The sequence below is a fragment of the Stenotrophomonas sp. 86156_Sma genome (genome assembly GCF_056481625.1).
In genome coordinates this window covers 2,596,813-2,654,483 of the sequence record NZ_CM151157.1, presented here as the reverse complement: position 1 = coordinate 2,654,483, position 57,671 = coordinate 2,596,813, and the positions used below count along the sequence as shown (strand labels likewise).

General features: G+C 62.8%; 45 protein-coding genes (2 of these 45 only partly in view). 29 read left to right on the top strand and 16 right to left on the bottom strand.

The annotated features are described in order from the left end of the window. Together ACZK33_RS12365 and ACZK33_RS12360 are read right to left on the bottom strand one after the other, a co-directional pair. Positions 1 to 751: the 5' end (the start) of an efflux RND transporter permease subunit gene (locus tag ACZK33_RS12365; RefSeq protein ID WP_121503300.1), read on the bottom strand. 2,297 nt of this gene lie to the left of the window's left edge; only the first 751 of its 3,048 coding nucleotides appear in the window; its start codon is at positions 749 to 751; the stop codon falls past the left edge of the window. Beyond that, the gene (locus ACZK33_RS12360) at positions 748 to 1,836 is read right to left on the bottom strand and encodes an efflux RND transporter periplasmic adaptor subunit (protein WP_256200921.1); all 1,089 of its coding nucleotides are present in this window, start codon (positions 1,834 to 1,836) and stop codon (positions 748 to 750) included. The genes ACZK33_RS12365 and ACZK33_RS12360 overlap by 4 nt, the downstream gene beginning before the upstream one ends. A 346-nt stretch (positions 1,837 to 2,182) precedes the next feature. Here ACZK33_RS12360 and ACZK33_RS12355 point away from each other — a divergent pair, with 346 nt between their 5' ends. From ACZK33_RS12355 to ACZK33_RS12320, 8 genes are all read left to right on the top strand, one after another. Next, the gene (locus tag ACZK33_RS12355) at positions 2,183 to 3,301 is read left to right on the top strand and encodes an AraC family transcriptional regulator (protein WP_478453388.1); all 1,119 of its coding nucleotides are present in this window, start codon (positions 2,183 to 2,185) and stop codon (positions 3,299 to 3,301) included. Between the two features lie 175 nt (positions 3,302 to 3,476). After that, a complete protein-coding gene (locus tag ACZK33_RS12350; RefSeq protein WP_012511082.1) occupies positions 3,477 to 3,887 on the top strand; it encodes a hypothetical protein in 411 nt (136 codons plus the stop codon). Positions 3,888 to 4,141: 254 nt separating this feature from the next. Beyond that, positions 4,142 to 4,822 carry a DUF3313 family protein gene (locus ACZK33_RS12345; RefSeq protein WP_423173955.1) on the top strand — a complete coding sequence of 227 codons (681 nt, stop codon included), beginning with the start codon at positions 4,142 to 4,144 and terminating at the stop codon, positions 4,820 to 4,822. A 204-nt stretch (positions 4,823 to 5,026) separates the two neighbouring features. Beyond that, positions 5,027 to 5,629, top strand: coding sequence for an RNA polymerase sigma factor (locus tag ACZK33_RS12340; protein ID WP_423174052.1), 603 nt, complete (start codon positions 5,027 to 5,029; stop codon positions 5,627 to 5,629). After that, entirely contained in the window at positions 5,626 to 6,663 is a 1,038-nt protein-coding gene (locus tag ACZK33_RS12335; protein ID WP_423173954.1) for a FecR family protein, read from the top strand. The genes ACZK33_RS12340 and ACZK33_RS12335 overlap by 4 nt, the downstream gene beginning before the upstream one ends. Positions 6,664 to 6,771: 108 nt before the next feature. Beyond that, positions 6,772 to 9,228, top strand: a complete 2,457-nt coding sequence (locus ACZK33_RS12330) for a TonB-dependent siderophore receptor (RefSeq protein WP_285303335.1) — start codon at positions 6,772 to 6,774, stop codon at positions 9,226 to 9,228. Between the two features lie 46 nt (positions 9,229 to 9,274). Next, positions 9,275 to 11,158: a PepSY-associated TM helix domain-containing protein gene (locus tag ACZK33_RS12325; protein ID WP_423173953.1), complete on the top strand. Its 1,884-nt coding sequence runs from the start codon at positions 9,275 to 9,277 to the stop codon at positions 11,156 to 11,158. A 134-nt stretch (positions 11,159 to 11,292) separates the two neighbouring features. Then, a complete protein-coding gene (locus ACZK33_RS12320; RefSeq protein WP_423173952.1) occupies positions 11,293 to 13,941 on the top strand; it encodes an excinuclease ABC subunit UvrA in 2,649 nt (882 codons plus the stop codon). A gap of 72 nt (positions 13,942 to 14,013) precedes the next feature. Here the strand turns inward: ACZK33_RS12320 and ACZK33_RS12315 are convergent, their stop codons facing one another. Together ACZK33_RS12315 and ACZK33_RS12310 are read right to left on the bottom strand one after the other, a co-directional pair. Continuing rightward, the gene (locus tag ACZK33_RS12315; protein ID WP_478453384.1) at positions 14,014 to 15,291 is read right to left on the bottom strand and encodes a S1 family peptidase; all 1,278 of its coding nucleotides are present in this window, start codon (positions 15,289 to 15,291) and stop codon (positions 14,014 to 14,016) included. 887 nt (positions 15,292 to 16,178) lie between these two features. Further along, the gene (locus tag ACZK33_RS12310; RefSeq protein ID WP_423173950.1) at positions 16,179 to 17,132 is read right to left on the bottom strand and encodes an alpha/beta fold hydrolase; all 954 of its coding nucleotides are present in this window, start codon (positions 17,130 to 17,132) and stop codon (positions 16,179 to 16,181) included. 169 nt (positions 17,133 to 17,301) lie between these two features. On the opposite strand from ACZK33_RS12310, the gene ACZK33_RS12305 reads away from it, so the two are divergent. The 3 genes from ACZK33_RS12305 (at position 17,302) to ACZK33_RS12295 (ending at position 19,602) form a co-directional block, all read left to right on the top strand. Further along, on the top strand, positions 17,302 to 17,871 hold the full coding sequence (locus ACZK33_RS12305; protein ID WP_423174051.1) for a TetR/AcrR family transcriptional regulator: 570 nt from the start codon (positions 17,302 to 17,304) through the stop codon (positions 17,869 to 17,871). A gap of 61 nt (positions 17,872 to 17,932) precedes the next feature. After that, a complete protein-coding gene (locus ACZK33_RS12300; protein WP_049422312.1) occupies positions 17,933 to 18,409 on the top strand; it encodes a nuclear transport factor 2 family protein in 477 nt (158 codons plus the stop codon). Between the two features lie 272 nt (positions 18,410 to 18,681). Beyond that, positions 18,682 to 19,602, top strand: coding sequence for an MBL fold metallo-hydrolase (locus tag ACZK33_RS12295; RefSeq protein WP_423173949.1), 921 nt, complete (start codon positions 18,682 to 18,684; stop codon positions 19,600 to 19,602). A 115-nt stretch (positions 19,603 to 19,717) separates the two neighbouring features. On the opposite strand, the gene ACZK33_RS12290 is transcribed toward ACZK33_RS12295, so the two are convergent. The 3 genes from ACZK33_RS12290 to ACZK33_RS12280 all read right to left on the bottom strand — a co-directional run bounded on the left by ACZK33_RS12290 (position 19,718) and on the right by ACZK33_RS12280 (position 21,614). Next, on the bottom strand, positions 19,718 to 20,599 hold the full coding sequence (locus tag ACZK33_RS12290; protein WP_423173948.1) for an RNA polymerase sigma-70 factor: 882 nt from the start codon (positions 20,597 to 20,599) through the stop codon (positions 19,718 to 19,720). A 75-nt stretch (positions 20,600 to 20,674) separates the two neighbouring features. After that, complete coding sequence (locus ACZK33_RS12285) at positions 20,675 to 21,079, bottom strand: cupin domain-containing protein (RefSeq protein WP_423173947.1); 405 nt, start codon at positions 21,077 to 21,079, stop codon at positions 20,675 to 20,677. Positions 21,080 to 21,134: 55 nt separating this feature from the next. Then, on the bottom strand, positions 21,135 to 21,614 hold the full coding sequence (locus ACZK33_RS12280) for a carboxymuconolactone decarboxylase family protein (protein WP_423173946.1): 480 nt from the start codon (positions 21,612 to 21,614) through the stop codon (positions 21,135 to 21,137). Between the two features lie 89 nt (positions 21,615 to 21,703). On the opposite strand from ACZK33_RS12280, the gene ACZK33_RS12275 reads away from it, so the two are divergent. From ACZK33_RS12275 to ACZK33_RS12225, 11 genes are all read left to right on the top strand, one after another. Next, entirely contained in the window at positions 21,704 to 22,012 is a 309-nt protein-coding gene (locus ACZK33_RS12275; protein ID WP_071228235.1) for a sigma factor-like helix-turn-helix DNA-binding protein, read from the top strand. After that, positions 22,009 to 23,040 (top strand): LysR family transcriptional regulator, encoded by a 1,032-nt coding sequence (locus tag ACZK33_RS12270; protein WP_423173945.1) that lies wholly within the window; start codon positions 22,009 to 22,011, stop codon positions 23,038 to 23,040. Before ACZK33_RS12275 ends, ACZK33_RS12270 begins: the two co-directional genes overlap by 4 nt. Before the next feature lie 129 nt (positions 23,041 to 23,169). Continuing rightward, positions 23,170 to 23,937: an SDR family oxidoreductase gene (locus ACZK33_RS12265; RefSeq protein WP_423173944.1), complete on the top strand. Its 768-nt coding sequence runs from the start codon at positions 23,170 to 23,172 to the stop codon at positions 23,935 to 23,937. A 22-nt stretch (positions 23,938 to 23,959) separates the two neighbouring features. Continuing rightward, positions 23,960 to 24,475 (top strand): Ohr family peroxiredoxin, encoded by a 516-nt coding sequence (locus tag ACZK33_RS12260; RefSeq protein ID WP_423173943.1) that lies wholly within the window; start codon positions 23,960 to 23,962, stop codon positions 24,473 to 24,475. A 126-nt stretch (positions 24,476 to 24,601) separates the two neighbouring features. Continuing rightward, entirely contained in the window at positions 24,602 to 24,934 is a 333-nt protein-coding gene (locus ACZK33_RS12255; protein WP_032127302.1) for a hypothetical protein, read from the top strand. 367 nt (positions 24,935 to 25,301) lie between these two features. Beyond that, positions 25,302 to 25,949 (top strand): aldehyde dehydrogenase iron-sulfur subunit PaoA, encoded by a 648-nt coding sequence (gene paoA / locus ACZK33_RS12250; RefSeq protein ID WP_032127303.1) that lies wholly within the window; start codon positions 25,302 to 25,304, stop codon positions 25,947 to 25,949. Further along, positions 25,946 to 26,896, top strand: coding sequence for an FAD binding domain-containing protein (locus ACZK33_RS12245; protein WP_423173942.1), 951 nt, complete (start codon positions 25,946 to 25,948; stop codon positions 26,894 to 26,896). The genes paoA and ACZK33_RS12245 overlap by 4 nt, the downstream gene beginning before the upstream one ends. Then, the gene (gene paoC, locus ACZK33_RS12240; protein ID WP_423173941.1) at positions 26,896 to 29,100 is read left to right on the top strand and encodes an aldehyde oxidoreductase molybdenum-binding subunit PaoC; all 2,205 of its coding nucleotides are present in this window, start codon (positions 26,896 to 26,898) and stop codon (positions 29,098 to 29,100) included. The genes ACZK33_RS12245 and paoC overlap by 1 nt, the downstream gene beginning before the upstream one ends. Positions 29,101 to 29,109: 9 nt before the next feature. After that, positions 29,110 to 30,171 (top strand): XdhC family protein, encoded by a 1,062-nt coding sequence (locus tag ACZK33_RS12235; RefSeq protein ID WP_423173940.1) that lies wholly within the window; start codon positions 29,110 to 29,112, stop codon positions 30,169 to 30,171. Then, positions 30,147 to 30,773 carry a nucleotidyltransferase family protein gene (locus ACZK33_RS12230; protein WP_423173939.1) on the top strand — a complete coding sequence of 209 codons (627 nt, stop codon included), beginning with the start codon at positions 30,147 to 30,149 and terminating at the stop codon, positions 30,771 to 30,773. The genes ACZK33_RS12235 and ACZK33_RS12230 overlap by 25 nt, the downstream gene beginning before the upstream one ends. Positions 30,774 to 30,827: 54 nt before the next feature. After that, positions 30,828 to 31,559: a hypothetical protein gene (locus tag ACZK33_RS12225; protein ID WP_423173938.1), complete on the top strand. Its 732-nt coding sequence runs from the start codon at positions 30,828 to 30,830 to the stop codon at positions 31,557 to 31,559. A gap of 493 nt (positions 31,560 to 32,052) precedes the next feature. On the opposite strand, the gene ACZK33_RS12220 is transcribed toward ACZK33_RS12225, so the two are convergent. Further along, positions 32,053 to 32,409 carry a hypothetical protein gene (locus ACZK33_RS12220; RefSeq protein ID WP_088497458.1) on the bottom strand — a complete coding sequence of 119 codons (357 nt, stop codon included), beginning with the start codon at positions 32,407 to 32,409 and terminating at the stop codon, positions 32,053 to 32,055. Between the two features lie 459 nt (positions 32,410 to 32,868). Next, complete coding sequence (locus tag ACZK33_RS12215) at positions 32,869 to 33,624, bottom strand: tetratricopeptide repeat protein (protein ID WP_423173937.1); 756 nt, start codon at positions 33,622 to 33,624, stop codon at positions 32,869 to 32,871. Positions 33,625 to 33,835: 211 nt separating this feature from the next. Here ACZK33_RS12215 and ACZK33_RS12210 point away from each other — a divergent pair, with 211 nt between their 5' ends. From ACZK33_RS12210 to ACZK33_RS12190, 5 genes are all read left to right on the top strand, one after another. Next, positions 33,836 to 34,114, top strand: coding sequence for a hypothetical protein (locus ACZK33_RS12210; protein ID WP_223224611.1), 279 nt, complete (start codon positions 33,836 to 33,838; stop codon positions 34,112 to 34,114). A gap of 39 nt (positions 34,115 to 34,153) precedes the next feature. Further along, entirely contained in the window at positions 34,154 to 34,501 is a 348-nt protein-coding gene (locus ACZK33_RS12205) for a hypothetical protein (RefSeq protein WP_423173936.1), read from the top strand. A gap of 279 nt (positions 34,502 to 34,780) precedes the next feature. Further along, positions 34,781 to 36,907 (top strand): hypothetical protein, encoded by a 2,127-nt coding sequence (locus ACZK33_RS12200; protein ID WP_423173935.1) that lies wholly within the window; start codon positions 34,781 to 34,783, stop codon positions 36,905 to 36,907. A gap of 363 nt (positions 36,908 to 37,270) precedes the next feature. Further along, complete coding sequence (locus ACZK33_RS12195; protein WP_080356585.1) at positions 37,271 to 37,708, top strand: DUF4124 domain-containing protein; 438 nt, start codon at positions 37,271 to 37,273, stop codon at positions 37,706 to 37,708. A gap of 44 nt (positions 37,709 to 37,752) precedes the next feature. Then, positions 37,753 to 38,337 carry a hypothetical protein gene (locus tag ACZK33_RS12190; RefSeq protein ID WP_049463371.1) on the top strand — a complete coding sequence of 195 codons (585 nt, stop codon included), beginning with the start codon at positions 37,753 to 37,755 and terminating at the stop codon, positions 38,335 to 38,337. 24 nt (positions 38,338 to 38,361) lie between these two features. On the opposite strand, the gene ACZK33_RS12185 is transcribed toward ACZK33_RS12190, so the two are convergent. Both ACZK33_RS12185 and ACZK33_RS12180 read right to left on the bottom strand, forming a co-directional pair. Further along, positions 38,362 to 38,733, bottom strand: coding sequence for a DUF3653 domain-containing protein (locus tag ACZK33_RS12185; protein ID WP_279911759.1), 372 nt, complete (start codon positions 38,731 to 38,733; stop codon positions 38,362 to 38,364). Between the two features lie 543 nt (positions 38,734 to 39,276). Further along, on the bottom strand, positions 39,277 to 39,561 hold the full coding sequence (locus ACZK33_RS12180; protein ID WP_180855119.1) for a hypothetical protein: 285 nt from the start codon (positions 39,559 to 39,561) through the stop codon (positions 39,277 to 39,279). Between the two features lie 192 nt (positions 39,562 to 39,753). On the opposite strand from ACZK33_RS12180, the gene ACZK33_RS12175 reads away from it, so the two are divergent. Both ACZK33_RS12175 and ACZK33_RS12170 read left to right on the top strand, forming a co-directional pair. Continuing rightward, positions 39,754 to 40,890, top strand: coding sequence for a site-specific integrase (locus ACZK33_RS12175; protein WP_180855121.1), 1,137 nt, complete (start codon positions 39,754 to 39,756; stop codon positions 40,888 to 40,890). Positions 40,891 to 41,593: 703 nt separating this feature from the next. Further along, entirely contained in the window at positions 41,594 to 47,653 is a 6,060-nt protein-coding gene (locus ACZK33_RS12170; protein WP_180855123.1) for a DEAD/DEAH box helicase family protein, read from the top strand. Positions 47,654 to 48,454: 801 nt separating this feature from the next. Here the strand turns inward: ACZK33_RS12170 and istB are convergent. The 5 genes from istB to ACZK33_RS12145 form a co-directional block, all read right to left on the bottom strand. Next, a complete protein-coding gene (istB, locus tag ACZK33_RS12165) occupies positions 48,455 to 49,204 on the bottom strand; it encodes an IS21-like element helper ATPase IstB (protein ID WP_013100941.1) in 750 nt (249 codons plus the stop codon). Continuing rightward, positions 49,092 to 50,771, bottom strand: a complete 1,680-nt coding sequence (gene istA, locus ACZK33_RS12160; RefSeq protein ID WP_478453375.1) for an IS21-like element IS1162 family transposase — start codon at positions 50,769 to 50,771, stop codon at positions 49,092 to 49,094. Before istA ends, istB begins: the two co-directional genes overlap by 113 nt. A gap of 340 nt (positions 50,772 to 51,111) precedes the next feature. After that, positions 51,112 to 54,936, bottom strand: coding sequence for a hypothetical protein (locus ACZK33_RS12155; RefSeq protein ID WP_226053466.1), 3,825 nt, complete (start codon positions 54,934 to 54,936; stop codon positions 51,112 to 51,114). 91 nt (positions 54,937 to 55,027) lie between these two features. Further along, positions 55,028 to 56,239, bottom strand: a complete 1,212-nt coding sequence (locus ACZK33_RS12150; protein WP_180855125.1) for a Wadjet anti-phage system protein JetD domain-containing protein — start codon at positions 56,237 to 56,239, stop codon at positions 55,028 to 55,030. Continuing rightward, positions 56,236 to 57,671 carry the 3' portion of an SbcC/MukB-like Walker B domain-containing protein gene (locus ACZK33_RS12145; protein ID WP_208043162.1) on the bottom strand. It continues 1,984 nt past the right edge of the window, so the window shows 1,436 of its 3,420 coding nt (coding positions 1,985–3,420); the start codon falls outside the window, past its right edge; it ends in the stop codon at positions 56,236 to 56,238. The genes ACZK33_RS12150 and ACZK33_RS12145 overlap by 4 nt, the downstream gene beginning before the upstream one ends.

Here is a 57,671-nt window from a genome sequence, read left to right as displayed (position 1 = left end):
CCTTCGGCAGCGGTATCGGCGTGCTCTTCAGCTGGGAAGGGTTGTCGGCGTCACCGCTCACGTTGAGCGTAATCTCCGAACCTCCGATCTCGACGTAGCCCGCCGGCGCAATCACATTGCGCCTGGAAACCGCATCGGCAATCACATTGGGGTTGAGCCCACGCGCAGCCAGGGAAGGCACGTCCAGGATGATCTGGACCTGCTCGTCCCTCACGCCGTGCAGCGAGACACGTTCCACCCCGGGCAGCCGGAACAGTTCATCGCGCAGGCGGCGGGCTTCTGCCCGAAGCTCGCCTGCGTTATAGCCATCGCCGGTCAGGCCCATGGTCATCACCGCAACCCGACCGAATTCGTCGTCCACGACCGGGCCAATCGTTCCCTCGGGAAGCTGGCTCTGGATGTCCCCCATGCGTGAGCGCAACCGTTGCCACACGATGGGAATTTTCTCCGATTCCACGGTGGGATAGAGATCAACGTAGGTGAACGCAAAGCCTGGACGGACAGTGGTCCGGATCCGCTTGACCTCCGGCATGCCACGAATGCTCTCCTCGATCGGGCGAGCGACCAGCTGCTCGACCCGGTCCACGCCGGCGCCCGGCATGAAGCTGAGTACCGTCGCCGTGCGAATGGTGATGGGGGGCTCTTCAGTGGACGGGAAGTCGAGCGCCAGAATGAGGCCGGTGAGGACGATCGCTACGATCGCCAGCAGGGTCAGGCGGGGACGCGCCAATGAGAATGAGGAGAGGCTCATTGTTCTGATCCCATCTTCATGTCGACAGGCTTGATCTGCGTGCCCGGGCGGATGGCCTTGGCACCCGCAACCACGACGCGCTGGCCGGCGGAAATCTGCCCGCTCACCTCGATCCAGTCACCGTGATACTGACCCAGATCTACCTCCGCCAGCTCGGTCGTCTTGCCATCCTTTGCCAGCCGAAGCACCTGGCCCTTGCCGCCAACGGCAGACGGCAGAACAGCCCGAAATGGCACTTGAAGCCTGGCTGGGCCTGTATCCGTTCCTGTGATCCGGACCGACCAGGTCGAACCCACGGTCGCCGCCTCGGGCACTGCGATGTATGCGGTACGCACGCCGCCTGCATCAACGCGGCCGTCGACACGGAGCACCTTGCTCGCCACGGTGTCCGAGCCGCTGATCAGATTGACCAGCTGCCCAACAGCCAGGGGAGCTGTGCCCGGAATCGCGACAGACAGCTCGCGGCCCGCACCATCGACCTGGATGGCGACAGCGCCCGGGCCCACGGACTGTCCAACCTCAACGTTTCGGGCAGCCACGACTCCGTCAAACGTTGCCTTCAGCGTGGCTTCCCCTTGTGACCAGCCGGCGAGCTCGTGCTGCGCGCGGGCATTGCGGACGGCCGCATTCGCAGCCGCCAGTTCGGCCTTCGCGGCGGTCATCTCCGCCGGGCTGAGCGCATCAGCCTTCTGCGCAACATCCAGTCGCTCGACGCGTCGCTGGACCTCGTCCAGTGCGGCCTGCGCGCGTGCGACGTCGCCGGCAGCGGACGCCTCCTGCGCTGCAAAGGGGACCGGATCCAGTCGAGCAAGCACCTGTCCCTTGCGTACAACGTCACCCGGTTCAACAAGTACCGCGGAGACCTTTCCGGAGACCGGGAAGGACAGCTGTCCTCGCTGCGTGGCACGCACGGTGCCGATGTAAGCGCGCTGATCGCCAGCAGCCTGTCGAACGGAGGCGACATACGCGGTGCGGGCTTCTGCCGTCCCGCTCTCTGGTGTATCGGAACATCCCGTCATCGCGGACAGGGCAATGGCCAGCGCGCTGAGACGAGGCACCAATGACCAGGTCATATGGGTTTTCACGTTCGATTCCTTGTATGGGTGGTCAGTTCCACAGACCAGCGCGGTGTGGTCAGGTCTGCAGGCGGCGTAAATTTAGGGGGACACCTGGACCACGAACAGGACACTTCCGGACATGCCGGGGCTCGTACAGGTCATCTGGGACAGGCGGCGCACTCAAAGCGGCCATCCGGACAACGCAGTCCCACCTGAAGCCAGTCAGTCATATCGACGCTGGATCATCATCCGGACCCATCAGGAGCATTACCGGACACGCTGGGGGCCGTTTAGGCCACGCGCGGTCTCCTGCATTGAAATCAGTCCCCCACGGGATGACTATGGGGACTGCGAAACGCCCCTTCGAAACGTGATGGCTGCCATCTCCAAGAATCTGCCGACCTCCATGGACTGGCGTGAGCCCGGTGAGGAACTCGCGTTGGACGCGACGTCTCTGAACCCCTCCGACGATCCAGGCTCAACGCACGAATCGCAGATCGCAGAAATCGTGCCGACCGGAGCCAGGGCCATCCTTGGGCTTGTTGAAGAACGGGGTTTCTCGCCGGAAGAGCTGTGCCGCGGGCTTGGTTTCACGTACCGCGATCTCTCGATGAGAGATGTAAGGCTGTCCTACAGACAGATGCGCAAGCTGTTCATGCGCGCAGAACGATTGCTGGACGAACCTGCATTGGGCCTCGCCCTGGGAGCCCGGCAGACACCCATCTCCTGGGGTGTTCCCGGCCTGGCGATGCTCACTTGCGAGACCTTTGGGGAAGCCCTGAACTATGGGCTCAGCCACCAGCAGGCAATCGGCGCCATGCTGATTCACACGATCGAGGAAGCGGGTCGTGAAATCCGGATGGAGGTCCGATTCCGGCGCTTTGATATCCAGCTGGAATCCGTTCTTGTGGAGGATGCATTCGCGGGGTTCGTCGCCGTCAGCAGGTACCTAATTGGCCCCTCCTTTGCACCGCTACGGGTCGACTTTTCCCTACCCAAGCCCTCCGATCCGGACGTCTACCGGCGGTTCTTCCAGTGCCCGGTGTGCTTTGATGCAGGGATCAACCGCCTGACCTTCGACTCACACTGGTTGAGTGTGCGGCTGCCAGGCTTCGACCGGATCAACTCGAAGATCGTACGCGACCAGCTCGACACGCTGCTGCCAATGCGGGGCGTGCGCAATGAAATTGTCGAATCGCTGTCGAGCCACCTGCGGTGCGACATCGAGACGACCCCCCGGCAGAGCGAACTCGCAAGCCTGATCAATGTAAGCGAGAGAACGCTCAGGCGCCGGCTCAATCGCCAGGATTCGAGTTATCGGGAACTCCGCGATGAGGCCCGGTATGAGCGGGCCCGCGATCTCCTGCTGAACTCAGAGCTGAGCATCGCCGAAGTTGCAGACGCGGTTGGATACTCCGACGCCCGTGCATTCCGCCGCGCATTCAAGCGTTGGGCGGGTTGCCTGCCAACCGAGTTCCGGGAATCCAGGTAGACAGCATCCACCCTGGTTCCAGCACGGCGGGTAGCCATCGGTAGAGACCGGGCCACCCAATGACGTCGGGGCTGCCGCCGGGCCGTGCTGCCGGTGGTGGTTGCGCGTCTGTAGTCCATTGCACCAGTGCGTGTGCAGTCCTCTCCAGCCACCCCTCCTTCACCTGGGTAGAACCATGAAGCGCATACGGCTGTTTGAATCGAAACTCGCGGCGAGATTCCTTGAGGTCGATCGATTGGCGCGCGAAGGCGCCACGTTGAAGAACGTGGCTGAGAACATGCGCACGATCACCATTGCGGTGACGATGCTGATCGTGGTGGGGCTGCTGATGGACGTTCCGGCGTCCGTCATTCGTGTGGCGGCCATCGCATGGGGGTGCTGGGCACTGGTCTATGCGCTGCTTGCCGCAGCACAAGCAGGACTTCTCTTTGTCCTGCTGCTTGGCGAGGTGGCCCTGTTGAAGCACATCCTCATCCGAATTGGATTTCTCAGAGGCGCCATTGCCACAGGATTCGCGGTGCTTGTCGTGATCATCATGGCAGTGTCGTGCGTGCTGTTCGATCCGAAGCACATGTTGCATTGGTGATTGCCGACACCCTGCAATCGTCGGGCCCGGCATTCCGGACCGGCCAAGGCGAGCCCCGCACATGGGGGATGTTCGACCTCGATTGATTCCGTTCCACTCAACCTGCGAAAGTCATGCACTCTGCAATTCCCTGCTGGCGTAGTCATTCATCAGGCGGCGATCGAACTGCCACTCTGGCCAGAACATCCGGTTCCGGACGCGCCGCGAAAGGCAGCTTGTGGCGGCGGGTTCCGCGGCTCCTCGCAGGAGTGGGAATGCTGTTGCTGGTCGCATGCAGTCCGGTGCATGTGGTCAGGTCAAACCAGGCCAGGACCTATGCAGGTCTCAGCATCCACGGGGAGCGTCGGATGGAGATCGTGCCAGCGGGTAGCACGCACGGGCACTTCCAGACGGTGACTCTCGCCCCCGTCCTGCTGATGCCAGAGGTAGCTGCAACGCTGAGCCCGGGCGTCGGTGATCGCCTCAAGACTGCCGTAAGCAGTCAGCTGCAGCGGCAGATCGACAGGCGCCTGGGCTGGAGCGGGGCAGGGCGGCCGGGAACGGGGCTGTTGCTGCTTGCAAGGATCACCTCGGTGAAGGAGGTGTCTGTCGGCCTGAACATTGCCACATCGGTCCTGATGGGACCGGTGAGCAAGGGGCAGCTTTCCCTCGAGATCGAGGCGATCGACGCAGACACTGGCAGGCAGGTAGCACTGCTGCTGCTCGCCGACGAAGCCGATATGAGGGACATCCGGAAAAGCTACACCCCGGACGGTCACGCCAAGGCGCTTGCAGGCCGGTTCGCGATTGAGGCGGTGGAGTTCATCGCGCCAATGGTGCGATCACGGCAGCTTCCCGGAGAGCGCAACTGCCGTGCGCTTCACCCCGGTTCCCAGGCCTCATCCGAACCGCGGCTGCAGGAAAGGGAGGGGGTAGGGAGTTCCAATTGCAAATGACTCTCACTACACTTGCGGCATCCCACCCCTTCCGCCGCCTATGGCGGCCAGAACTCCGGCTCCCGACGTGAATTCCCCGCCCCACCTGTGCAGACCGCTGGCATTTGCCCTGAGGGTGATGTGTCCACGCTAGGCCGGGGCACGGGCAGCAACGCGGATCGGGCCTCGTCCACGGAGGCGGGCATTCCGGAAGACGCCTCGCCAATGGGCGGGAACCTCCTTGCGAAAGCCTATTCCCGCTGGCGCGGGCCCATTCTGCGCAGCCTTGCGCGTGTCAGAGGTACGGACGGTGAGGACGCCCTGCACGACGGTGCAGTCAAATGGCTGGCGGCAAACCCTGCACTGGCCTCGTGCGACCAGCAAGGCGCCTATTTCCGGCGAACGGTGATGAACACCGTGGCCGATGAGTATCGTGAGCACACCGCAGGCCGCCGTCTCCAGACCCTGCCACTGGCAGATGCCGAGGATGCGGGCCAGGCCATCACCAGCGATGAATCACAGTGCCCGTTGCAGCTCAGCGCCCAGCGGCAGCGCCTGGAGCGCCTGCGAGAAGCGCTGGCCGAGCTGCCGGAACGTCAACGCGAGGCCTTCGTGCTCTGCCGCTTCGATGGCCTGACCCAGGAGGACGTGGCCGCTCGCATGCAGATCTCCCGCCGCATGGTGGTCAAGCACCTGTCGCGAGCGGTTGCCTACTGCGAAGTGCGGGTACGCTATGCGTCTCTGGCACAGATGCAGGAACTGCATCGTCCGACCAAGGCGGGCGAGGCGTTGGCGCCTGCCATCGATGCTGATTTTCCCTGCCGATGACCGATCTCCCTTCTCCCGCAGATTCCGACCCGTTTGCCCTGCATGAGGCGGCGGCCGCGTGGCTGGTACGGCGGCAGGATGCGGACTGGCAACCGAAGGACGAGGCAGCCCTGCAGCACTGGCTGGCCGAGAGCGAAACACATCGACAGGCGTTCGCCGATGTGACCAGAACCTGGCACGACCTGGGCCAGCTGCCACGCCCCGTACTGGCCTCGGACGCGCATGCGGTGATCACCCCAGCAGTACCTGTCATTCAACGGCGGGGCAGGGCGGGGCGGCGCGCACGCTCGTGGCGCCTGCCCCGCATTGCGGCGGCTGCCGCCGTGGCGATGCTGGCCTTGGGGTACGTCGGCTACGGTTGGTACGCCGCGCCCAGCTACGTACAGGACGTGGCCACCGGCGCGGGCGAGATACGTGATCTGCAATTGCCGGACGGCTCACGGATTTCGCTCAATGCACGCAGCACGCTGGCCGTGCATTTCTATCGATCCCGCCGTGAAGTGGTGCTCAGCCAGGGCGAGGCGTTCTTCGAGGTCGCCCCGGCGGCCGACCGGCCCTTCACCGTTGATGCCCAGCGCAGCCGGGTGACGGTGGTCGGCACGGCCTTCAATGTGCGCAATGGGCCGGGCGAAGTCGTGGTCAAGGTGCTGCATGGGCACGTGCGAGTACAGCCGGATCGCGCCGAAGGTGCCTCGCCGGTCAGCCTGCGCGCCGAACAGGGCCTGGCCGTTACCACGCTCACCGCTGCTTATCGCCCCATCGCCGCAAGCGCAGACAGCATTGGCGGTTGGCGCAATGGACGCCTGGTGTTCCGGCGCACCCCGCTGGACGAAGTGGCGCAGGAGGTCGGGCAGTATCTGGGCCATCCCGTCACGTTGGGCCAGCCAGGGCTGAAGTTCCTGCCGGTCTCCGGCTACGCAGCCACCGATGCCCCGGCCACCTTCCTGGAAGCACTGCCGGATCTGTTGCCGGTGCAGGTGACCCGCAATGCCCAGGGCGGCTACCGCATCGACGAACGGCCTGTGACCCGCTGACGCCGGAACGAAAATTTCTTCCGGCGCGGGTTCCCACCCCACCGCCATTTTCCGTTTACCCCAGTGAGGCCAGTAGCGGCCAAGCATGATGGAGCGGTAATGGGGTACATGAAGATCAAGCGCGCACTTGTTGCTGGCGCGTTCTCTACGGGGGTACACGCCAAGCGGCTGCCGTTGCTGGCACTGTGCATTTCCAGCGCGCTGGCAGCGCCGGCCATTGCACAGTCGCAGCCGGCTGCACGCGTGCAGTTCAATATTCCGGCGCAACCGCTGGATGCCGCACTGCGCCGCTTTTCCGAGCAGTCCCGGCAGCAGGTGCTGTTCAGCGAATCGGCGGTGGCGGGCCGTCGCGCTCCGGCCTTGACCGGCAGTTACACGCCGCAGGAAGCACTGGCGCGCCTGCTGGAGGGCAGTGGCGTGCGTGTCAATGCCACCCGTCCGGGCGTGTTCACCCTGGCGCAGGAAGCAGCAGCGCCTGCGCGCAGCAAGGATGCCCAGACCACCCTGCAGACGGTGAACGTGACCGCCAATGCCCCAAGCGATGGCGCTTACACGGCACGTGAACTGAGCCTGGGCAAGCTGGGGCAGAGCATCCGCCAGACCCCGCAGTCGGTCAGCGTGATCACCCGCCAGCAGCTGGACGACCGCAACCTCACCACGCTGGACGAGGCGCTGGCGCAGACCACGGGTGTGACCAAGACCGCCCGCAACTTCGGCAACCACAAGTTCTCGATCCGCAGCTTCACCGTGGACGACAGCAACTATCTGGTCGACGGCGTGGCCGGCATCGTCTATGCCCCCGTGGGTTGGCTGCCGATCGACACCGCGGTACTGGAGCGCGTTGAAGTGCTGCGCGGTGCTGGTGGCATGATGCTGGGTGCAGCCGACCCCAGCGGAGCAATCAACATGGTGCGCAAGCGCCCGCGCGACCAGGCTCATCTGGATCTGGCCGCAACCGTGGGCTCATGGGACAACTACCGCGTCGAGGTGGATGGCGGTGGTCCGCTCAATGCTACCGGCAGCGTGCGCGGCCGACTGGTCGCCGCCTATCAGGACCGCGACTACTTCCAGCGGGGCACCTCATCGAAGACGCCGGTGGCCTATGGGGTGATCGATGCCGATCTGGGCACGGATACCACGCTGACCTTCGGCCTGCGCCATCAGGCCAGTGACACCGACGGCTACTGGCTGTTCGGCCTGCCGCGCTACACCGATGGCGGCGCGCTGGACATCAAGCGTTCCACCTCGCTCATCCAGGACTGGAACCGGCAGGAGGGCTCCGTCGACGAAGCCTTTGCAGAGGCGGAGCACCGCTTCAACGAACGCTGGAAGGCACGCCTGTCGGTGAACCGCACCGAGTCGGACCTGGACCAGCGTGTCGCGGTTCCGCTGGGCGGGGTGGACCGCGCCACCGGCATCGGTTCGCGCTTCTATGACATCTATTTCAACCGCTCGCGCGTGCGCAGTGATGGCATCGACCTGCACACCACCGGCAGTTTCGACGCCTTCGGCCGCAGCCATCAGCTGCTGCTGGGCGCGATGTGGTCGCGCCAGCGTACCCGCCAGAGCTCGGCGGACCTGGCCATCGACGTGCCGATTGATGTCTACGCACCCGACCACAGCGCCATCGCGCAGCCGCTGCAGCCCGCGTGGGACTGGTCAGAAAACGCCCGCGCCCAGCAGAGCGGCGTGTACAGCAACCTGCGCCTGCAGCTGGCAGAACCGCTGCACCTCACGCTGGGTGGCCGGCTGAGCTGGGTGAAGTACCAGTCCAGCGATGGCTTCACCGGCGCCAAGAGCCGCGACTACGAACAGAAGCACGAATTCACCCCGTACGCCGGCCTTGTCTACGACCTGGGTCCGCAATGGTCGGTCTATGCCAGCTACGCCGATACCTTCCAGCCGCAGAGCTCGTACGTCACCGCGTCCGGCTCGGTGCTGGATCCGGCCATCGGCGCCAACTACGAGCTGGGCGTGAAGGGTGAGTTGAACGATGGCCGCCTGAATGTCTCCGCCGCAGTGTTCTCCATCCGCAAGACCGGCAACGCCGTGGTGGACGAATCCGACCCGGGCAGCTGCCGTGGCTCGCTGGCGTCGTCCGATTGCTACCGCAATGGCGGCAAGCTGCGCAGCAAGGGCTTTGAGCTGGAGGCCAGCGGCGAACTGGCGCCGGGCTGGCAGATGATGGCGGGCTATACCCACGTCACCAGCCGCGACGATGAGGGCGCGACCATCAGCGCCGAGACGCCCCGCCACCTGCTGCGCCTGTCGACGTCCTACCAGCTGCCGGGCAAGTGGAACGCGTTCTCCGTGGGCGGGGGTGTATCGGCACAGAGCAGCTATTCCTATCCGGCCTACGACGACCCGGACTGGCGCATGGGCGCAGCGGGACGTGCCGTGTGGGACCTGCGCGCCGGCTACCGGATCAATCCGCGCTGGAGCGTAGGCGTCAACGTGGCCAACCTGTTCGACACCCGCTACTACGCGATGATCAGCCAGATCCGCCGCGGCAACTTCTTTGGCGAACCCCGCAATGTGATGCTGACGCTGCGCGGCTCGCTGTGATCTTCCGCAGCCGGCGGGGCAACGGCCTGCCCGCCACGAGGCAGGCATGAAAGCGGGCTTCCGGCAGAGCATGTCGTGGCTGCACACCTGGTGCGGCCTCACCTGTGGCTGGCTGTTGTGCGCGATCTTCCTGACCGGCACGCTCAGCGTATTCCGCGAGCCGATCACGCGATGGATGGAGGCCGGCCCCGTGTCGGTCTCCTCGCCAGCGGTGGACACCGCAACGCAGGCGGTGCGTGCGCAGCACTGGCTGGCCGCCAACGCCGCCGATGCCCGGGCATGGCAGATCCGTTGGCCTGCGCAGCACGGCTGGCCCCTGGAGCTGTCATGGGAGGATGGCGACGGCACTGCGCACGAACGCTGGGTGGATGCCGGCGCCGGCATGCCACAGCCTCCACCTCGTCTTCGGGAAACCGAAGGCGGGCGCCACTTCATGTCCTTCCATTACACCCTGCACGGCGGCATGGCCGGCTACTGGCTGGTCGGCTGGATCACGGCCTGCATGCTGCTGGCGCTGGTGTCCGGCGTGGTGGTGCATAAACGCATCTTCAAGGACTTCTTCACCTTCCGCCCGGGCAAGGGACAGCGCAGTTGGCTGGATGCGCACAACCTGAGTGCCGTGCTGACCCTGCCGTTCCTGTTCATGATCGGCTACACCGGGCTGACCTTCTTCTACAGCAGCTATCTGCCGTGGCCGGTGCATGCGGCCTATGGCGATGCCGATGACGCCTATGCGCGCTACGAAGCCGAGCTGGCGCCTGTGCAGCCAGCTCCGCCAGGCATCCTGGTATCCACCGCGCAACTGCCGGACCTGCAGCAACTGCTGGCACGCGCGCACGCCATCAGCGGGCAGCCACCGGCACTGATCGTGATCCAGGCGCCCGGCACCGTGCACAGCGTGGTGGAGGTGATCGGTCGCAAGCCCGTGGGGCGCGCAGACAGGCATCTGCTGACCGAGGCCAGCCGGGCGGCGTTCGATGCTGCCAGCGGCGCGCTGCTGCAACAGCATGGTGCACATCCGCATGTCATTGGCGCCGTACAGGTGCACGAAACCATCGAAGCACTGCACAAGGCCGATTTCGGCGGCTGGCCGATGAAGTGGCTGTACTTCATCAGCGGCCTGCTGGGCACAGCGATGATCGCCATCGGCACGCTGCTGTTCTCCATCAAGCGGCGCAAGCGCAGCGAGCATGAGTTCGGCGCGGCCACGGCGGGCATCTACCGCTGCGTGGAAGCGTTCAACGTCGCATCGCTGGCTGGGGTGGCGCTGGCAAGCATCGTCTACCTGTATGGCAATCGGTTGCTGCCATTGGAAATGAGCGGTCGCAGTGCGTGGGAAATACGCATTTTCCTTTTGACCTGCGCGGCCTCGGTGCTGCACGCGCTTTGGCGCCCACCGCGCCTGGCCTGGATCGATCAGTTGTGGCTGGCCGCAGCACTGTGCCTGGCGCTGCCGCTGGTGAATCTGGCAACCACCGGGCAGGGGCTGCTGATGTACCTGCAGCGGGGAGCATGGCAGCAGGCCGGCGTGGAGCTGGTCGCACTGGCATTCGGGTTGATGTTGGCCAGAGTGGCCGTGATGCTGCAGCGCCGCTGGCCACGGGCGCCGGAGGCGGCGCGCCCTGCCAAGCCTCCGGCCGGGCGGGAAGCGGCCTATCGCTGGCAGGTGGCAAGCCGTGTGCTGGCCGCCTCGCTGGGCGGCTACGTGTTCACCGCCGTTACTGCCACGGCACTGGCGTTGTTGTTGCCCGTGCTGGTGGGGGTAAGGACAGCCGTTTCGGTCCTGGCCAGTTCACTGCTGGGGTTCGTGCTGTTCATTGCCATTGCTGTGGGCGTCTTCAGCGCCCGCAGGGTGGGGAAGGTGTGGCTGAGTCTGCTGGCGGGGAGTGCCCTGATGGGGGTGTGGGTGGTAGTGCTGCAGCGAGGGTAGGGCGGAGGGCGAGGCGCACGGGATCATGCAGGCTGTCACCCTGGCCGCCCTCGCCGAGTTCACCTCTCAGCAGCGAGAATGAGCCACTGGGCGCGCCCTGGCGCGCGCCACTCACTGCCTGCAGGATCGTATCGATGTCCAACACCCCCTTTGGTGAGTCGTCATGTGCTGCCGCCGCCAGCGGTTGCGTCGAGGTGCGTGGTGCGCGCGAGCACAACCTCAAGAATGTCGACGTCTCCATTCCGCGCAATGCACTGGTGGTGTTCTCCGGCGTATCGGGTTCCGGCAAGTCATCGCTGGCCTTCGGCACCGTCTTCGCTGAAGCACAGCGGCGCTACTTCGAGTCGGTAGCGCCGTATGCACGCCGCCTGATCGACCAGGCGGGCGTGCCCGATGTGGATGCCATCGACGGGCTGCCGCCGGCGGTGGCCCTGCAGCAACAGCGCGGGGCCAGCAACGCACGTTCATCGGTGGGCAGCGTGACCACGCTGTCCAGCCTGGTGCGCATGATGTACTCGCGTGCGGGTGCGTACCCGGCCAACCAGCCCATGCTGTACGCCGAGGACTTCTCGCCCAACACGCCACAGGGTGCCTGCAGCACCTGCCATGGCCTGGGGCATGTCTACGAAGTGACCGAAGCGCTGATGGTTCCGGACCCCTCGCTGAGCATCCGCGAGCGCGCCATCGCCTCCTGGCCGCCGGCATGGCATGGCCAGAACCTGCGCGACATCCTGGTCACGCTGGGCTACGACATCGACGTGCCGTGGAAGAAGTTGCCGAAGAAGGATCGGGACTGGATCCTGTTCACCGAGGAAGCGCCCAGCGTGCCGGTCTATGCCGGTTTCACGCCCGCAGAGACCCGTGCCGCACTCAAGCGCAAGCAGGAGCCCAGCTACATGGGCACCTATACCGGCGCACGCCGCTACGTGCTGCACACCTTTGCCAACACCCAGAGCGCGCTGATGCGCAAGCGTGTTTCGCGCTACATGGAAGGCAAGCTTTGCCCGACCTGCCATGGAAAACGCCTGAAGCCGGAGGCGCTCTCGGTCACCTTTGCCGGCGTGGATATCGGTGAGTTCATGCGGCTGCCGCTGGACCAGCTGGCGGCGCTGCTGGAGCCCATCGCACAAGGTGATTTCGGCGCGCACAGCAAGGGCGCTCGCACCAGCAGGAGCGCGACACCCCGCGATCGCGCCCGGAGGGCCGCGAGTGGCCAGGCGACCCACGAGGGCGCTCCGGACGTGCGCCTGACCTCGGCCTTGTCCGAAGAGAAGCGCCTGGCAGCACAACGACTGGCAGGCGGAGTCATGGCGCGTGTACGCCAGCTGCGTGACCTGGGCCTGGGCTATCTCTCGTTGGATCGGGCCACGCCCACACTGTCGGCCGGCGAACTGCAGCGCCTGCGGCTGGCCACCCAGCTCAGTTCCTTGCTGTTTGGTGTGCTGTACGTGCTCGATGAGCCCTCGGCCGGCCTGCACCCCGCCGACAGCCAGGCCCTGTACGACGCGCTTGAGCGCCTGCGTGACGGCGGAAACTCGGTATTCGTGGTTGAACACGATCTGGAGCTGATGCGCCGCGCGCAGTGGCTGGTGGATGTGGGGCCGCAGGCAGGGGAACACGGCGGGCGCGTGCTCTACAGTGGCGAGCCCGATGGCCTGCGCCACATCCAGGAGTCGCGCACGGCCCTGTATCTGTTCGATCAGGTGCCCGCACCTGCCAGCCGGCAGCGCAACGCCAGCAGCTGGCTGGAATTGAGGGGCATCCACCGCCACAACCTGCAGGGTGTGGACGCGCAGGTACCGCTGGGGCTGCTGACGGCTGTGACCGGCATTTCCGGCTCCGGCAAGTCCAGCCTGATGGCGCAGGCGCTGCCCGAGCTGTTGCTGCTGCACCTCGGGCATGAGCCTTCTGACGACAACGCCGATAGCGCGCCCACCGACGGGCCAACCGTGATCGAAACGACCCGGGGCACATTGGCGGGCGATGTAGACGCCATCCAGCGGGTGGTGCAGGTCGACCAGAAGCCCATCGGCCGCACGCCACGCTCCAACCTGGCCACCTATACCGGGCTGTTCGATCACGTGCGCAAGCTGTTCGCTGCGACACCCGCCGCGCGCCGCCGCCGTTTCGACGCGGGCCGCTTCTCGTTCAACGTGGCCAAGGGCCGGTGCGAGACCTGCGAGGGCGAAGGTTTCGTCAGCGTCGAACTGCTGTTCATGCCCAGCGTCTATGCGCCGTGCCCCACCTGTCATGGCGCCCGCTACAACGAAGCCACGCTGAAGGTGCAGTGGAATGACCGCAACATCGCCGAGGTCCTGCAGATGACGGTCGACCAAGCGCATGCGTTCTTCAGCGAGGAAGAGGCCATTGCCCGGCCGCTGCAGTTGCTGCAGGAGATCGGCCTGGGCTACCTGCGGTTGGGCCAGCCGGCCACCGAACTTTCCGGTGGCGAAGCCCAGCGCATCAAGCTGTCCACCGAGCTGCAGCGCAGCCAGCGCGGGCGCACGCTGTACGTGCTGGATGAGCCCACCACGGGCCTTCATGCGTCGGACGCGGACCGGCTGCTGGTGCAGCTGCAGCGGCTGGTGGACGCGGGCAATACGGTGGTGATGATCGAGCACGACATGCGCGCGGTTGCACAGGCGGACTGGGTGATTGATGTCGGCCCCGGCGCTGGCGGGGCAGGGGGCACCATCGTCGCGAAGGGAACGCCGCAACAGGTGGCGCGCGCCAAAGGCAGCAGGACGGCGCCGTTCCTTGCCAGGGAGCTGGCTCTTATGTAGAGCCGAGCCATGCTCGGCTGACGAAGAATCCACGCACGTGGTTCCAGCACTGCACTCATCAACAGATGCGGGCTATGGACAATCAGGGCATCCACTGCAGTGCAGGTTGTACTCAACGGGCTCGGCGGTGATTCCAGACGCGTCCTTCAAGGTAATCCGCTCCCTCCAGGTCAACGGGGGAGGGGGAATGACGGGAGGCGGGTAGAGCACGATGGGGTAGAAGCAGGCCCATGTGTAGTTGAGCGGGGACGGCATCTTGTCCGGCAACGTTTCCGTGGCGGGTTCGCAGGGCCCGCTCGGGCACACCGGGTGCTCCAGCGTCAACTCTATAGGGAACTTCGGAACTCCCTTGTACGCAACCGGAACGGAAAATGGCCTGAAATAATTTTCTGTGCGATCTGCGATGCCGGTAACTTCAAAGGCCTCCGTCAATACGGTAACGCCAAGTGCTGAAACCCGCTCGATGGGCATGTAGAACAGGTCGTTCTCAAATCCCGTGTCTTCACCGCCCCGGCCGTGAATGACGCCGACGGCCGCATTGTTCGAAAAGACCGGCCCACCGCTGTCACCTTCGACGCTGAGAGGACCTGGAGAAAGGTTGCGTGCACGAATGTACCTGCCTATGGCCCCATTATGATTGGACCTTGAATTCATATCCTCAATGGTCCCGCAAGCGTAATGGCCGTGAATTCCACTCTTGCAGATCACATCCCCCACATGCGTCGAACTGGAGGGGAGCGTGCTGGTTATTTCGAGCGTCTGCGACGGACCATTGATCAGAGAGATTTCATTTGTCTGCGCGTGGCGCGGGCCCCTGGGCGGCTCTTTATGCCACTGGACATCGTAGTCGCCTACGTTCTGCTCGCTCTGAAAAACGAGAGGCGCGGCAATGCCCTGATAGGTCAGCGTATTGTCACAGTGACCGGCCGTGAGGACGCCAAGCTCACGATCTGCGTCGAAGACGTTGAAGCCAGTAGTGCAACTGAAGGCAGTACCGGTCAACTTATGGCCGCCGGAGATTGCGGTAGTGACAGTAAAGCCTTTCACTTGCTTGATCGCCATGAAATCGAAAGCGCCCAGCAATGGCCGGAGTGCGCGTCTAGCGGCCGCTTCGTCCTTCACGTAAAAGGTCACAATGGACCGCTTGATATCAACGCCCGACTCGAACCCAACCTTCTTTGCGAGAAGCTGGGCCTCTGCCTCGGCCTGGGTCGCCAGGAGCATCTCGAGCGATTGAGCGGAAGTGCGGCCGGCAAAAACAGGATCCTGCGTGTACTTTGCCAAGGTCTCTGTCGGCTTCTTCGTGAACAGCACTACGATCTTGAATTCTGGCTCGTGCTCAACGTACAAGCCACCAAACGTATAATGCCAAGGCGTGTCTGGATATTTTTATGCGCAAATTCATCAAGGCTGCTCCTTTGCCTGGCGCATCAAATGAATCGTCATGAGTGGGCCCGTACAGGCAGCCGGAATGGACGCAGCAAGACTCGAACGGAGCGATTCACCGCCATGCCCCCCTCCGAATGATGCGGCGATTCCGAATTCCATTATTTCCCCCGATCGTTCATCCTGCACGCCTACGGGAGCGCCCCGCTTCATGGCCAGCGAGTAATCGTGAGGCCATGCTGCAAGATATGCCGTGCCGCCTGGATCCACGAAGTAGACACAGCCATTGATTGGCCTCAGCATCCCTCTCAGTAGCCCGGTTGCAAGGACCGTCCCCTGCTCAGATGAGAGTCTGACCAGCACAAGTGATCGGTCCTCTTTGGCGCCAACCGGCATGATCGCGGCGATGCAGGAGGCAATCATCAAATAAAGGAGAGCCGCAGGCTTTGCTGAAGACCTGCAAGATACCGTGCACATCCCCACCTCCATGTCACAGCTGATTGTTGGCCCGCCCGGAATCCACTCGCATCTTCAACAATTACGTTACAGCGAAATTGAAGGTATCGACTTTCCCTGGACTTAACCGTGACCACCTTCACGAACGCGTGTTTTCAGATTACCCGCTCGCTCCCTGTAAAGCCGAGCTATTTTTGCGAACGAGGGGTAGAGGATTACTGCCAGGTACCGAGGTTCTGGCATGGCCATTTCCACGCCCTTGCAGCCGGGCCCGGATGAAATTCTGCATCGTCCGAATCCGCACGGGGGCGACTCTGACCGGGAACGGACACGCGACGGGGCAGAAACACTCTGATGTGAGACGGGCTCCGGCGCGATGCCGGAGCCCCGGTTACTCACTTCTCCTGCAGGAAGTTCAGCAGATCCTGGTTGACCTTGTCCTTGTGGGTGTCGGTCAGGCCATGCGGCGCGCCCGGGTAAACAATCAGCCTGGCGCCCTTGATCAGCTTCGCCGACTGGCGGCCGGAGATGTCGATCGGCACGATCTGATCGTCATCACCGTGGATCACCAGCGTCGGTACATCGAACTTCTTCAGGTCGGCTCGGAAGTCGGTGGCCGAGAATGCGGCGATCGAATCGTAGGTGTTCTTGTGGCCACCCTGCATGCCCTGCGCCCACCATGCATCGATCAGGCCCTGCGACACCTTCGCGCCCGGGCGATTGAAGCCGTAGAACGGGCCGGACGGGATGTCCTTGTACAGCTGCGCGCGGTTGTCCATCTGCGCCTTGCGGATGCCATCGAACACTTCCATCGGCAGGCCATTGGGGTTATCGGCGGTCTTCAGCATCAACGGCGGCACCGAGCTGATCAGCACCGCCTTCTTCACCCGGCCGGTGCCATGGCGGCCGATGTAGCGCGCCACTTCGCCGCCGCCCGTGGAGAAGCCCACCAGGGTGACGTCATGCAGGTCGAGCGTGTTGATCACCGTGGCCAGGTCATCGGCGTAGTGATCCATGTCGTTGCCATCCCAAGGCTGGCTGGAACGGCCGTGGCCACGACGGTCATGGGCGATGACGCGGTAGCCGTGGTTGGCCAGGAAGATCATCTGCGATTCCCAGCTGTCCGAGTTCAACGGCCAGCCGTGGCTGAAGGTAACGACCCGGCCGTCCTTCGGGCCCCAGTCCTTGTAGTAGAGCTGCACGCCATCGGTGGTGGTGATGTAGCTGGAGGTGCGCGCGATGCTGGTGACTGCTGCCGGCTTGGCCGGTTCGGCGGCCTGCGCGGACAAGCCGGCCTGAACCGAGAGGGCGAGGGCGGCAACGGCCAGGGTACGGGCAAAGGTGTTCATGCGAGGCGTCTCATGGGTGGGTGGTGAGACGTACTTTGCGACCGAAATCAGGCGCCTGGATGATGACATGTACGAATTTCTTGATAGATCGTCCTGCGCGAGCTTGCCCGCGCGAGAGGTCGCCGCGCCACCCGTTGACAGGGTAGAACGATCGTTCTACCTTGGCGTCGTGAACACAATCACCACCGACACCCAGCAGAAGATCCTGGCCACGGCCGAGGCGCTGATCTACCAGAACGGGGTCCACGCCACCGGCATGGACCTGCTGGTGAAGACCTCCGGCGTTGCCCGGAAGAGCATCTACCGGCACTTTGAAAACAAGGACCAGGTGGCCGCTGCGGCATTGAATGCGCGTGACGTGCGCTGGCTCACCTGGTTCCAGCAGGAGTGCAACAAGGCCGACACCCCGGAAGCACGCATCCTGAGCATGTTCACCGTGCTCAAGGGCTGGTTCCAGTCCGAGGGCTATCGCGGCTGTGCCTTCATCAACACCGCAGGCGAGGTTGGCAATCCCGACGATCCGATTCGCCACATCGCCAAACATCACAAGCAGAAGCTGCTGGATTACACGCTGGAACTCACCACGCAACTGGATATCAAGCAGCCGGAAGCACTGGCGCGGCAGCTGCTGGTTCTCATGGAAGGCGCCATCACCGTTTCACGCGTAATGGGCGACTACGACGCCGCAGACACTGCAAGGGATGTTGCAGCGGTGTTGTTGGAGCAGTCCAGGCGCTGACGCCTGAGTGATCGAAACCCGTCGAAGCACCCCGCTCATCCACTTGATTGGAGGCCCCACCGTGTCCACTGAAGCACCCCGTCCGCCACTTCCCCCTTTCACCCGTGAATCGGCCATCGAGAAAGTGCGCCTTGCCGAGGATGGCTGGAACTCCCGCGATGCCGACAAAGTCGCGCTGGCCTATTCACTGGACACCGAGTGGCGCAACCGCGCCGAGTTCACCCATGGCCGCGAGGAAGCGCGGCAGTTCCTGGCCCGCAAGTGGAACAAGGAGCTTGAGTACCGGCTGATCAAGGAGCTGTGGGCCTTCACCGACAATCGTATTGCCGTGCGCTACGCCTATGAGTGGCATGACGACTCCGGCAACTGGTTCCGCTCCTATGGAAACGAGAACTGGGAATTCGGCGCCGATGGCCTGATGCAGCGCCGCTTTTCGTGCATCAACGACATGCCGATCAAGGAAAGCGATCGGAAGTTCCACTGGCCACTGGGGCGTCGCCCGGATGATCACCCGGGGCTGTCTGATCTGGGTATGTGATTCGCATTGCTTCCCGGAATGCAACATCACGTCCCCCTCCACGGGCCTACCGCGGCAACGGTGTGCTGCCTAGGCTGATCGCACACGGCATATGCCGTGTTCCGGGTCCACCGCTTGCGCAGTGGCCCGTCTTCCCATGAACCCTGCAGCGCTGGCCTGCCAGGCATCCGTGCCCTGGCAACGCCACGCCCTGCGCCGTGGGAAAGCGCCCGGAATCGTTCGCGCCAGCCTTGCATCGCTGCCCGCCCAATGCCCCTTCGTGGAGATCCCTCATGTTCAGTCTGGAAAACACCGCCGCGCCCATTGCCCCCGCCCTCGATGAGCTGGTGCCCTCGCGCTACGCCCTCAAGGTGGGCGACGTCGAAGTGCTGGTGATCAGCGATGGCGTCCTGCCGTTGCCCACCCAGATGCTCGGCCACAACGTACCGGCCGCCGACCGTGCCGAATGGTTCGAAGAGATGTACCTGCCGCAGGATGCCTTCGACTGGGCATTGAACGTGATGGTGGTGCACAGCGGTGATCGCACCATCCTCATCGATGCCGGCCTGGGCATGGACCCGGACCTGCAGCTGCCACGCGCCGGCCAGTTGATCCGCCGCCTCAGTGCCGCCGGCATCAACCTGGGCGAAATCACCGACGTGGTGATCACCCACATGCACATGGACCACGTCGGCGGGCTGCTGGTTGAAGGCGTAAAGGAACAGCTACGCCCGGACCTCAAGATCCACGTGGCCGCGGCGGAGGTGGAGTTCTGGAAGTCGCCGGACTTCAGCCGCACCAACATGCCGCAGGGGTTTCCCGATGCGCTGCGCGCCACGGCCAAGCACTTCTGGGCCGAGTACAGCAGCTATGTGCACACCTTCCAGGACGAACAGCAGATCGCGCCGGGCGTGATGGCCCGCCGCACCGGAGGGCATACCCCAGGCCACTGCGTGGTGCGCGTGGCGTCTGCCGGGCAGGCCCTGACCTTCGCCGGTGACGCGGTGTTCGCGGTCGGCTTCGACCAGCCGAACTGGCACAACGGCTTCGAGCACGATCCGGAGGAATCCGCGCGCGTCCGCATCGCCCTGCTGAAGGAACTGGCAGGCACCGGTGAAATGCTGGTGGCCACGCATCTTCCGTTCCCGTCAGTGGGCCGGGTGTCGCTGGAGGGCGAGACCTTCCGCTGGGTGCCGGTGTTCTGGGACTTCTGATCGGATCCTGCGGCCGTTGCGCAGGCAGACCTCCACGACCGGGGCGCATCGGCGCCCCGGTCGAATCCCGCAAGAACGAGGTCGACAATGGATGCCATCCACGCGGGGCGCGGATCTACTGGATGGCGGTGGGCAGTGCCAGCCGCTGCAGCTTGTGCGGGTTGCGCTGCACCAGGATCTGCGTGATCCGTTCGCCATCGGTCTCGAAGGCCATCGCCGCTTCCAGCTCACCATCGAAATAGCGCAGCAGTCCCAGCCGTCCGTTGAGCATGGCCGGCACCATCCGCAATTGCGCGCTGCGCCGCAGGTGCGGGGCATACAGCAGCTGGGCAATGCGTGCGCCCCCGACCATCGGTTTGGGGAAGCTGGTGACGATGCCACCGCCGTCACCCACCAGCTGGGCCGACTCGGCCATCAGTGCCTTCATCGCGCGGAAATCGCCACTGGATGCGGCCTCGGCGAAACGGCGCAGCAGTTTCTGGTGAACGTCCTGCGGGACGTTGTAGCGCGGGCGCTCCTGCCTGAGCTGCTGGCGCGCACGATGCACGATCTGCCGGCAGGCGGCTTCTGTCTTGTCCAGGGTGCGCGCGACCACCGCGTAGTCCTGATCGAACACGTCGTGCAGCAGGAAGGCCGCACGCGCATCCGGTGCCAACCGCTCCAGCACGCTGAGGAAGGCGACCGACAGATCACTGGCGGTTTCCAGCACATACTCAGGGGTGCTGGTGTCATCGGTCAGCAGCGGCTCGGGCAACCACATGCCGACATAGTGTTCGCGCGTATGCCGGGCCAGGCGCAGGCCATCAATGGCGCGACGGGTGGTGGTGGCCACCAGCCAAGCTTCGGGATTCTCGATCTGTGACTGGTCGGCGCCATGCCAGCGCAGCCAGACATCCTGCACCACGTCCTCGGCTTCGTGCGAAGACCCGAGCATGCGGTAGGCCACGCCGAACAGGCGCGGGCGGAGGTGGGAGAACAGCGCGGTGGAATCGTCCATGCCAGCGTAGACGGGACAGGTCCCCGGATTGTGACACCCGGGGACCTGTCGTTGGTGCCAGCGCCGGACGTGCGATCAGTGCGGCGGCAGAACCGCCGGCTTGCCGATGTCCTTGATCAGGAACACCACGAACTTCGCCGGCTCGGTAGCGCTGGCGTTACGACCTACAGTGTGCAGATCGGCCGGGCCTTCATGGAAGGCCTCACCCGGGCCGAGGGTGACTTGCTTGCCGCCGGCCACGCCCATCACGATCCGTCCTTCCAGGACGTAGACGAAGCCATGGGCATCGTGGCGATGCACCGGATCGGCGCCACCCGGCGGGTATTCCACGGTAAGGATCAGCGCTTCCTTGCCGGGCTGCTCCGGCAGGGCGCGGGTCATCACTTCGTGCACCAGGGGCTCGGGCGCAGCAGGGGGCGGGGAGGCGGCAGCGCTGCACAGTGGCAGCAACGCAAGCAGGGCCAGAACAGAACGACGCATGGCAGGTCTCCAGTGCGGTAGGGGAGGGCCGCTGCATGGGGCAGCGGCGGAACGATCAGGCCAGGCCGGCCTTGTCCAGGCCAAAGGCCGCGTCCAGGGTGCCGGGCGTGGTACGGAAGGCGACGTTGGCGCGGTTCCAGGCGTTGATCGCCATCACCGCGTGGGTCAGGTCGACGATCTCCTGCTCGGACAGCTGGCCGCGCACACGCGCGTACAGCTCGTCGGGCACACCCTGCGCCGGCAGTTGAGTCAGCACCTCGGTCCAGGCCAGGCAGGCGCGCTCGCGCGGGCTGAAAAGCGTCGATTCACGCCATGCCGCCAGGTGATGCAGGCGCAGCGGGCGCTCGCCGCGCAGGGTGGCCTCCTTCACGTGCATGTCCAGGCAGAAACCGCAGCCGTTGAGCTGCGATGCACGGATGTTGACCAGATCGATGATGGCCGCTTCGATCGAGGCGGTATGGGCGGCATGCGAGTACGGGCCAAGCTTCTTGAACAGTTCCGGCGATTGCGCGGCGTAATCCAGACGTGCGGTCATGGCGTGTTCCTGTAGCGAGTGAAGGACACAGCGAGGCTAGGCCTGCGCCCGCACTGCCGGTAGGCCGGGGCCGGGCCGCATGCTGTTGCATGAAAAACACCAATGGCCTGTCACAGCGGCCGATGCTCGGCCGTCTGCCGGGCATGGACACCGCATCGCACCTGCGCACCGCATTCCGCCCTGCCAGCGAACAGGTCTGGCAGACCTTCCTGGCCGCACTGCGTGAATTGCCGCCCGATGCACGTGCGGTGCTGTTGCTGCACGACGTGCTGGGCGCCGGGTTCGAGGACATCGTGCCCCTGCTGGGGCTCGACCTTTCCGCGTGCAGGCAGCGCCTGGCGCTGGCGCGGAACCACCTGCACGCACACCGTGCCCGCCTGGAGCCAGGCCGCCCATGAACACCGCACAGCCCAGCCCGGCCAGCGACGGCCACGATGCGCTCAATGCATCCTTCTCCACCAGCTACGCCGGCGTGCTGGCCTTCATTGCAGTGGCGGCCGAGGGCAGTTTCGCCCGCGCGGCCGACCGCCTCGGCATTGGCCGTTCGGCCGTCAGCCGCAGCGTGCAGAAGCTGGAAAACCAGCTGGGCGTGCGGTTGTTTCTGCGCACCACGCGCTCGACCACGCTGACCCGCGAAGGCGAGCTGTTCCTGGAGGGCTGCAACCCGGGCGTGAACTGCATCCTGCAGGCGCTGGAGGAAATGCGCGACCTGCGCGAGGGCCCGCCGCGCGGGCACCTGCGCATCAGTGCCAGCCACGGCTTCGGCCGGCGGGTGATCGCCCCCTTGCTGGCCGCCTTCCGCGCCGAGTACCCGCAGGTCTCTGTAGAACTGCTGCTGGACGAGCAGGCCCCCGACCTGGCCGGTGACCGCATCGACGTGGCGTTCCGCGACGGCCTGCTGGAAGACAGCCAGGTGATCGCCAAGCAGCTGGTGCCGATGCAGCTGGTGGTGTGTGCATCACCAGCGTACGTGCGGGCGCAGGGTCTACCGTCGTCGGTGGATGCGCTGTCCACGCATGCCTGCATCGGGCGGCGCCTGCCGGGTGGACGCATGCAGCCCTGGGAATTCCGGGTCGACGGCACCGATGTGCACCTGCAGCCGCCGGCCGCACTGGTGTTCAACGATGCCGACCTGGCCCTGCAGGCCGTCATCGACGGGCTGGGCATCGCCCAGCTGCCCAGCTATCAGGTGCGTGAAGCATTGTGGGCGGGCAGGGTGGTGACCTGCCTGGATCGGCATGCCCCGCTCGATCGCGGCCACTACCTGTGTTACCTCAGCCGCCGCCAGCTTCCCAAGCGCGTGCGGGCCTTCATCGACTTCAGCACGCAGCGGGTGCGCGCGCTCGAGCTGGATGTGATCTCGCATTGGGAAGCGCGCCAGCAGGCCACGCCCATGAAGCCAGGCGCACAGCCCGCCTGGGCCTGAACGCATTGGTGCGTGCCGGGCAACAGTGCGGGCCCCAGCGCGGACCTACTGCCCCGCACCCACGCTGTCTACGATTCCAGCATGCCCGGCCACAGCCGGTCGCCCCTTCTACATTTCAGGAGACACGTCATGAAATTCCTCGCCATCGGTGGTACCGGCCGCATCGGCAGCAGGGTGGTCGAGCGCCTGCGCACCGCCGGGCATGACATCGTAGTGGCCGCGCCCTCCACCGGCGTGGATGTGCTGACCGGTGAAGGCCTGGACGCCGCCATGGACGGTGTCGACGTGGTGGTGGACCTGGCCAACTCGCCCTCGTTCGAAGATGCGGCAGTGCTTTCGTTCTTCGTGACCGCTGGCCACAACATCCTGACCGCCGCCGCCCGTGCCGGCGTACGCCACCACGTTGCGCTTTCCGTCGTAGGCACCGACAAGCTTGCGGCCAGCGGCTACTTCCGCGGCAAGATCGCCCAGGAGCGCCTGATCCGCGATTCGGGCCTGCCACACACCATCATCCATTCCACGCAGTTCTTCGAGTTCCTGCCAGGCATCATCCAGTCCGCCGGCAACGGGGAGACCCTGCACCTGCCGGCCGCCGACGTACAGCCGATTGCCGCCGAGGATGTTGCCGAGGCGGTGGCACGTATCGCGCAGCAGCCACCCCGCAATGACGTTGTGGAAATTGCGGGCCCCCAGCGCGCCGCGATGGCAGATCTGGCCAGGCAGTATCTGCAGCGGACCGGCGACCCGCGGCAGGTCGTGGCAGACGCCGAGGCCCTGTACTTCGGTGCGCCGCTGCAGATCGATACGCTGGTGCCGGTCGGGCAGGCGTGGCTGGGGCAGGTCGGCTTCGACGCCTGGCTGCAGCAGTCCGGCCTGTTGCAGCGGCAGCCTGCCTGAGCGGCGAAGCAAACGCCTGCCAATGACCGAGCTGAAGCCACCTTCGCCCGCCATGCTGGACCGCTACCAGGGCGACGACGTGCAGCCGCTGTACACCGGCCGCGTGCGGGTGAGCGGTGGCCAGGCCCAGCACGGGCGCGCGTCCGGCGTGGTGCGATCGGACGACGGTGCACTTGCGGTGGACCTGCGCCTGCCGCCGGAACTCGGAGGGCCTGGCGGCGGCTCCAATCCCGAGCAGCTATTGGCCGCAAGCTACGCCGGTTGCTTCCACGGTGCCATGGTACTGGTGGCCGCGCGTGCCGGCCTGCTGCTGCACAACCCCAGCGTCGAAGTGGCGGTCACCTTCGCCCGTGATCCGGCAGATGGGCTGTACCTGCTGTCTGCCGAGATCGTGGTCCATCTTCCCGGCATGGATGCGAACCTGGCCTGTGAACTGGTGCGCAACACCGAACGTGTCTGCCCGTACGCCAAGATGTTCCATCGTGGCATCAGCCATATGGTGCATGTGCGGGTCGGCCCGCAGGCTGCGCCTCTGTAAAGTCGAGCCATGTTCGACTATTGCCCTGACGTCCGCTTCCGGCCAACGGATGCACTCCTCATGTAAATCCGGCTAAGCTGCGGCGCGTCCACGCGTGGAAACGCCAGATCCCCTCAAGAGGCTGCCATGGAACCGCACTATCAGCTGCTGGCGAGCGTGCTCATGGGGGTGTTTGTCTTCCTGTTCTTTCTTGCACGTGACTACTTCAAGAGCCTCGGCTGGATGCTCGGCCCGTTCGACCCCAATCTAGGGTATCCCTCTGCAGCCAAGCTCATCTCAGCAGCCAACAAGACCATGCTCGTGATTGGGGCGCTCCTGCTGATCTGGGCCTTTATCGGGCCTTCGCCGTACCGCAGGAACTGGGAACTCGAGGCCATGGGCCTGGCCCTGGGGGCGTTGGCCTGCTATGTGCTGCTCATCCTTCTGGCGTCTTCCCGCAGTCGATCCACACGGCAATGAGTCCAGCATCACGCACGGCCGTGGCAGCTCGCCCGGACCACAGCGTTTGCTGACCACCGACGCAGCACCGTATCCGAGCGCCGCATGGCGCAGTTCCGCAGACCAGCCCACGGCGCGCTTTGGGCCTGCCTGGGCGGCTTTACCTGGGCATCAATACGCTGTCCACCAGGCGCACGTTTGCCAGAGGCGGCGCTGAAGATGACCGGCCAGCAGGCTCGGCCGGCGATACCGGCACGCCATGGACAGGCTTCACAGATCTGTACTACCCAGACGGGCATAGTGCCCCTTCGGTAGTCTGAGCGCGTCCATCCAGCCACGGGGTTTCCCCGAACGCCAGGAGGTCACTGTGCCAAGTTGGGACGAAGGAATGAAGTTGACGCGTCGCCAGGTGATCGCCGGCGGCGCCACGACCATGGCGATGTCTGCCGCACCGGGGGCATCATCGCTCGCCGCCGAACTGGCGGCGTCCCCACCGCCCAGGCCGCCGGTCATCAGCACGGTGGCGTTGACGGTCAACGGCACGCATCGTGAGCTTGAGCTCGACACGCGGACCACGCTGCTCGACGCCCTGCGCGAACATCTGAAACTGACCGGCACCAAGAAAGGCTGCGACCATGGTCAGTGCGGCGCCTGTACCGTGCTGGTCAACGGTGAACGCATCAATGCGTGCCTCAGCCTGGCGGTGCAGCATCAGGGCGATGCCATCACCACCATCGAAGGCCTCGGAACCCCTGATGACCTACATCCGATGCAGGCCGCCTTCATCAAGCATGACGGCTACCAGTGCGGGTACTGCACGCCGGGGCAGATCTGTTCGGCGGTGGCGGTACTGGACGAGATCAAGCGCGGCGTCCCCAGCCATGCGCAGGCCGATGTCAGCGCACGGCCCCAGGCCACCAACATGGAGATGCGCGAACGCATGAGCGGCAACTTGTGCCGCTGCGGCGCGTATTCCAACATTGCCGAGGCGATGCAAGAGGTCGCTGGCGCGGCCTCTGGAAGGGGGCGCTCATGAAGGTCTTCAGTTACGAGCGCGCGAAGTCTCCTGCCGAGGCCGCCAAGGCCGTCGCCGGCACCGAGGGCGCGAAATTCCTGGCGGGAGGAACCAACCTGCTCGACCTGATGAAGCTGGAGGTCGAGACGCCCGCGCACCTGGTCGATGTGCAGGACATCGGCCTGGACAGGATCGAACCTACAGACGACGGCGGCCTGCGCATCGGCACGCTGGTCACCAATACCGCGCTGGCCTCGCATGAGCGCGTGCGCCGCGACTACGGTGTGCTGACCCGCGCGATCGTGGCAGGCGCGTCCGGGCAGCTGCGCAACAAAGCCACCACCGGCGGCAACCTGCTGCAGCGCACCCGCTGCCCGTACTTCTACGACCCCCATCTGCCCTGCAACAAGCGCCTGCCCGGATCAGGCTGCGGCGCGCTCGAAGGGTTCTCCCGGCAGATGGGCGTGATCGGCACCTCGGACAGCTGCATCGCGACCTATCCGGGTGATATGGCGGTGGCGCTGCGCGTGCTGGACGCCTCGATCCAGACCGTCAAGGGCGATGGCAGCACGCGCAGCATTCCGATTGCCGAGTTCCATCGTTCCCCGGGCGACACGCCACAGCAGGACAACGTGCTGCAGCGCGGTGAGCTGATCACCCACGTCACGCTGCCGGAACCGCTGGGCGGCCGGCACGTGTACCACAAGGTGCGTGACCGCGCGTCCTATGCGTTCGCGCTGGTGTCGGTCGCCGCGGTCGTGCAGCGTGACGGCTCGGCGCGGTTCGCGTTCGGCGGTGTCGCACCGAAGCCGTGGCGCATCGAAGCAGCCGAACCGCTGCTGCGCGACAGCGTCAAGGCCGCGACCCGGCAGGTGTTCGCCGGTGCCCGTCCAACGCAGGAGAACGCGTTCAAGATCGCGCTTGCCGAGCGCACCCTCGCAGCCGTTCTGGCCGAAGGAGAGCGCTGATGCCCCTCGAATTCAACGCCCCCGCCGGCGACAACCTGTTCGACAAGGCCAAGGTGGTCGGCAAGTCGACGCCACGCATTGATGGCCCGCGCAAGACCACCGGCACCGCCCCGTATGCCTACGAGCGCCATGACGTCGCGCCGAACCAGGTCTACGGCTACATCGTCGGCGCGGGCATCGGCAAGGGGCGCATCATCTCGATGGATGCCTCCCGTGCACGTGCCGCCCCCGGCGTACTGGCGGTGATCACCGCACCGGAGACCAAACCGGTCGGCACATCCAACTGGAACAATGCGCCACTGTTCGGCGGGCCAGAGGTCGCCCATTACCACCAGGCCATTGCCTGCGTGGTAGCAGAGACCTTTGAGCAGGCCCGCGCCGCTGCGGCGTTGATCCGCACCCGCTACGAGCGCGGCAAGGGGCGCTTCGATTTCCCAGCGCTGGCGCCGTCCGCGCCGCTGGCCAAGGAGCGCGGCGGCAAGCCCGACCGGCAGACGCTCGGCGATTTCGACACCGCCTACGCGAGCGCGGCGGTCAAGCTCGACGAGACCTACCACACAGCCGACGAAAGTCATTCCATGATGGAGCCGCACGCCACCATCGCCGCATGGGAAGGCGACACGCTCACCCTGTGGACCTCGAACCAGATGATCGACTGGGCCAGGCAGGGCATGGCCGCGATCCTCGGTATCGATGCTGGCAATGTGCGCGTGGACTCGCCCTATATCGGCGGCGGCTTCGGCGGCAAGCTGTTCATCCGCGCCGATGCAGTGCTGGCCGCACTGGCCGCCAGGCAGGTCGGGCGGCCTGTGAAGATCGCGCTGCAACGCCCATTGATGCCCAACAACACCACGCACCGGCACGCGACCATCCAACGCGTCCGGATCGGTTGCGCGAAAGACGGCAGGATCTCCGCCATCGCCCATGAGAACTGGTCGGGCAACATCAACGGCGAGGACGGCGAGAACGGCACCCTGCAGACGCCCAAGCTCTATGCAGGCGCCAACCGCCTGGTGGCCAACTACATCGCCACGCTCGACATGCCCGAAGGCAATGCGATGCGCGCGCCGGGCGAAGCACCGGGCCACATGGCGCTGGAAGTGGCGATGGACGAAATGGCCGAGAAGCTGGGCCTCGACCCGATCGCGTTCCGCATCCTCAACGAGCCCGAGGTCGTGCCGGGCGATCCGTCCAAGAAGTTCTCCGACCGCAACCTGGTGCGCTGCCTGCGCGAGGGCGCGGAACGCTTCAACTGGAACAAGCGCAACGCCAAGCCGGCGCAGGTAAGGGAAGGGTACTGGCTGGTCGGCATGGGCGTGTCCGCAGGCTATCGCGGCGCACCCACGATGAAGTCGGCGGCGCGGGTCCGGCTTGACGGCCAGGGCGGGGTGATCGTGGAAACCGACATGACCGACATCGGCACCGGCTCCTACACGATCATCGCGCAGACGGCGGCCGAGACCATGGGCGTACCGCTGGACCGGGTCCAGGTCACCCTCGGCGACTCGCGTCATCCCGCCTCCGCCGGTTCCGGTGGCCAGTGGGGTGCGGCAAGCTCCACCGCAGGCGTGTACGCGGCGTGCGTCAGCCTGCGCCGCAAGGTGGGCGAGAAGCTCGGGTTCGACGGCGATACGGCAAACTTCGCCAATGGCCACATCCAAGCGGGTGGGCGGACCATCGACCTGGCCGAAGCAGGCACGCTTTCGGCAGAGGACGGCATTGCCTTCGGCAAGTTCAAGCAGGGGTACGACGTCGGCACCTATGCAGCGCATTTTTGCGAGGTCGCCGTGCATGCCTACACGGGAGAGACGCGCATCCACAGGATGCTTGCCGTATGCGATGGCGGCCGGATCCTCAATCCGCTGTCCGCACGCAGCCAGGTCATTGGCGGGATGGTGATGGGCGCAGGCGCGACCCTGATGGAGGAGCTGGTGGTCGACAAACGGCTGGGCTTGTTCATCAACCATGACCTGGCCGGCTACGAGGTTCCCGTGCACGCCGACATTCCGTACCAGGAAGTGGTCTTCCTCGACACGCTGGATCCGGTGATCTCGCCGATGAAGGCCAAGGGCGTGGGTGAGCTGGGCATCTGTGGGGTCGGCGCCGCGATCGCCAATGCGGTCTACAACGCCACCGGTGTGCGCGTGCGCAACTATCCCATCACCCTGGACAAGCTGTTGCCCGGCTTGCCCGACGTGGGCTGACCGTTGCGCATGGACCGACCCGTGGCCTCACCCGCCCTGGAGGCCGCTGCGGCAGAGGGAGTCGAGCCCAGGGATCCTGCCGTGCACCTGTCCGCAGCGCCGGGCTTCCTCGCCGAAGGCAGCCCGCGTAGCGTGCTCGAGGCGGCCTTGACGCGCGTGCGCGCAGGGGAGCACGCCGTGCTCGCGCTGGTGCTGGAAACCGATGGCTCCACCTACGCCGGTGCCGGCGACATGGTGCTGTTCTGCAACGGCAGCCAGGTCGGCTGGCTGAGCGGCGGATGCCTGGAGCCCGAACTCGCGCGGCGCGCGGAGCAGGTGAGCGCGGCAGGGCAGGTCGACTGGATCGAGATCGACACCCGCAGTGACGACGACCTGTTGGGTGGGTCCGCGCTAGGCTGCCGCGGCCGGCTTCGGATTGCGCTTCTGCCATTGCGTGCCATGTCCGGCATCGACGACGTGATCGATGCTTGGCTCCGCAAGGGAGTGTCATTCCAGCGCGACCTTCGCACGCCGGGGCAGATCGTTTTCCGCGCCGGCAATTGCGAGCAGGCATGGCAGCTGCATCCGATGGACGGGGCGCAGCCGTTTGGAGAAGCAGCGTGGCGTTTGCCGTTGCCCCGGCTTCCGCGGGCCCTGCTGTTCGGGGGCGGTCCCGAAACGCCCTTCCTGGTTCCGTTGCTGCGGGGACTGGGATGGCGGGTCAGCGTGGCCGAACGACGAGCGCGCTGGTCCTCAGCGGGGCAGGGCGCGGATGCACAGCTCCAGGTCAGCCCAGCCGAGGCCCTACATGCCGACCCGTGCGACGCGGTGCTGGTGATGCACCACGACTTCGAGCTGGACCGCGAGGCACTGGTGGCCCTGGCCGATACCGAGGTTGCCTTCATTGGACTTCTGGGTCCGCGGCGAAGGCGTGAGGATCTGTTCAAGCTGCTGACACCGGATCAGCGCAACCGCCTGTCCCCGAGACTTCGATCACCGGTCGGCCTCAACATCGGAGGGCGGGGGCCGGAGGCGATTTCGCTCAGCATCGCGGCGCAGCTGCAGCAATGGCGAAGCACCGCCGGCACGTGACCGCCGCGCATGCAGTCGTCGTGCTTGCTGCGGGCGGGAGCACCCGGCTTGGCCAGCCCAAGCAGCTGCTGACCCGGCAGGGCGAGACCCTTGTACATCGCGTAGTGCGGTTGGCCTTGGAGCTCGCGCCTTCGCAGGTGCTGGTGGTGGTGGGCGCGAACGCACAGGCCGTGACATCCAGCATTGCCGGACTGGATGCGACCCCGGTAACCAACCACCACTGGGAACGCGGCCTGGCCAGCAGCCTGCAGGTTGCTGGCACACACCTGCTGCCCGCGGTGGCCGCGGTGATGGTCGTGGCATGCGACCAACCCGCGATCGAGCACGCCCATCTGCAGGCGCTGCTTTTGGGTGCCCGCGCTTCGACGTCAGGGTGCGCTGGCACCCGTCACGGAAACGCCCTTGGCGTTCCTGCAGTGGTGCCGCGCGCATGGTTCAACGCTGCGGGCGCAGCCGGTGGCCACGGCTTCGGAGCGCGCTTGACGCGGCTTCCCATCCATGCCGTGCATGCCCTTCAAGCGCCGGAGCTGGGCCTGGATATCGACACGCCAGAAGATCTCGCGCGTGCGCGGTATTTGGGCTGGATCGATGCCGGGGGGTGAGTCGTCGGCTACGATGGTGGCGCCGGCATCTGCGCCGCCGGGCAGGGGGACGCAATGGATATGCAGGCAGAGAGCGGGTTCGATTCGCCGGACAGGACCAAGCACCAGGAACTGACCTTCCACTGGCTCTACCAGCGGGTGCAAGGGCTGGTTGAACATAGCATCTACCGTAAAGCGGGCAGGGTGGAGACCTGGTCGTTTCGCATCGGCATGGGTGCGGCGTTAATCGGCATACTTACTGCTCAGCTTCCGGATCGATGGTTGCCTATTGGCGCAGTACTCCAGGTGGTTATTGCCTGCCTGGCAATCGAAATCGGGGGCTTCATTGTTGGGGGCGCCTTGGCCGCCCGCAGAGGCATCCGCCAATTCAGTCAGCCACGGCTGTCGCACGCCAAGGAGATGGACGGTGACTTCGCCCACTGGCAAGCGGTGGTTACCGAGCTTCGCCGTTTCCCTCGCATTGAGCGCGAGCGCCGCCTCAAGTATGTCAGTCAGCTGCGCAACAACATGATCGAGCGCATGGGCCTGATGTACGGCGGGCTACAACGCCTTGGGCCATTCCCGCTGCTCATTGCGTTTTATTTGCAGTTCCGGGGATGGAAATGGGGCGACTGGGCAGGCGCCTTCGACGTCAGCCTGGTCGGCGGGTTGTTGATCCTCGCCATGGTGCTTCTGTACCTGTTGGGCTGGATGCTGATCAGCATGCGCATCCGCCTGGACACCTACGTCGCCTTGCTCGAAGGCTCCATCCACGAACCTGAGCCGCCGCAGCCCGCGCCTCTGTAGAGTCGAGCAATGCTCGACTACAGCACACCACATCGCCCCCCTCATGCACCTCGCCCGCGAACATCTGCAGCACCCGATCCAACACAACAGGTTCCGGCACGCCAGCCAGTACCTGCTCCAGGTACTCCAACGGCTCCAACTGCCATTGGAGGAGCGCCCGCAACTGCACAACGGCGGGCGCCCGCTGCTCCGCGTCCAGTGAGACCCGCAACAGCAGATGCTGCGAGCGCCTCTCCAGCCACAACACCGGCACGCCTCGGCAATGAACCTGGAACTCGGCATCTCGATGACGCTCAACAAACTTGAAGCCCTGTCGTGGCCGAGACGCCACGAACTGCATCGCTTGGCGGCGCAGTTGTGAAAAGCGATTGTCGGTGATGCTTTCGAACGCGACAGGCGAGGGCACCGGCGGCGCCGGCCACTGCGCCTGTGCCGCAACCGCAACCACCACCACAAGACAGGGCGCATTGGCCGCCCAGCGCCACCACGCCACTCAGCCCTCCGGATGCAGTCGGGTACTGGCGTGTGCGGTAAGGCCGATTCCGGCCATGATCAGCCCCTCCATCACGCGCGGGCCAACGTACTGCTCCAGCTCGCCATTTTCGCGGGCGCGCTGCGCGGCCAGCAGAATCTCCAAGACCACGCGAAGGCCGGCCAGCGAGCAATCGGTATCCGCCAAGGCAATGCGCCGGCCCGGCATCTGATGGCGCTCTGGCCACGGTTGACCATCGGAGGCGGCGCCGGAGCCGATGCTGTGCAGCAGGGCGATGAGGGTGTTTGGGTCCAGCGCAGGGCCATTCGCAGGCACGTCGTGGATCGGGTGCGGGGCAGGGGAGTGGGGCTGGGTCATGGCTGGGCTCCTTGCGTGCAGGCAGAAGCCGCCACCGATAAAGGTGGCGGACGGTGCGGGGCTCGAAATCCGGTGTGCAATCTTCCCGGCGGGCACAAGGCCCCCACGCACCGCCCGCCATAGCCGGCCGACGGATTGCCAGCCGGCACCGCGCGGAGCGGTGCCGGCTGGCAAGCGCATACTTCTCTTGCACAACCGAGGATTTCGAGGCCTCGGCCACCCGTTTTCGGTGGCATGAACAGAAATACGCCTGACTGCGCGCGATACCAATGCAGTAAGGGCGATGACGTCACCACTTTCAACACTTTCGGAATCGTTGCATGCGGCGCAATGAGGCTGGAGCCTTGCGTCGCAAGGCTATCGGCAATGTCGGTGGTGCAGTCCTGCGCGCTGTCGCCATCCGCCCGGCGAGGCTGTGAGCGAGGCGGATGCGACAGGATTGCCAAAGGCCGCCAGGCGTCAGTAGCCCTTCAATGCGGCTTTGGTCCGCTCCAGCCAGGCGGCATTGTGGCTGCGCGCGTGGCGCGACCAGTGCTGGGCATCGTCGATGATGCTGGCGAACAGGCTGCGCGCCTGCTCACGGTCGGCGGGCTGCGGCTGCGCCATCAGCCACTCGGCGTAGAGGCAGCGGGCGGCCGCATCGTTTCCACACTCCACAGCACGCTCGAACGCGGCGCGGGCGCCTGGCGCCTGGGCAGCAGCCAGTGCCTGCGCGTAAAGCAGGGTCTGTTCCGGCTTGCGACGCACATCCGGATGGCGGGCGAGCAGGCCGTCCAGCGTCTCGACTGCAAGTGCGGCGTGCCCCGACTCGAGGCGAGCACGCGCCAGGCCGGTAAGGATGTAGGGGTCGTCACCCAGTGGCGAGCTGGCCGCCTGCTCGAGCAGGGTTCTGGCTTCCTCGGCCTGGCCTGCATCCAGTAGCGTCATGCCAAGACGAACCCGGTTCTGCACGGTGGGCGTTCGCGACAGATCAGCACGTGCGTTACGCAGGTCCTGGCCCGGGTCCATGAGCTGCTTGGCGGAGCGGATTGCCTGCCGCGCGCCGCGCGAGTTGCGGGCCTCCGGGAAGTAGATCGCCAGGAAGTAGACGACGCTGCCGAGCAGCGGGAACGAGAAGAGCAGGATGAGCCAGTAGAGGCTCTGGCCCGAGCGGATGGCGTGCACCGCGAAGTAGATGGCCGCCAGTACGTGGAGTCCGATTCCGATATAGGGCATGTGTGCCGCCTCGTCCTTGTGGGGGGTGGAACTATAGTGGGGGAGGGGTGGGGTGCCAATGGGGTGGGGCGATCGAGCGTGACGCGTCACGTTAATAGGGTTGGATTCTGCGAGGTAGGGCGCTGCATGTCACTATGTGAGGGTGCTGCATTGATGGAGGGCAATACATGGAACGTACGCAAAAAGCACTAGCGATGGCCAATGTCGCTGGTTGGGATCGGCGCTGGTCACGTTTGGCTTGGTTCAAGGGGGCTTTTATCTAAAGGCGTATTGGGACCACTTCGGCCTGGATCCCTTTCAGTTTGTGGCAGTGAGTGAGCTTGCGCTGGCAGGTTTAGCGGGCATCGGTTTGGTGTTGTTCTTCATGCTCGTGGCCCTGCTGCTTGGCGGCTGGGTTGAGGGCAAACTGACAACGCACACGCCCAAGGCCAGTCCGTTGATATGGCTGGTCTTGACGATCTTCCTTGTGGGCACGGCCGCGTTGATGTGATGGGCGAAGGGCTGGCCGCTTCTGATAGGCACAGCTTTGATGGCCATCTGCGCAGTGATCGTGCGCGTGTCGGCGGTGTTGCCGGCCTTCTTCAAGGACTCACCATGGCTGGTCTATGTCCTAGCGATGCTTGTCTATGTATCGTTTTCTTCGAACTGGCTTGGTTCTGAGCGCACCAAGAAGATCGCTGCCGATAGCAGCGAGCACACGGTGGCTGTGACTGTTGACGGAAAGGTGCAAGGCGGCCTGATACTGGCGGGTCGCTTTGGTGATAGTTATGTGTTTTGGGACTCAGGGCAGAAGCATGCATTACTTGTGCGTGCGGACGATGTCAGCAGATTGGAGATTGCGCGTGGTTCTTTAGCGCCTGCAAAGTCAGCCCAGTAGCGATTAGGAAGATCTACCAGGGGTATGGCTCTGGATCGACCGAGACATTGAGTACCCGTTCGCGCTTGGCGTTTTTGCCCTAGATTGCCGTATGCGGTGGCCGAGCGCTCCCTTGGATGCACTCCAGTGACGACTCCCCGCTTCAGTGAACTAGTTAGTTAGCTCCCCGTGCGAACCAGTGGAATGACGATCTCCGGATGCGGTACCGTTTGTCTTAATTAAGACTGAGCTAACCGAGTAATGTCTGAAACGATAGCGTCAAACGCCCAAGGTAAGCCCATGCTGTGCGAGGTCCAACGCATCATCGAGGACTTCGATGCACTATACCCGTCACAAGACGTGGGTGCCGCCGTGGAGGCCATCGGCATCGCGACGCACGGCAAAGGCCTTTCGCAGTGGTCGGACCTTATCCACAAGCGCTTGGGCGCCTTGAGCGCTCCCGACCAGTACGGGGTGCGAGAGCATCTCCGCGACCTCACAACCGAAGTCGTATATGCGCACGCGCTATTTGATCAACCGCTCGAGCCGGTATTGAAAACTTTGGGGGCGGCTAGCTCGATCTCCGCGCCGCCCGATACTCGCAAGACCGCGGCGCCGATCGACTGGACAGCCTTGATCCAGGCCGCGCGCGTGCAGTCGTTATTGACCCAGTGGTACGCTGACAACTTGGACATGCGCTACCCGCGCGAGTTTGCGGTTGCGCGCGCCGCGCGCCGCCTAGCTGACCGCGGTTTCCCGGTGGAGCACGAGCGCACGCAACTTCGTCTTTCGCAGCAAACTAACGATCGGTTGATCGCGCGCTTGGAGGAATTGATCGGCGATCTAGGTGGACTAAGCTTGCTCCGAGAGTTGTTCCGAAAGGCCATTGCAACGTATGACGTCGACTCGGAGCGGTACATGATCGTCAGGGATACGAGGGTTGGGCGTCCGCGTGAACCAGACTTCCCTTGGGGTTACCTCATCGCCTTGAGCGCCAAGCACGTCTGCCGCCGCAACAGTCGCAGACCTGGCAACGAGGCTTGGGAAGAGCTTATCGGCCTAGCAACGGATTTTGCCGCCCTTCATGACGTCCAGGACTACACACCGCCGATCTTTGCGCAGATCCCGACCGACAAGCTCGTTGCGACGTTGACGAGGCGAGCGCTCTACGACTCAATTTACACCTTTCCGCAACTACGCTCGAGCGATGTGCTGCGCATGCTTCGGCCGTTGCTGGCCGAGATTCCCGCTGACAGAACTTACGGTCCTGGTTGGACGAAAAATGACGTATTCTCCGTCATCGAGCAGCTATACCGGGCCATAGGAGATTGCCGCGGTCCGGTCTCTCTTGACCTTCGGCACATCGCCAAGACCGTTCCGGGCGTGGCGCCTGTGCTAGCCAAGCACATCCTGTTTGACGTGCTCTCGCACCCTTCCACGGGCCCAAACTCGCAGTTCTTCCGTCCCACCGACCAGACCGTGCGCGGCGCAGATCCGCTAACTGGCCCAGGCAACAGCCTGTACCTGCGCCCATTGATCCGGCTGGATGGCAAGCGCGCTATCGTCATAGATCGATCCGTGGCCGGGCCGGGCATGGTGGAGGCAGTGCTCAGTGCCGTGCGCGGGTACGAAGGTGCCGACACGTTCCAGGGCAAGGTGATTGGCGCAGGGGCCGAGGCGCTCATTCGACTTGAGTTCGCACAGCACGGTATTGCGATTCATACCGGCGACTACGACACGCCAAAGGTCCATGGCGAGTGCGACATCGTTATCGACGAGGCTGGCAACCTGGCATTCATTGAGTCCAAGGCCAAGGCCCTCACTCGAAACGCCGCCAACGGCAATGATGTCGACGTACTGCTCTCGCTCGCCGGCAGCGTGGTTGCGGCGGTGGAGCAGTCTTTTGGGCATGAGATGCAGTTACGAAAGCACGGCGAGCTTGAGCTTTACGATAAGGAAACACGGAAGGTGAATCACACCTTGACCTGGAGAGGCCAGACCGTCGATCGCATCGCTTTGTCCCTGTACGACTTTGGTTTTTTCCAGGATCATACTGCGATCTCAAAGCTGATGTGGCCGATGTTGAATGCTCGCTACGGAGCGATCGACCCTGCAATCCAGAACACCTTCAAGGGTCAGTTTAAAAAGTTGAACGAGAAGGTGTTGCCAAAGCTCACCGGACACCTGCAGATTTGGGAAGAGCTTGGCTTTCAGGGGGAGGACCCCTTCGCATTCGGCAACTGGTTCCTGAGTGCCCCGCAGCTTTTTGGGCTGCTCGATGGGATCCAAGGGCCGGCCGAATTCTTCGAGCGACTCGGTTTTCTAAGAAACCTGACATATCAAAGCTACAACTTCCACCACCAACTCAAACATGCCTTATCTCTCAAGGCGGAGCGGGATGTTCGCGCCGACGGAGAAAGGCCTTGAGTAAGAGCGAGACCAGGCAACTTGGGAGAGCTTCCGCTTGGGGCCGGCAAAGCACACCTGGACGGAACAGGCTCGTAATTGTCGGGGGAACTTACAGGCAGGCAAGAGCCGAGCCAGAGCCGCAGCCATTGCCAAGCAGAGCCAACGGCGCAGCCAGAACGGATCGAGCAGAGTGGGGCGGTCATCAATGGGAACGCCATCGCGCGTGGGGATAGGGCGCTCGGCAGCTTCCCGGAAACGCCCTCATTCCAAAGCAGCAGCCACATGACCACGCCAGCGATCCCCACAAGGCTGTGACCCCGCCCGTACTCGCCAACCTGAAGGCTAAGGAGGTAAGCTTCGGCCCAGCTACAGGGGGAAGTCATGGTCACAAGGATTGCGGCAGCAGCGGTGCTGTGCGTGATGGCTGCGCCAGTAGGCGCTCAGCAGATTTACAAGTGCGTCACCAAGGGCCGCGTTGAGTACCAGTCGATGCCATGCGCCAATGGTGAGGCGGCGAAAACGTGGAATGTTGAGGTTGCCCCGCGCTCTGCCGAATCCGCAGCCAATGAGCGTCGCCTGGATATGATCAGGCAGCAGAATTCTGCCGCTGTCACGCCTCAACCGGCACCGCGCCCGGCTCCGGTCTACAGAAATGGCGGTGGTGGCGGCCAGCTACATCACGTTTCGCAGTACAAGGACGCCAACGCGTGCGAGGCAGCACGTGCCGAGCGTGAGCGCGTTTTCCGGGCCTATGGCACCAATCGCCCATTTGACGTTGGGCGACGCATGGACGACATGGTTTGGCGTGCATGCAAGTAACCAAAGCCGTGATTCTTTGGACTCACAGTGACAGGAGGGCCCAGGTGGCGGAAGATTTCTCGACCAGCAATCTGAACGAAGCCAAGTTCCATGCGAGCTTGATGATTCGCACGGTGGCTTTCTCGACGTCAGATTCAGTGGGGGCGTTAAGCTCGTATGTGACCGCCGCAGCCGGAGCTGCGTTTATTGCCGCCATCTCCACCGGCTCCTCAATAGCAGCCGCCCTTGGCGCAAACGTCCTTGCCGCATGGCTTTTCACGTGTGTTGTCACGATGGTGATCGGGTTCGCCGCTAAGGGAGCAGGTACTGGCGTCCAGGCTGCGAAGGCTGCGTATGAGATGGGAGCCAAGGAAACGGACCGCCTTGGCGGTTCGGCTTCCTACGACATTTCCCCCTTACCAATTGACGTTCAACGGCTGGTTCTTAAGGCCGCGCCATTCGGCGAGAGGTGGATCGCGCGGCATACGCTTGCCATGGACAGATATGAAGGCGCTCTCTCCATTGCACTCATGAGCAATCTGCAGAAGCGGCTCGTTTTCCTGCAGATATCCGTCCTGCTATTTGGCGGCGGTTACATTTCACGGATGGTGTGGTGGGTGTTCGAGCACGGAAAGATCCCCGGGGTGTAGGGGCAGCGCCCCTACGGAAGCGCCTCACACGCGCTGGCGGGACCTCGGCCCACGGCTCATGTAGACCACATTGCAGGTTTCGGCGCCGGAGCCAGGATCACCGACGCCCAACCGCCGTTCTCGGCGAATTCTGAGGACTTCGGCAAGGTAGATCACGCCGGATTTCGCCGTGGCGGATCCCGTGGGGGCCGGAGCCGATCGCGCAGCCAAGTCTGCGCGAGCCTCGGCCATCATCAGTCGCCATTCCCGCGCAATGTTGCAGATCAGGGACCACCAGGCCATATCGCAGGGTTCCAGCTGGTGACCTTTGGGAGTGAACATGTGTCCAGCTTGGAAGCCGAAACCGGCCCAAGGGCCGGTTAGGTCAGTTCGGTCATGCGGATCGATTTCGATCATGCTGCAAGCTCTTCCTTGTCGGGGGAGCCTGCAGGGAGGCAAGAGCCAAGCCAGAGCCGCAGCCATTGCCATGCGGAGCCGACAAAGCCGACCGCCGACCGATACAACATTTCGCATAATGTATATTATGTTCACAGCAGGATCGCCACCCAAGCGACCGGAGCCTTCCCAGCCCTCAGATCCCAAAGCCTCACCCTGGGCCATCTTGCCCACTCAATCCCCACAACGTGTTGAGCGCTGCGAATTTGGGGCAGCTTGTGCGGCAACTTGTAGCAATTGATGCGCTGAGCTACGTGCAGTCCCAATGACTCGCTGTGATCTTGGTGCATCGCCAATGGTGCGTCGCAAATCTGGTGCACCCCCAATGATGTTGCCAAGGCGCTGCAGCCACGCGCTTTCGAGAGCATCTACTTCGGGAGACGGCTATGACCGTCAGCTTCATTTCTGAGCCAGTTCAGCGACTGGACCCCCCAATTTTGACTGGCTCCGGTGTCGCGGCCCCCGAGCCCCAACCACGTCAGAGCCCCTTGGACTTCGGCGGTGTCAGTCAAGGCGCTGCCTGATCCATTCCCATGTCGCCTTGCTGAGGTAGCCTTGGTACTCGCCACGGACAAGCTGGGATACAAAAATCCCGTCATTCTTGTCGAGCTTCTGTTGAAGATCGGCAGATAGATCATGAGCCCTCATATCCCCGGACACCCAGCGGACCGACTCCAGATCGGGATCTGCTACGTTCTGGTAGCGCTCCAGGTGCTTAAGGAACGCAGTCCTCTTTGCGTCGTAGTTGGCCTCTCGGTTCAAATTCCAGGTAACAACATAGACGGCCATTTCGATCCTTCGAGACTGACACCGAACGTGTCTTTGTGATCTTAGTAAGTGCAACACATGTCGCGCAACGGAGGCCTGGATCGCCTTTAGTAGAAGGCCGCTGAGTGATCGCCCTGCCCTGTACTTTTGCGCTTCCGATAAGATATATTTATCGGAACTCAGGCTATTTTTAAGCCCTACTTTCAATCACTTATGAGCGACCTTCTTCCAGCTCTGACCACCGCGGCTCCTGCCAATCCGACTGTGGCGCAGCTCTCGCAGTCCTCGGCGGACGCGGTGCGCGAAGTCTTCGCCGAAGCGGCCTCGGCCAACACCACGCGCAGTTACGCCACCGCCTTGCGCTACTGGGCGGCCTGGTACCAAGGCCGCTACGGAGTGGTCATCGCCATGCCGGTCGACGCGTCTTGCGTGATCCAGTTCATCATCGATCATCTGGCCCGGCGCTCAGGCGATGCCCTGACCTGGGAGCTGCCGCCGACACTGGATGCGCTTTTGGTGGAAGGCAAATTCAAGCAGCGCCAAGGACCGCTCAAGCTGTCGACCATCGTCCACCGCGTTGCGGTGCTCTCCAGCGCCCATCAATTGCTCAAGCTGGCCAATCCCTGCGAAAGCAGCGAGGTTCGGCAGCTGCTGGCCAAGGGCCGTCGCGCCGCACATAAGCGCGGCGAGCGGCCGAGCAAGAAGACGGCGATCACTGCGACCGAATTGATGGCGATGATTGCGACCTGTGAGGACGATCTTGTTGGGAAACGTGATCGTGCCCTGCTCTACTTCGCCTTCGCCAGTGGTGGGCGCCGTCGGAGCGAGACGGCCCATGCCGTCTTGAGCAAGCTTGCGCCGATCGACGGCGGCTACCTCTACCACCTGGACGTCGGCAAAACGCTTCAGGAGGGCGTCAAAGCAGGCGGCTCGCCGGACAAGCCCTTGTTAGGTCCACCGGCCGAAGCGCTTCGCACCTGGATCGAAGCGGCTGGACTGCAGGAGGGTGCCCTCTTCCGCCAATTGACACGCGGGAAAGTTGGGGCCGGCTTGTCACCCAAGTCGGTGGCCACCATCATCCAGAATCGCGCCCGCGCTGCCGGATTGGTGGGGAGCTTTGGCGGTCACAGCCTACGATCGGGTTTCGTAACGGAAGGTGCTAGGCAAGGAATTGCCCTGCCAGCCATTATGGCAATGACCGATCACCGATCGGTGGTCAGTGTCATCGGCTACTATCAAGCCGGTGCGGCCGAAACGAATCCGGCGGCTCGGATGCTGGAAGCTGCCGCAAGGTCAAGTGCAGAGTGCCCCATAGGGCGGTATGGAGACACGACGAGCACTGAGTCCTAGGCAATCGTGCGGTCAAACTAGTAGAAGTATCCTTTGATCGTCGCGGCTTCGCTGCGATCTATCACTGTCGGTCTCTGATGAGCCCCCGTCGCAGTCCGCCCTCACGTCACGGAGATCGGGTGATCTGTGCCCGATGCTTGAGTCGGCCGTCTCCAATAAATCGCGCACGGCTACACCAAAGATCCTGCGATGCTTGGCGGTGCGAAAGGCAATGGCCACTCGTCCCTGACGTCCGATTTGCCGCTCTCGCATGGCAAGAAGAATCCCGTTTATGCGGTCATGGTCGAAGGTCCGGACGGCACCAGATTGCAAGCAGAAGCGGAGCTTCGTCTCGACCACTTTCGACCTGGCGGTTACAAACTGATTGCCTATCTCCCTAGACTCGATAAAGCTGATGTGCCCGTGAGTAGCAAAGTCTGGAAGGTGTAAGTCGAGCCTCCGTTTCGGGCCGACAGCTGCCATGCTTCACCCCCGATATTCCCCCCTGCCCCCCTTGTTCCGTTGATGTCCGCCTGCGGCCACATGCGTCCGAACAGCCGTTCTCGCGTCCGTGCGAGTGACCGATGTGATCGACGACGGATATACTTCGATTCACAATGCCGCTCGATGCGGCGACGGCATACCCGCTGGTGCTCGACGCCCCCGGGTTATGCTGGAGCGGCTCCCTTTTCTCAGGTTCGCACCCACTACCCAATCCATATTTATGGCCTCGAAAGCGCCCCAAAATTCGCAGCCATCCGCTGCTACAGCTCCCGCAACGGTGCCGGCGGAGGGCGAACGCCGAGCGCTTCGTGGATACGTCGGCCAGTACGAGCGCGCGGGCGCTGCCATCTATGCCGCGCTTGAGCGCGACGAGCTGCTTTGGATTGGCGTCGCTGACCGCAACGCGGGCATTGCGGACGACCTGGTACTAGGCTTCGATGGATTGGTGGTCGGTCACCAGTTCAAGACGTCCAAGTTCCCAGGCACTTTCACTGTTGAGACGCTGTTTACTGGTGCCAATGGTCTCTTGAAGCCCCTAGTTCAAGCTTGGCAGTGCCTGTCCAAGGACAACCTAGGAAGTCGCGTCGAGATTCACTTGGTCGTCAACGACTTTCCATCGGTTACCGACAAGCCAGGCGACGGCCGGCTGCGGCACAGCGCTGCATTTCTCGAGGAGTTCCAACAGCATCCAAATCGGTCGCTGTCGGATTGGTCCGCGCGAGGATGGAGCCGACTGATCGACCACCTGCGCCGCGAAGCCGGCTTAAATGATGACGACTTCGAACAGTTCATGCACGCCCTGCGCGTGGTGTGCGGAGCTGCAGCGAACTTCATCCAGTCGCACAAGCTGAATGCGGAGCAGGCGAGACAGGCATGCGAGATTGCCAGCGTGCTTCCCAAGCTAGTCGCCGATGAACGCGACAAGGACAGGTGGACGCGTGACGAGCTGCTTCGTGAGCTTGGATGGCGCGATCCCGTCAAGACTTTGCTCATCCATCGGTTCCCGGTCGGCGCCTATGTTCAGCGCAATCGGGACACTGAGGTCAAGCTACTAGCAGCGCTTCATGCCTCCAATCACGGCTACGTCTCACTCATAGGACCACCTGGCTCCGGAAAATCCACTCTCCTGCAGGTTGCGTTGGCCACTGAAGCAAGTGTTCGGCTCGTTCGTTACTTGGCGTACGTGCCGGGCGCGGCTCAAGGCGTGGGTCGTGGGGAGGCAGACAACTTTCTGACCGACGTAGGTACGCAACTGCGGAACAGCGGTTTAGTTGGACTTCGTCTTCGCGATGACTCGCTATCTGAGCGCCGCGAACAGTTCGGCGTCCTGCTACGGCAGGCTGGTGAGCGCTTCACTCGCGAAGGGATCCGTACAATCATCGTTGTCGACGGGCTAGACCATGTGCCACGCGAAGAACGGCCGACCAATTCGTTTCTGGGAGAGCTGCCTCTTCCCGCGGCAATCCCAAACGGGGTCGTGTTCGTGCTCGGCACGCAACGGTTGGATCTCGCTAATCTGAAGCCCGCCGTAAGAGCGCAAGCGGAGAAGAGAGAGCGACAGGTTCTCATGGGGCCTCTCGGTCGCGAGGAACTCACCTGGATGGCGGATGCGCTAGGCTTGCCTGCCGAGATTCCAAGATTGGATCTCAGCAATCTCACGCATGGCCACCCGCTGGCAACGCGCTACTTGATTCAGGCACTGCTGCAAGCTGACGAAGCTGGTCGCAAGCACCTTCTTAGCGGCGGGATGCCGTTCGACGGCGATATTGAGACTGTATATTCAGCTGCTTGGCGCGAGATCGCAAACGATGTCGATGCCATGGATGTGCTGGGCTTCATCGCTCGGGCTGAGGCACCCATGGACCTGCGACTGCTGGCCACGATGGTCAAGGAGTCCTCGATTGAACGCGCCCTGGTCATTGCGCAGCACCTGCTCCGCAGTTCATCCCGGGGATGGAGCGTCTTCCACAACAGCTTTAGGCTATTCGTCATCGCTCAACCGCGAACCCGCCTCGGGAGCGTCGACGCTGAATACTCGCAGCGCGTATACCGCAACCTTGCCCAGTTGGCGAAGAGCGCGCCACCTGAATCGGCACAGTACTGGCTTGAGCTGCGCTACCGCGCCCGTGCTGGCGACGGTGCCGATGTACTGGCATTGGCGATGCCCGCTCGCTTCAGGCAGCAGCTGGCTGACGGGCGTTCTATCGCCGAGATTCACGCCGACATCCGCCTCGCCCTGCTGGCAGTGCGTGAAACGCACGACGCAACCGCCTTTACACGGCTGCTGCTGTGTCGTGACGAAGTAGATCGGCGCAAATCAGCCCTTGAGTACGCCAACCAACTCCCGCTGGCTATGCTGGCGGTGGGGAACATTGAAGCAGCCGTCTCCCTCGTGCAGGACTTCCCCAGCCAGGGCTACGAGGTCGTCGACGCCCTACTAGCGCGAGGCGACTTCGACCGCGCGAAGGAGCTGTTTGAAAGCCTCGAACCGCTATCGCAGCTCCATACGCCCAAGTTCAGAAACTACGGGCACCAGCACAACATCAAGGAATTCGAAAGATGGGCAATGCGCGCCGTCCACTTCCGAGACACCGAGCAGATCCAGATAGCGGTTGATCATCTCGCCGCAGAGGGTCTACGGGAGCCGGAAAAGGTGGATCCGCAATCTGCCGTCGCGCTGCGGCTGCATCTTAGGAGGGAAGCCGCAAAGGCGATGCTCGTTCAGAAGATTGGCTCCGATCCTCAAGAACTATGTAGCAAGCTCGGAGTAGCCAACGAAGATAAGCCGTCGGTGATGGTTCACGCAGGGCTTGCGGCCAGTCGACGTGGCGACGTTGGGCAAGCGCTTGCGCTGTTTGATAGTGCCGTCGCTCTTCCCGGGTTCGGGGAGGTACCAAACGGCTACCGTCGTCGGATGGCGCTGATCGCATTCGAAGCTGGCCGTCGTGACCTAGCCGAGGCCCTGTTCGACAAGCTGGTCGCACCGATGATCTCCATGTGCGACGACAAGACGGACCTGGCTGGGCTGGGCAATCTGGTCGGCGCAGTGATGCATCACACGAGGCTTTGCACGCTGCTCAAGAGGCCACTGCCAAGCGTGACACCGTCGAAGCACACCTTCCTTCATCCACTCCAACAGCACGCTTCGACGATAGGTGTGCTTCTAGGTCGCGCTGCCGGCGTCAACGGGTCCCTATCGGCAGGCGGCATCCAAGGCATAGCCCGCACGTCCCTTGGGTATGTCCTACGTCTCGCATCAGAAGGCGGCAGCGAGTCATACCGTATCCAGCAGTCTTTGAAAGCGATCCCCACGCTCGTGCAAGCGCTGCTGAGGCTCGGCGCCGAGCGCGGTGAAACTGAGTATCGCGCGGTACTTGGGGAGGTTGACTCAGCCATCGCCTCATCGACGTCGAAGGGAACTGCTTACCTGCGACGCAGATTGGCTGTCGATGCATATCGCGTTGACGGTGATCGTGCGGCGGCGGCGGATCGGCTTAATGCCCTCGTGGCGGAGCTTAAAGAAAGTACACCAAGCGAGCAGATCGACGGGCTAGCGAATCTAACCATCGGGTTGGCTGCGGTCGGGGAGTTAGAGCGGGCGAAACAGTTGCTGGCGACGGTTCCTGAGCAATGCCTTGGCTATGCCTTGGCTCCCAAGAAAGACCCGCAGTACGCGATCTGGCGAAACATTCTAGCTCTCGCGAACGCAGCTGACCCGGAAAGCCGTGTCAAGCGGGTCTCAGACCTGATGCGTCAGGTCGGTGGCATGACCAAAACGGAAGGGTCGTCGGCCGCGCATCGCCTTACGATGGCACTGATTAAGGAAGCGATGCAGGTTGGACCTCGCTTCGGCTTCGAGGTGTCAAAGACACTGGCGGATTGGCATCTAATCGGCTGGCCGAATCGTGTCGACCTGCTCATGACGGGGATGGTCAGGCGAAACCCGGAACTCGTCTTGGCATGCGCAACCGTCTGGTGCGGTCTGTGCCTGCCATTCTATATGGAACCTCACTACCGGGATCCGTCCCATGTTGGTGACTTCATCGACGCCTCCGCGGACGCAGCCGGCCCTGACCAGATTGAACCGCTCGCTCTGATGCTGCTTGGGGCGGTCGAGGTAGCCAGCAGAGCGCACGAGAGAATCACGCTGCTCCAGCGCATTCACAAGGCTTCCGGAAAGCATGGATTCTCGTCGCCTGAGCTCGAAGCCGCCATCGCTCGGTGGACGCCAGAAGCGCCGGAGCCTCGACACTCGTATACGCCTAACAAGTACGCCTCGGAAGCTACTCTCGAGGATCTTGAACTCGCGTTTGAAGCAGATAGCGACGAGCTGAACCACAACGCCCCGGACCGTTTCGAAGATCTGGCAGACACAGCTCCGCTTCATCTGGCGCGAAGGGTCTTTGAGCGCTGGCAGGTATTGCAGGACAACGCACGCTGCCGCTTCCTGATGGTGGAGCGGTTTGCTGCGGCCGATGAGGTCGATTACGCCAAGAAGCTTATGCAAGGCTACGAGACAAGCAACGACCCCTGGAGCTCCTGGAGCCAGTGGATGGGTGGCGGCAGGTTCTTCTACTTTAAGGCGAAGAAGCTTCTGCACGGATCATCCACATGCCTTGCGGCCTTCGAGAACATAGTCGATTCAGTGACGACGGGCCAGGAGAATACCCAGGCACTGCTCACAGAGCTGGATTCGATACTGCCGGTCATCAGCTTGACGCCAGATTGGCCGGCTATCTGGTCGCTGCTTGAGGAGCAGATGACCTGCACTCGCGAGTTCCAGTTGGGGCGGCCCTTCCAGTCGAGCGAGCTACCACTCAGCGACACGGACCTTTTGGAGGATTTGCTGCACTTTGCCTATCGGCTTCCCATTGCAGAGGTTCAGCGGCATGCGCGCAATTGCGCGCTGAGCTTGGCAAGGCAAGCCGGACAGGGTCAATCTTTGTTCACATCTCTTATCCGGCGACTTATGGACGGTGAGTTGGACGCCCCCTTGCAAGCACTCGGAACGCTGCTCGCTGCCGACAGCGCGAACCTCGAGCCCGTATTGGGCCGCGCCGTAGCTGCAATGGTCAGTCACCGTGACATTGCGGTAGCCGAGTCAGCCACGCTCTTGTCGCATCGGTGGGGGCTGGCTGTCTCTTTGGACGCGAAGCCACTGCCACTCTTCTATCTCCTCGAATTCAGTGACCTGCCAGAGAGCGACCAGGCATTCACGGACGAGAGAACTGGTGCAATGCGCGTCGAATCGCCGCTTGGCTGGACTCGTATGTTGCGCTCGACGGCACGTCACATTGCAAAGGCGGCAGACATCGAGGAGATGACAGTCCGCCGGCGCGCGGCGATGTTCATCCAGGATTGGGGTGGACTTGAGGCCTTCGGGCCCTCTGGTGTCAAAGAGCTTGAGGCTCAGCTTCGTGTCCTTGATATGCAGATCACTTACATGAAGCCACACGCCTACATTGCCATTGCTGCCCTTCGCCACGTCGCAGGGGAACTGCGCCTGGCCGGCAAGTTGGAGAGCCGGGACAGTCCGATGCTGTTGGAGAAGTTGGGCTACCCCCTTCCGCCTCGGCCATTGATGCTCCCGCGAGTTCGTCCCGAGTGGATTCGAAGGCCGCTGATTGACCGAAGTGCCGGTTGGTCCGAGCGAGAGCAGAAGTGGATTGACGAGGTTGACGGCGATGTTGCCCCTTTCCTGGCGCACTGCGACGGCCAAGTCGTGGCCGAGGTGTCTCGCTTCCATATCCACAAGGCACGACTGTCAGAGCACCGCTTCTATCGCTTTAGAGCACCTTGGGCAGAGACTGATAGTGAAGACTTCGACGATTGTTACGCCAAGCTGCCTATCGCTGTTTGGCTAGGCCAGTACGTCCCACTCGACAATGATCTGGCACCAACGCTGGTAAGGCGAGTTGTCTGCTCCGTGGACATGGGCTTTGACACAGCGGCCAATCCGTTTGCATTATGCCCAAACTGGGTTGAGGGGCTTCGCTGGCGCGCTCATGACGAGACACCGAGCGTATTCTTCGATGCGAGCGGAACGGTGGTCGCAGAGCTTCACTGGTGGCGTGACGCTGGCCCGGTTGGAATCGATGCGGATTCTCTGTGGGGCGAGGGTTGCTACCTCGTTGTGACGCCGGCTGGCCTGGAACAACTCACCGCCGCTTGTGGGAAAGAGTCCTTAGCCGTTAACGTGTTCGCAAGCAGGCATATAGAGCAGCCGAGTAATTGCGGGCAAACTCTCCTAAGAACGGCGAAGGGCGGATACTCGGTCTAAGGCCATCCATACTCCGCTTCGATCCTAGACGCTTAACTACAGGCTGTTATCGCTGACGACAGCCCTTCTGGCGTAAGAACTGGAACGACCGCTATGCGTCGGAAGCAGCCATTGCCCTACCACGATAGACACCCCGAATCCATGTTTGGCCTTGAGCCTGCTTCGGTCCATCGCTGTTGGAGCCAAGGCTGAACCTAAAGCCCATCCTTCCTGGGCACATCGGATAAATCGGGAGAGACTTCACTATCTTCTAGCCGGTCACTCCCAGAATTCGCGCGGAGCCTGGAAAAGAGGCAGAGTCGAATCTTGGCGCTAGTCGAAGTGACACCATTGGTCCAGATCTCTCCTAGATCTTTGAGCGCAGCCTGCACCCACGCTGCCCCGCTGCCCCGCTACCCGCTGAGGTGGCCGGCCTGCATACGCCCACGGCCCAGCAGATCCGACTGGGCCATGTTGGGCGTCACAACCTGGAGCGGCTCACCTGGCGATGCCAGCTGGCCCCAAAATCGGCCGGACCACGCAAAGCGCCGTCTGTCACCACAGAGATACGCCGAAGAACAGCGTTCATCCGGCGGTTCTTCGGCGACCTGCTACCAAGGACTTACTGGGTCCCAAGCTGCTTGAGTGACAGTCCCGCCTGAGTTGCCGCCCTGTTGCTGTTCGGCCACAGCTGATTGTGCCCGCGTAGAACCAATCAGTGTGCACAGGTGCGGATTTCGGTGAACGTGACCGCTCATTTCGCTAACAACGTGACCGGTGGCTTCACCCGATTGCGCGGGGTTTAAATTCTAACCGCATCGGTCACGATGCGGCTTCTTCCTCCGTGTTTTTCCTCCGTAGTGACTCGCCTTTCATCACGATTCGGTAGGCGTTGTGTACCAGGCGATCGAGCAAGGCGTCGGCCAGCGTGGGGTCGTTGATCCAGCCGTGCCAGTGCTCGACGGGAAGCTGGCTGGTCAGGATGGTGGAGCGGCTGCCGGCGCGGTCGTCGATCACTTCCAGCAGGTCATGCCGGGCATTTTCCTCCAGCGCCGCCAGGCCCCAGTCGTCCAAAATCAAGACATCGACCTTGGCCAGCTGTTGCAGGGTGCGCCCGAAGCTACCGTCGCCGTGGGCGATGCGCAGTTGCTCCAGCAGGCGCGGGGTGCGCAGGTACAGCGCGCTGTAGCCCTGGCGACAGGCTTGGTGGCCCAGGGCGCAGGCGAACCAGGTCTTGCCGACGCCGGTCGGGCCGGTCAGCAGCAGGTTGTGCCGTTGACGGATCCAGTCACCACTGGCCAGGGTCGCGATCAGGCGCTCGTCCAGCGTGCGGCCACGGCGCCGGTCGAGGTCTTCCAGGCAGGCGCTGGCGTACTTGAGCTTGGCCTGTTTACGCAGCCGCTCCAGGCGCTTGTCGTCGCGCCAGGCCAGCTCGCGGTCGAGCAGCAGGCCGAGGCGCTCATCGAAGCTCAGGCTGTGGCTGGCCGGCAGCGTCCATTGTTCTTCCAGTGCTCGGGCCATGCCGCCCAGCCGCAGTTGGTGCAATTGGCTCAGGGTGTGTTGGGTCATCATCGAACAGCTCCTCTTGGGTGTAGTAATCGGCGCCACGGACGTTCTCGTGACTGCTGGGTTGTGCTGCCGGCGTCGCGGGCTTGGGCAGTGGTTGCTGGTCGAGGCCTTGCTTGAGCAGGTTGCGCACGGTGCGGCCGTTAAGCGCCCGCAGTTGCACGGCGCGGCTGGCCGCCGCCTCCAGGCGCGCGTTACCGTACTGGCGCGCCAGCGAGAGCAGGCCCAGGCAGGCGCGATAGCCCATCTCCGGGTGCGGTTTGTGGGTCAGTTGGTGCTCGACGATCTGCCGGGTTTGCGGGCCGATTCGCTCACCCCAGTCGAGCAGGCGCTGCGGCGTCCACTCGCGGTGCGCCTTGTGCGAGGCCGGCATGTGTTCGCTCTGGGTGCTGTAGGCGCCGCGCCGCTGAAGTCGCAAGTGGCTGGCGACCCGCCGGTTGCCGTGCAGGACTTCCACGGTATGCGCGCTCAGCCGCACATCGACGCTCTGCCGGGCCAGGGCCGAGGGTACGCTGTAGAAGCCGCCGTTCACTTCGATGTGGTAGTCGATGTTGACCTTGCAGCGCTTGAAGGTCACCACCTCGTAGGGATGCTGTGGCAGCGGCCGCAGCACCGGTTGATCGAGCCGCTCGAACCACTCCCGGCGGCAGCCATCGAGCTTCTTGAACGGGCGCTGGTTCAAGTCCTCCAGCAGCTTGGCAATCGCCTGGTTGAGCGCGTGCAGGCTGAAGAACTGCTGGTGGCGCAGCCGCGCCATGATCCAGCGTTCGACGACCTGTACCGCCACCTCGGCCTTGGCTTTATCCTGCGGCTTACGCGGCCGCGCCGGCAGCATCACCGTGTCGTAATGCCGGGCGCACTCCAGCGCGGCGCGGTTCAAGCCCGGCTCGTAGCGGTCGGGATGGGCGATCAGGGCGCGCGGGTTGTCCGGCACCACCATCTCGCTGACCCCGCCAAAATAGCTGAATGCCTGACCCAGCGCGGTCAGCCAGTCCACCTGGGTTTCCCCCGGCGTGGCGCAGGCATAGGTGTAGTTCGAGGCCCCCAGCGCTGCGACGAAGATATGCGCCCGGCTGATCTCGCCGGTGGCCGGGTCGATCACCGGCAGCGTCGGGCCGGCGTAGTCGATGAACAGCTTCTCGCCGGCCCGGTGCTGTTGACGCATCGAGCGTTTGAGGGTGCTGGCGTAGCGGCGGTAGTGCTCGACGAACTGGGTATAGCGGTAGGTCGGCTGCTCGGGATGGGCGGCGACGTACTCCTCCCACAGCAGTTGCAGGGTGACGCCCTTGCGCCGCAATTCGCGGTGGATCGTGATCAGATCCGGCACCACCCGCTCGCCGCGGGTCTGGCGAACCCTGGCAGTGGGCAACAGTGCCGCCGCCAGCGCCACCTCATCCAGCACGGCCAGCGCCGGCCACTCCATCCCGGTTTCAGCGGCTGCGGTGACGTACTTACTGACGACGCCCTTGGACAGCTGCAAGGCCCGGGCGATCTTCTCGTGAGAGAGGCCGCCCTCGAACTTGAGGCGCAGACATTCTTTGATATTACGCATGGCTACTCGCTGCGCCGCCATCCCTCTACTCCCCGAAATCGGGCGAGGGTGACGGTCGCGTCAGGTCATGCGCAACGGGGTGGAAGCGTTTCGCTAAGCCGTGACCGACGATTTCGGTAAGTCGTGACCGCCTGTTTCGGAGCAGGCTGGAAATCGGTCACGTTGATAGCGAAATGAGCGGTCACGCGTTAGCGAAATGTCCGGTCACGATCTACCGAAACAGCCGGTCACGGTGGGCCGAAATACGCACACAGGGTCCTTTCATCTATGTACATCGAATTCACAATGAGCCAACAGGACCGAGTATCTATGCGGGGCGCAACACCAAGATGACTAGCCGGCTCCATCTCACCCATACGCATCATTCAAAGCGCTGTTCCCGTCGACTTTGATCTTGCGCCTCCCGCTGTCGCTCTCTTCGCACTGTGAGCTCGACCCGTTCAAGCCTTTCCGCCGCAAGATTTCTCACTTCAGCCAATGGATGCTCCAGCAGCTCAGCAAAAGCCTTGGCCCGAATTTCTATGATGTCAGCCAACGAGCTAGACCAACTCATGGGCTGGATTCCGGCAAACATCACATCGACGATGCATTGCTTGTCCACTGCGGCTTCCAGCAAGCCTTTGATGGACGCACTGAGGACAACGCGTTTGGGATGTTCTAGTGGTATATCGGTTGCCTCTACAGTTGAGTAGGCGCAGGTCGCTGCGGCAACACGCACGATCCGATCTTGATCACCTCGACACCAGGTAATCAGCCGATCCACCGGCATACTATTGAGTGACGGCGAAGCACCTCCGAAACGACACTTGAAAACGCGATCAATCAAACGACGCTCCCTATCGTCGCCCGTGAAGATCTCTCCAAGGACAATCTCCGGGAAGTTGCGGAATAGCGTTGTCATGAGGACTTCGAAATCAGAGCTGCGAATTCTAAGATCATCCAACGCTTCGCAAAGCAACCTCACGATCTCCTTCACTTCCTGTTCTGGAGCAGACTCGGATAGGCACTGCTGGGCGATCCGCTTGGTCCCTCGGATGCGATTCAATTCAGTCTGTCCGCGCTTCCCCGCGAGTAGAGCGCGAATGGCGTCGCGCCCTGTCGAAAGGAGATCTTCACTCGGCACGTAGTTTCCGCCCCTCCCCGCGAAGAATCGCATTTCTAGCACACTAAGCGTGGTGTAGAAGCCATCATGGCGCTGGTTCAATATGGTGAACAGCTCCGCGAGCTCGCTGTCGGTAAGGGACTCGTGCATGCGGCCATAGGCAAGCTGTCCAAACCGCCACGCTTCGAACTCTTCCCCTCGAGCCAACTCAATCAGCATATTGAACCCCCATGGGCCAATCTTGATGGCGCTGAGCAGGTAGATGAAGAACGTCCGCAACAAGGGATGATCTAGCACCCGCTCCAACATCACCATGGCCAAGCGGGGGTCGATATCGTTTGCAGCGCTGATATAGCCTTGAAGCACCTGTGGATTGAGCTTCGCAGGCGCCTGCAGTTGCACCAGGCTCAAAAGACGCTCATAAGTGGCAATTAGGTCGACGCTGCCTTGCGCCAGCCCAATGCCGAAAGTATGCAGTGCATCGAACTCGCCCGACCAAAGCCCTGGACCCAATCGCTCTAAGCAACCTAGCTCTGCTGCGGCCATCTCACCAAGAGAGATGACCTTCTCTTTGATCATCTCGTCACTGAAGGTTACTTGCTCCCCCCTACTCTCGATGTGATCCCAAGTATTGGACAGCACATAGGCCTCGATCTCCGAATAGAGGCCGGATGGTGCCGCAACGCGCGAAAGTGACTCCAGCCGAGCCAGTAGATCAGGATGAGCTGAGTCGCCATCGAAGCCAAGCGTCTTCTTTACCGAGACCCACATCTGCGGCCATTCCCCTTTCGAAGCATGACTTCTGACTATCTCCTCGAGATCATCAAAACAGCCCGCAAACGTCCATAGTTCCCGGAAATGACCTGCCAGAAGTGAGCGCGCCCAGTCGCGAAGAGTCAAGTCATCGCATGTCAGCACCGGTCGCAGCAAGTTCAAGAAGCCGACATACCACTCGAGCTCTTCGGCACGCGTTCGCGGCTGCCAGCCAGCATCACGTCTGCGTGCACCGAAGTCGAACGCCGAGAAAGACGTCCAGTGCGTCGCTTCGAACGCAGCATGGAACAGCTCGGCTGCGATCTCGCGATGCCTCTCGGTGCCCGACTCGAGTAGCTTGCTGACAAACGCACACCGCCGTTCTGGTCGCGCCAGCGTACCTGACAGGTGCAACGAGAACAGATGCCGCATCTGTCCAACTATGCTGTCCCTGTTCTCACCTGACTTCTCGGCCTCGGCGAACTTCAGCATGACCGTCGCAGCACGATCAAACTTATCCTCGTCGTAAGCTAGCTGGTGCAGCAGGCGCACGAACAACCTGAAGTTTCGGTTCTCGCGCGAGGCAAAGCCTGGCTTGGTTGCGGCGTTCTCGATCAGCTGCAGCACGGTCTCCGGGAATACCGGCGCTATGTATAGCAATGCAGACAGCGTGCCTTCGTTACACGATCCAATATCATGCAGCGGTCCGCCGGGGCTCACCCAACTATTTGCCATCCGAACCGCAGGCCCGAAATCGTGCAGGTATCCCAGTCGATGCGCACATGAGACGAAAAGTCGGAGGTTCTCTGGCTTTAGCAGCTCGGCATTGATTGCGTCGACAGGGATGTTCTCCAGCGCACGCTTCGCCAAACGATTGGCAAGTGCATGAGGAAGAACTGCTCTCCACTCACCACGACTCTGCGCGAGCTGACGACGCATCAACTCAGCCTGAGCCCGATGCAGACCACGACGATCGAGGCCAACGATGGCACTTAGGACGCCAAGCTCATCATTGAACTCGGACGAGGAAACATTGAAGGAATAGACGAGCGATAGCGCTTCAGCGCATTCCAGAAGTTCATTGGACGCTCCTTTTCGTTGACTGAACAACCTATGGAAAAGGTCCTCGTCGGAGAAGTTTGTCAACGTCTCATCTGCATCTACCCGGCTGGCCAGCGCGATCGCGATGCGCGAATTGCCGCCGGAAAATTCGGCGATTTTGCCAGCGTTCAACTTCCCGATGTCTGGGTGCCGCCGCTGGATCAGCATCGAGACCGTCTCCTCGCTGCACGGCTCGAGGTGGATCACTTCGGTTTCCTCAGGACGATCGTCCGAGATGTCGTACTCGATTGTCAGAAGGCTGAGCATCGCGCTACTTGCGGAGACCTGCTTCTGCAACTGCCGATGCACGTCTGGCGGGCAGTTGTCCAGCACCAATTGAACCGCATGATCGTTAGCCACGATGTATGAAACTAGCTCGGATGCCGTCGGTGTCAAGTTCTCACCCAGGTCGGCGTAGATTGCGCTAGCTGGTGACAAGGCCTCCTCACCAACGTTCGCCTCAAACAGGGCCTGCGCGAATCGCGTCTTCCCCACTCCGGAGAGGCCGGTGATGCGAACCGCACTACCGCGGCGGCGCAACCGCTCTCGAGCTAGATGTATACCCTCAGAAACAGGCATGGGAGTCTTTGCGCTCGAGTTCGCGTCAATCACGCAGGGGTGGTCATCAACAAGGAATGCGTCGTTCTGGGCTGGGGGAGTAGCTGCCCACCTCCCGAAAGGCCTCCAGCCGGACAAGGGGCGGCCGAGGCGCGCACGAACCCACAGCGCAACGCTTGGATGCCGCCGTAGCCAAGTCGCCAATCGATCTCGACCATAGAAGTCAACGCGCAGAGACGCTTTTCCAGGAAGGATCCCCGCGACCGCCTCCATCGCCCGCACTCGACTCGCCAACATGCTGTCTGAACAATCGTCCTTGCCACTAACGATAATGTAGGCACCATCCCGATCGGCAAGATCTGCAAGTACGAGCTTTGGGGTGCCACCCTCCAACATCTCGTCCCTGCATGCCGCCGCACCCATAGCATGCTTCTTGACCTGGAAACCGCAGATCCCACGAGGAACAAAGCCGTCGTTGGACGGCAAGTCCATAGCCTCAATACGGACATCCAAACCGCCATCAGGCGCCTCCTGCGCACCTCCCCACATAACGTTCTTCGGCCGACGCCCCTTCTGGATTACCTCCGCTTCGCAAAGACGGGCAACCAATTCACGCAGATCGCCAGCACTGAGCGCTGTGATATCTACAGCATCAAGTTCAAAAAATCTCATGATTCCCTTCCCGCAATGATCGGGGCACGCGCATCAAGGCATTAAAGACGGCGCAAAGCAATTTGTCGCCTAGGTCAGACTGCCCAGAATTCTAGGAGCCTGGAAACTGTGGAAGGAGAACCTCCTGCTCCAGCGTCCCCGGATGCGTTTCCACATGAATGGCCAAGTCATTCCACCCGATGGATCGACAAGTTCGAGACATTGCGCTAGACACCGATTCAGCCGTTGGCTTGAGAGCGTAACCGAGACCAATGAGCTCCCTGGGATCCATCAACCACGGCTTCAGGGTGAACCCCGCCTCGGCGGCAGATCCTGCGATGACGGCGCCAATCCTCATCCCACCCTCATCCAAGTCGCCGAAATGGAACGCCTGAGTTGTCTGGCGAGGAAGTGATTTCAAGATCAGCATGTAGACCTGTCTCCAGGATGGGGACGGCATACCACCGGTATAGAGCAGTACGAGGCCGACTTGATCAGATGCAGCCTCAGCAAACTCATGGAATGTCTGTCGATTCTCAATAGTGAGAACACGCCAACTCAGCACGGCTGGGTTCGGCACGAATCCAGCGATGTGGGCAGGAGCGAAGCCGAGATATGGATGAACCACTCCCACCGTCGTAGTCGACGTAACAACCGTAAGTGGACCTGAGATCAGTACGGGCAATGGTTCCTTGTGCAGGCCTATGGCCGAGAACACCTCGCTACTATCAAGTCCAGATGGTGCAATAGAGTTGAACCAAAGCAAATCGATCCATTTCACGATGCCCTCCACTCGCTTGCTGTCACCAAACATCATGGACGAAACCCGGCGCAATAGTTCGTCCCTAACGACGCCTCGCCTTGCTGAAATGAGGCTGATTGCATCCAGTATTTGCGCTACAGAAGCATCGGCAGCCTCTTGCCCGCGAACCTTATGGCCCAACGACCAGCGCTCAATGACCTCGGTCAGTACGGGGAAAAGGCTGGTGTGAGTGTCCAGCATGGAACGGGCCTTTGATACGGAATCACGACGAAGTCGTGCCCCCAAGAAGTTCGCCAGCTTCGCGAGGTTCAGTACGGCAACGCCCGCAACATCCAGAGGCGGCTGCACCATCACCTTGGCCCTGATTTCGATAGCTCCAGAGCGCTCAGCCAGTTCAAGCTCGGAACGAAACGCTCTTGCATCCTCGATGCTGCGCAGGCTGAAGAACTCTGGACATGATGACTCCGTCAGCCTGAGAGCTATTCGCTCATCCTCGCCACGACTCACTGCATTCTGGGAGCGATTGAAAATTGACGTCAGGAAGGCCCGGGCAATACTCATGCAACGACTCCTTCCCCATGGGGCATTCGACTTGCTTCAACACGCTTGAGCTCCTCCTCGAGAAGCTCGGGATGCTTGCGCCAGTTGTCGGAATCCAGAATTACATGACCATCGTCATCAATGCGGACGTGTTTGATGGAGATAAGATCGTCGTCACGGTACATCTCGATGTAGGTATCCACCGATTCGTTGATCTTACCCAAGGCATCGTCCGGTGCCGCGACGATGGGCTGAAGGCCCAATGCCTTCAGGTACTCAAAGACGGCACGGGTATTCACTGAGTCAATCTTGTCACCCAACTCATCGAAAATTATCAGCGACATGCCGCCTTGATCACCGCGCAACTTTCCCAATGCGCGTGCCATCGAAGCTGCAGCAACGATGAAAAGAGGCGCGCGGTGCTCGCCCCCGGAACCCTTGTCCATGCGCTTTGAGAAGTCGGTCACCGTCACACCATTGCTGCGAACGTCAATCTCGAAGTTGAAGAAATTGCGATAGTCCTCCAGAAGCCTGTTCGCCTCTGCATCCTTTCCCTCAAGCATCGCCCTGAACTCAGGAGGAGCATCCACCTGGCCAGAGAAGATATCCCCCTCCGGTCCCGCACCAGCCACCTTCAGTATGAATTTGTACAGCGACTCATGATCTTTATTGAGATTGGTGACGAAGTGATACTTCTCGTTGTTCGAGAATGGCGGCAAGCGCTCCATCGTACTGTTCAGCTCATTGAGCGTGCTGCGCATGCTGGCGAAGTGGTCGCTCAGGCGGGCGGCGATCTGCACCTTGAACGTTTGCTCTGCCGCTTCTGCAGCTTCCGCGGAAAGCACTTGGTAGTGATGGAGCTCGGATTCCTCTAGCCGTTGCTTCTCCTGAGCCATTGTCTCGCACATGGCGCCCAGGTCGCCCACCGCGATATCCATCTGAGGATCGAATTGGTTTGCGTACGTGGACATGTCACTTGCCAACGCCTGCACTTGGGAAGACAACTGATTGCCACTTCTAACCGTAGCGTCACTGATCTTCGCCACAATCGTATGCAGCGATAGGCCGGAACCATCAAACTCATCGCGTTTTGTTTCGAACCACTCATCACCCACGTATTCATTGCGGCGACTGAGAGCCGCCTTTGAGCAGATTCCGTTGGTTCTATCCGCAAGCTCGTCTAGCCGTCTCTGTGCTTGCCGGAAAGCCTCACCATGAGTTCCGACGTCTCTGCTGCTTTCTTCCAGCTTCGACTGTGCTGCCAAGGCAGCTCGCCTTGCCTCTGTGATGAGCAGCTGACGAGCAAGGAGATCAGGTGCGCTTGCGATCTCTTGCATCGCCGCCTTTGCATCAAGCGCGGATTGCTCCTGAATGTGCGAGTTCAGCCATCTTTCAATGTCCTGGATACGTCCTTCAAGTCCCACCAACTTCTCAAGGGCTTCAACCAACTGGC

What these genes read in the sequence shown, in the direction of transcription:
- ACZK33_RS12200 (WP_423173935.1), top strand. Translation starts at nt 34,781, where the DNA reads ATGCTGTGCGAGGTCCAACGCATCATCGAGGACTTCGATGCACTATAC.
- istB (WP_013100941.1), bottom strand. Translation starts at nt 49,204, where the DNA reads ATGATGACCCAACACACCCTGAGCCAATTGCACCAACTGCGGCTGGGC.
- ACZK33_RS12220 (WP_088497458.1), bottom strand. Translation starts at nt 32,409, where the DNA reads ATGACCCAGCCCCACTCCCCTGCCCCGCACCCGATCCACGACGTGCCT.
- ACZK33_RS12260 (WP_423173943.1), top strand. Translation starts at nt 23,960, where the DNA reads ATGACCGAGCTGAAGCCACCTTCGCCCGCCATGCTGGACCGCTACCAG.
- ACZK33_RS12325 (WP_423173953.1), top strand. Translation starts at nt 9,275, where the DNA reads ATGAAAGCGGGCTTCCGGCAGAGCATGTCGTGGCTGCACACCTGGTGC.
- ACZK33_RS12340 (WP_423174052.1), top strand. Translation starts at nt 5,027, where the DNA reads ATGGGCGGGAACCTCCTTGCGAAAGCCTATTCCCGCTGGCGCGGGCCC.
- ACZK33_RS12175 (WP_180855121.1), top strand. Translation starts at nt 39,754, where the DNA reads ATGAGCGACCTTCTTCCAGCTCTGACCACCGCGGCTCCTGCCAATCCG.
- ACZK33_RS12215 (WP_423173937.1), bottom strand. Translation starts at nt 33,624, where the DNA reads ATGCCCTATATCGGAATCGGACTCCACGTACTGGCGGCCATCTACTTC.
- ACZK33_RS12170 (WP_180855123.1), top strand. Translation starts at nt 41,594, where the DNA reads ATGGCCTCGAAAGCGCCCCAAAATTCGCAGCCATCCGCTGCTACAGCT.
- ACZK33_RS12280 (WP_423173946.1), bottom strand. Translation starts at nt 21,614, where the DNA reads ATGACCGCACGTCTGGATTACGCCGCGCAATCGCCGGAACTGTTCAAG.
- ACZK33_RS12255 (WP_032127302.1), top strand. Translation starts at nt 24,602, where the DNA reads ATGGAACCGCACTATCAGCTGCTGGCGAGCGTGCTCATGGGGGTGTTT.
- ACZK33_RS12270 (WP_423173945.1), top strand. Translation starts at nt 22,009, where the DNA reads ATGAACACCGCACAGCCCAGCCCGGCCAGCGACGGCCACGATGCGCTC.
- ACZK33_RS12350 (WP_012511082.1), top strand. Translation starts at nt 3,477, where the DNA reads ATGAAGCGCATACGGCTGTTTGAATCGAAACTCGCGGCGAGATTCCTT.
- ACZK33_RS12275 (WP_071228235.1), top strand. Translation starts at nt 21,704, where the DNA reads ATGAAAAACACCAATGGCCTGTCACAGCGGCCGATGCTCGGCCGTCTG.
- ACZK33_RS12185 (WP_279911759.1), bottom strand. Translation starts at nt 38,733, where the DNA reads ATGATCGAAATCGATCCGCATGACCGAACTGACCTAACCGGCCCTTGG.
- ACZK33_RS12285 (WP_423173947.1), bottom strand. Translation starts at nt 21,079, where the DNA reads ATGCGTCGTTCTGTTCTGGCCCTGCTTGCGTTGCTGCCACTGTGCAGC.
- ACZK33_RS12155 (WP_226053466.1), bottom strand. Translation starts at nt 54,936, where the DNA reads ATGAGATTTTTTGAACTTGATGCTGTAGATATCACAGCGCTCAGTGCT.
- ACZK33_RS12230 (WP_423173939.1), top strand. Translation starts at nt 30,147, where the DNA reads ATGGCGAAGCACCGCCGGCACGTGACCGCCGCGCATGCAGTCGTCGTG.
- ACZK33_RS12245 (WP_423173942.1), top strand. Translation starts at nt 25,946, where the DNA reads ATGAAGGTCTTCAGTTACGAGCGCGCGAAGTCTCCTGCCGAGGCCGCC.
- ACZK33_RS12205 (WP_423173936.1), top strand. Translation starts at nt 34,154, where the DNA reads ATGGCCATCTGCGCAGTGATCGTGCGCGTGTCGGCGGTGTTGCCGGCC.
- ACZK33_RS12195 (WP_080356585.1), top strand. Translation starts at nt 37,271, where the DNA reads ATGGTCACAAGGATTGCGGCAGCAGCGGTGCTGTGCGTGATGGCTGCG.
- paoC (WP_423173941.1), top strand. Translation starts at nt 26,896, where the DNA reads ATGCCCCTCGAATTCAACGCCCCCGCCGGCGACAACCTGTTCGACAAG.
- paoA (WP_032127303.1), top strand. Translation starts at nt 25,302, where the DNA reads ATGAAGTTGACGCGTCGCCAGGTGATCGCCGGCGGCGCCACGACCATG.
- ACZK33_RS12235 (WP_423173940.1), top strand. Translation starts at nt 29,110, where the DNA reads ATGGACCGACCCGTGGCCTCACCCGCCCTGGAGGCCGCTGCGGCAGAG.
- ACZK33_RS12180 (WP_180855119.1), bottom strand. Translation starts at nt 39,561, where the DNA reads ATGGCCGTCTATGTTGTTACCTGGAATTTGAACCGAGAGGCCAACTAC.
- istA (WP_478453375.1), bottom strand. Translation starts at nt 50,771, where the DNA reads ATGGCGGCGCAGCGAGTAGCCATGCGTAATATCAAAGAATGTCTGCGC.
- ACZK33_RS12150 (WP_180855125.1), bottom strand. Translation starts at nt 56,239, where the DNA reads ATGAGTATTGCCCGGGCCTTCCTGACGTCAATTTTCAATCGCTCCCAG.
- ACZK33_RS12330 (WP_285303335.1), top strand. Translation starts at nt 6,772, where the DNA reads ATGAAGATCAAGCGCGCACTTGTTGCTGGCGCGTTCTCTACGGGGGTA.
- ACZK33_RS12345 (WP_423173955.1), top strand. Translation starts at nt 4,142, where the DNA reads ATGCTGTTGCTGGTCGCATGCAGTCCGGTGCATGTGGTCAGGTCAAAC.
- ACZK33_RS12295 (WP_423173949.1), top strand. Translation starts at nt 18,682, where the DNA reads ATGTTCAGTCTGGAAAACACCGCCGCGCCCATTGCCCCCGCCCTCGAT.
- ACZK33_RS12320 (WP_423173952.1), top strand. Translation starts at nt 11,293, where the DNA reads ATGTCCAACACCCCCTTTGGTGAGTCGTCATGTGCTGCCGCCGCCAGC.
- ACZK33_RS12290 (WP_423173948.1), bottom strand. Translation starts at nt 20,599, where the DNA reads ATGGACGATTCCACCGCGCTGTTCTCCCACCTCCGCCCGCGCCTGTTC.
- ACZK33_RS12335 (WP_423173954.1), top strand. Translation starts at nt 5,626, where the DNA reads ATGACCGATCTCCCTTCTCCCGCAGATTCCGACCCGTTTGCCCTGCAT.
- ACZK33_RS12310 (WP_423173950.1), bottom strand. Translation starts at nt 17,132, where the DNA reads ATGAACACCTTTGCCCGTACCCTGGCCGTTGCCGCCCTCGCCCTCTCG.
- ACZK33_RS12225 (WP_423173938.1), top strand. Translation starts at nt 30,828, where the DNA reads ATGGATATGCAGGCAGAGAGCGGGTTCGATTCGCCGGACAGGACCAAG.
- ACZK33_RS12265 (WP_423173944.1), top strand. Translation starts at nt 23,170, where the DNA reads ATGAAATTCCTCGCCATCGGTGGTACCGGCCGCATCGGCAGCAGGGTG.
- ACZK33_RS12355 (WP_478453388.1), top strand. Translation starts at nt 2,183, where the DNA reads ATGGCTGCCATCTCCAAGAATCTGCCGACCTCCATGGACTGGCGTGAG.